60 protein-coding genes (2 of these 60 running past the window's edge) are annotated in these 56,022 nt (G+C 52.1%); 17 read left to right on the top strand and 43 right to left on the bottom strand.

Features of this window, described 5'->3' with window-relative positions:
• Positions 1–543, bottom strand: partial view of a respiratory nitrate reductase subunit gamma gene (locus ACZ5ZS_RS02545; RefSeq protein ID WP_188596318.1) — the 5' portion only. The gene continues 237 nt to the left of window position 1, outside the view; 543 of the gene's 780 nt are visible here — the first part of the coding sequence; it begins with the start codon at positions 541–543; the stop codon falls past the left edge of the window.
• Positions 544–1,821, bottom strand: a complete 1,278-nt coding sequence (locus ACZ5ZS_RS02540) for a sulfite reductase, dissimilatory-type subunit alpha (RefSeq protein ID WP_188596317.1) — start codon at positions 1,819–1,821, stop codon at positions 544–546. It lies immediately after the preceding gene.
• Positions 1,822–1,907: 86 nt separating this feature from the next.
• Here ACZ5ZS_RS02540 and dsrB point away from each other — a divergent pair, with 86 nt between their 5' ends.
• On the top strand, positions 1,908–3,101 hold the full coding sequence (gene dsrB / locus ACZ5ZS_RS02535; protein WP_188596316.1) for a dissimilatory-type sulfite reductase subunit beta: 1,194 nt from the start codon (positions 1,908–1,910) through the stop codon (positions 3,099–3,101).
• 322 nt (positions 3,102–3,423) lie between these two features.
• Here dsrB and ACZ5ZS_RS02530 read toward each other — a convergent pair whose 3' ends face one another.
• The gene (locus ACZ5ZS_RS02530; protein WP_188596315.1) at positions 3,424–4,584 is read right to left on the bottom strand and encodes a radical SAM/SPASM domain-containing protein; all 1,161 of its coding nucleotides are present in this window, start codon (positions 4,582–4,584) and stop codon (positions 3,424–3,426) included.
• 207 nt (positions 4,585–4,791) lie between these two features.
• Between ACZ5ZS_RS02530 and ACZ5ZS_RS02525 the strand changes: the two genes are divergently transcribed.
• Complete coding sequence (locus tag ACZ5ZS_RS02525) at positions 4,792–5,100, top strand: NifB/NifX family molybdenum-iron cluster-binding protein (protein WP_188596314.1); 309 nt, start codon at positions 4,792–4,794, stop codon at positions 5,098–5,100.
• On the opposite strand, the gene ACZ5ZS_RS02520 is transcribed toward ACZ5ZS_RS02525, so the two are convergent.
• The 8 genes from ACZ5ZS_RS02520 to ACZ5ZS_RS02485 form a co-directional block, all read right to left on the bottom strand.
• On the bottom strand, positions 5,094–5,507 hold the full coding sequence (locus tag ACZ5ZS_RS02520) for a hypothetical protein (protein WP_188596313.1): 414 nt from the start codon (positions 5,505–5,507) through the stop codon (positions 5,094–5,096). The two genes, ACZ5ZS_RS02525 and ACZ5ZS_RS02520, sit on opposite strands and share 7 nt — an antisense overlap.
• Positions 5,508–5,586: 79 nt before the next feature.
• Positions 5,587–6,144, bottom strand: a complete 558-nt coding sequence (locus ACZ5ZS_RS02515) for a 2-oxoacid:acceptor oxidoreductase family protein (protein WP_188596312.1) — start codon at positions 6,142–6,144, stop codon at positions 5,587–5,589.
• Positions 6,134–6,997: a thiamine pyrophosphate-dependent enzyme gene (locus tag ACZ5ZS_RS02510; protein WP_188596311.1), complete on the bottom strand. Its 864-nt coding sequence runs from the start codon at positions 6,995–6,997 to the stop codon at positions 6,134–6,136. The genes ACZ5ZS_RS02515 and ACZ5ZS_RS02510 overlap by 11 nt, the downstream gene beginning before the upstream one ends.
• Before the next feature lie 48 nt (positions 6,998–7,045).
• On the bottom strand, positions 7,046–8,167 hold the full coding sequence (locus ACZ5ZS_RS02505) for a 2-oxoacid:acceptor oxidoreductase subunit alpha (protein WP_188596310.1): 1,122 nt from the start codon (positions 8,165–8,167) through the stop codon (positions 7,046–7,048).
• A 5-nt stretch (positions 8,168–8,172) separates the two neighbouring features.
• Positions 8,173–8,457: a 4Fe-4S binding protein gene (locus tag ACZ5ZS_RS02500; protein WP_188596309.1), complete on the bottom strand. Its 285-nt coding sequence runs from the start codon at positions 8,455–8,457 to the stop codon at positions 8,173–8,175.
• Positions 8,458–8,617: 160 nt separating this feature from the next.
• The gene (locus ACZ5ZS_RS02495) at positions 8,618–8,866 is read right to left on the bottom strand and encodes a DUF504 domain-containing protein (protein WP_229657681.1); all 249 of its coding nucleotides are present in this window, start codon (positions 8,864–8,866) and stop codon (positions 8,618–8,620) included.
• 64 nt (positions 8,867–8,930) lie between these two features.
• Positions 8,931–9,377, bottom strand: coding sequence for a hypothetical protein (locus ACZ5ZS_RS02490; RefSeq protein WP_188596308.1), 447 nt, complete (start codon positions 9,375–9,377; stop codon positions 8,931–8,933).
• A gap of 503 nt (positions 9,378–9,880) precedes the next feature.
• Positions 9,881–10,597: a tetratricopeptide repeat protein gene (locus ACZ5ZS_RS02485; RefSeq protein ID WP_188596307.1), complete on the bottom strand. Its 717-nt coding sequence runs from the start codon at positions 10,595–10,597 to the stop codon at positions 9,881–9,883.
• Between the two features lie 161 nt (positions 10,598–10,758).
• Between ACZ5ZS_RS02485 and ACZ5ZS_RS02480 the strand changes: the two genes are divergently transcribed.
• Complete coding sequence (locus tag ACZ5ZS_RS02480) at positions 10,759–12,585, top strand: APC family permease (protein ID WP_188596306.1); 1,827 nt, start codon at positions 10,759–10,761, stop codon at positions 12,583–12,585.
• Here ACZ5ZS_RS02480 and ACZ5ZS_RS02475 read toward each other — a convergent pair.
• From ACZ5ZS_RS02475 to ACZ5ZS_RS02460, 4 genes are all read right to left on the bottom strand, one after another.
• The gene (locus ACZ5ZS_RS02475) at positions 12,571–12,723 is read right to left on the bottom strand and encodes a hypothetical protein (RefSeq protein WP_188596305.1); all 153 of its coding nucleotides are present in this window, start codon (positions 12,721–12,723) and stop codon (positions 12,571–12,573) included. The genes ACZ5ZS_RS02480 and ACZ5ZS_RS02475 overlap by 15 nt on opposite strands.
• A 5-nt stretch (positions 12,724–12,728) precedes the next feature.
• Complete coding sequence (locus tag ACZ5ZS_RS02470; RefSeq protein WP_188596304.1) at positions 12,729–13,502, bottom strand: dienelactone hydrolase family protein; 774 nt, start codon at positions 13,500–13,502, stop codon at positions 12,729–12,731.
• A 346-nt stretch (positions 13,503–13,848) separates the two neighbouring features.
• Positions 13,849–14,781 (bottom strand): ornithine carbamoyltransferase, encoded by a 933-nt coding sequence (argF, locus tag ACZ5ZS_RS02465; RefSeq protein ID WP_188596303.1) that lies wholly within the window; start codon positions 14,779–14,781, stop codon positions 13,849–13,851.
• Complete coding sequence (locus ACZ5ZS_RS02460; RefSeq protein ID WP_188596302.1) at positions 14,778–15,497, bottom strand: hypothetical protein; 720 nt, start codon at positions 15,495–15,497, stop codon at positions 14,778–14,780. The genes argF and ACZ5ZS_RS02460 overlap by 4 nt, the downstream gene beginning before the upstream one ends.
• Before the next feature lie 162 nt (positions 15,498–15,659).
• Between ACZ5ZS_RS02460 and ACZ5ZS_RS02455 the strand changes: the two genes are divergently transcribed.
• Together ACZ5ZS_RS02455 and ACZ5ZS_RS02450 are read left to right on the top strand one after the other, a co-directional pair.
• Positions 15,660–16,295, top strand: a complete 636-nt coding sequence (locus ACZ5ZS_RS02455; RefSeq protein ID WP_188596301.1) for a uracil-DNA glycosylase — start codon at positions 15,660–15,662, stop codon at positions 16,293–16,295.
• Positions 16,296–16,319: 24 nt separating this feature from the next.
• Positions 16,320–17,354: a THUMP domain-containing protein gene (locus tag ACZ5ZS_RS02450; protein ID WP_188596300.1), complete on the top strand. Its 1,035-nt coding sequence runs from the start codon at positions 16,320–16,322 to the stop codon at positions 17,352–17,354.
• A 4-nt stretch (positions 17,355–17,358) separates the two neighbouring features.
• Here ACZ5ZS_RS02450 and ACZ5ZS_RS02445 read toward each other — a convergent pair whose 3' ends face one another.
• Complete coding sequence (locus tag ACZ5ZS_RS02445) at positions 17,359–18,123, bottom strand: DUF2192 domain-containing protein (protein WP_188596299.1); 765 nt, start codon at positions 18,121–18,123, stop codon at positions 17,359–17,361.
• Positions 18,124–18,189: 66 nt separating this feature from the next.
• Positions 18,190–18,423, bottom strand: coding sequence for an Lrp/AsnC ligand binding domain-containing protein (locus ACZ5ZS_RS02440; protein ID WP_075059714.1), 234 nt, complete (start codon positions 18,421–18,423; stop codon positions 18,190–18,192).
• Between the two features lie 127 nt (positions 18,424–18,550).
• Here ACZ5ZS_RS02440 and ACZ5ZS_RS02435 point away from each other — a divergent pair, with 127 nt between their 5' ends.
• Positions 18,551–18,970: an SRPBCC family protein gene (locus ACZ5ZS_RS02435; protein ID WP_188596298.1), complete on the top strand. Its 420-nt coding sequence runs from the start codon at positions 18,551–18,553 to the stop codon at positions 18,968–18,970.
• 12 nt (positions 18,971–18,982) lie between these two features.
• On the opposite strand, the gene ACZ5ZS_RS02430 is transcribed toward ACZ5ZS_RS02435, so the two are convergent.
• The 3 genes from ACZ5ZS_RS02430 to ACZ5ZS_RS02420 form a co-directional block, all read right to left on the bottom strand.
• On the bottom strand, positions 18,983–20,290 hold the full coding sequence (locus ACZ5ZS_RS02430; protein ID WP_188596297.1) for a heat-shock protein Hsp70: 1,308 nt from the start codon (positions 20,288–20,290) through the stop codon (positions 18,983–18,985).
• A gap of 90 nt (positions 20,291–20,380) precedes the next feature.
• Positions 20,381–20,704: a hypothetical protein gene (locus ACZ5ZS_RS02425; RefSeq protein ID WP_188596296.1), complete on the bottom strand. Its 324-nt coding sequence runs from the start codon at positions 20,702–20,704 to the stop codon at positions 20,381–20,383.
• 55 nt (positions 20,705–20,759) lie between these two features.
• On the bottom strand, positions 20,760–21,119 hold the full coding sequence (locus ACZ5ZS_RS02420; RefSeq protein ID WP_188596295.1) for a roadblock/LC7 domain-containing protein: 360 nt from the start codon (positions 21,117–21,119) through the stop codon (positions 20,760–20,762).
• 95 nt (positions 21,120–21,214) lie between these two features.
• Here ACZ5ZS_RS02420 and ACZ5ZS_RS02415 point away from each other — a divergent pair, with 95 nt between their 5' ends.
• On the top strand, positions 21,215–21,643 hold the full coding sequence (locus ACZ5ZS_RS02415) for an archease (RefSeq protein WP_188596294.1): 429 nt from the start codon (positions 21,215–21,217) through the stop codon (positions 21,641–21,643).
• Between the two features lie 8 nt (positions 21,644–21,651).
• Here ACZ5ZS_RS02415 and ACZ5ZS_RS02410 read toward each other — a convergent pair whose 3' ends face one another.
• The 6 genes from ACZ5ZS_RS02410 to ACZ5ZS_RS02385 form a co-directional block, all read right to left on the bottom strand.
• Complete coding sequence (locus tag ACZ5ZS_RS02410) at positions 21,652–22,071, bottom strand: universal stress protein (protein WP_188596293.1); 420 nt, start codon at positions 22,069–22,071, stop codon at positions 21,652–21,654.
• A gap of 82 nt (positions 22,072–22,153) precedes the next feature.
• Complete coding sequence (locus ACZ5ZS_RS02405; protein ID WP_188596292.1) at positions 22,154–23,110, bottom strand: class I SAM-dependent methyltransferase; 957 nt, start codon at positions 23,108–23,110, stop codon at positions 22,154–22,156.
• A 6-nt stretch (positions 23,111–23,116) separates the two neighbouring features.
• The gene (locus tag ACZ5ZS_RS02400) at positions 23,117–23,524 is read right to left on the bottom strand and encodes a hypothetical protein (protein WP_188596291.1); all 408 of its coding nucleotides are present in this window, start codon (positions 23,522–23,524) and stop codon (positions 23,117–23,119) included.
• A 24-nt stretch (positions 23,525–23,548) separates the two neighbouring features.
• A complete protein-coding gene (locus tag ACZ5ZS_RS02395) occupies positions 23,549–24,052 on the bottom strand; it encodes a Rab family GTPase (protein WP_188596290.1) in 504 nt (167 codons plus the stop codon).
• Positions 24,053–24,386: 334 nt separating this feature from the next.
• A complete protein-coding gene (locus ACZ5ZS_RS02390; RefSeq protein WP_229657680.1) occupies positions 24,387–24,692 on the bottom strand; it encodes a histone family protein in 306 nt (101 codons plus the stop codon).
• A gap of 118 nt (positions 24,693–24,810) precedes the next feature.
• The gene (locus tag ACZ5ZS_RS02385) at positions 24,811–25,062 is read right to left on the bottom strand and encodes a hypothetical protein (RefSeq protein ID WP_188596289.1); all 252 of its coding nucleotides are present in this window, start codon (positions 25,060–25,062) and stop codon (positions 24,811–24,813) included.
• A 206-nt stretch (positions 25,063–25,268) separates the two neighbouring features.
• On the opposite strand from ACZ5ZS_RS02385, the gene rtcA reads away from it, so the two are divergent.
• Positions 25,269–26,291 carry an RNA 3'-terminal phosphate cyclase gene (gene rtcA, locus ACZ5ZS_RS02380; protein WP_188596288.1) on the top strand — a complete coding sequence of 341 codons (1,023 nt, stop codon included), beginning with the start codon at positions 25,269–25,271 and terminating at the stop codon, positions 26,289–26,291.
• On the opposite strand, the gene ACZ5ZS_RS02375 is transcribed toward rtcA, so the two are convergent.
• Complete coding sequence (locus ACZ5ZS_RS02375) at positions 26,272–26,979, bottom strand: ERCC4 domain-containing protein (protein WP_188596287.1); 708 nt, start codon at positions 26,977–26,979, stop codon at positions 26,272–26,274. The genes rtcA and ACZ5ZS_RS02375 overlap by 20 nt on opposite strands.
• 148 nt (positions 26,980–27,127) lie before the next feature.
• Between ACZ5ZS_RS02375 and twy1 the strand changes: the two genes are divergently transcribed.
• The gene (gene twy1 / locus ACZ5ZS_RS02370; RefSeq protein WP_188596286.1) at positions 27,128–28,192 is read left to right on the top strand and encodes a 4-demethylwyosine synthase TYW1; all 1,065 of its coding nucleotides are present in this window, start codon (positions 27,128–27,130) and stop codon (positions 28,190–28,192) included.
• A gap of 2 nt (positions 28,193–28,194) precedes the next feature.
• On the opposite strand, the gene ACZ5ZS_RS02365 is transcribed toward twy1, so the two are convergent.
• Positions 28,195–28,812 carry an Ntn hydrolase family protein gene (locus ACZ5ZS_RS02365; protein ID WP_188596285.1) on the bottom strand — a complete coding sequence of 206 codons (618 nt, stop codon included), beginning with the start codon at positions 28,810–28,812 and terminating at the stop codon, positions 28,195–28,197.
• Positions 28,813–28,865: 53 nt separating this feature from the next.
• Between ACZ5ZS_RS02365 and ACZ5ZS_RS02360 the strand changes: the two genes are divergently transcribed.
• Positions 28,866–29,870: an NOG1 family protein gene (locus ACZ5ZS_RS02360; protein ID WP_188596284.1), complete on the top strand. Its 1,005-nt coding sequence runs from the start codon at positions 28,866–28,868 to the stop codon at positions 29,868–29,870.
• Here ACZ5ZS_RS02360 and ACZ5ZS_RS02355 read toward each other — a convergent pair.
• The 3 genes from ACZ5ZS_RS02355 to ACZ5ZS_RS02345 form a co-directional block, all read right to left on the bottom strand.
• Complete coding sequence (locus tag ACZ5ZS_RS02355) at positions 29,852–30,568, bottom strand: alanyl-tRNA editing protein (RefSeq protein WP_188596283.1); 717 nt, start codon at positions 30,566–30,568, stop codon at positions 29,852–29,854. The two genes, ACZ5ZS_RS02360 and ACZ5ZS_RS02355, sit on opposite strands and share 19 nt — an antisense overlap.
• An 81-nt stretch (positions 30,569–30,649) precedes the next feature.
• Entirely contained in the window at positions 30,650–31,354 is a 705-nt protein-coding gene (locus tag ACZ5ZS_RS02350) for a DUF357 domain-containing protein (RefSeq protein WP_188596282.1), read from the bottom strand.
• A 38-nt stretch (positions 31,355–31,392) separates the two neighbouring features.
• Positions 31,393–31,896 carry an Lrp/AsnC family transcriptional regulator gene (locus tag ACZ5ZS_RS02345; RefSeq protein ID WP_188596483.1) on the bottom strand — a complete coding sequence of 168 codons (504 nt, stop codon included), beginning with the start codon at positions 31,894–31,896 and terminating at the stop codon, positions 31,393–31,395.
• Between the two features lie 409 nt (positions 31,897–32,305).
• Here ACZ5ZS_RS02345 and ACZ5ZS_RS02340 point away from each other — a divergent pair, with 409 nt between their 5' ends.
• Positions 32,306–34,183 (top strand): AMP-binding protein, encoded by a 1,878-nt coding sequence (locus ACZ5ZS_RS02340; RefSeq protein WP_188596281.1) that lies wholly within the window; start codon positions 32,306–32,308, stop codon positions 34,181–34,183.
• Between the two features lie 64 nt (positions 34,184–34,247).
• Here the strand turns inward: ACZ5ZS_RS02340 and ACZ5ZS_RS02335 are convergent, their stop codons facing one another.
• A complete protein-coding gene (locus tag ACZ5ZS_RS02335; protein WP_188596280.1) occupies positions 34,248–35,225 on the bottom strand; it encodes a thermopsin in 978 nt (325 codons plus the stop codon).
• 392 nt (positions 35,226–35,617) lie between these two features.
• Here ACZ5ZS_RS02335 and carA point away from each other — a divergent pair, with 392 nt between their 5' ends.
• Positions 35,618–36,715, top strand: coding sequence for a glutamine-hydrolyzing carbamoyl-phosphate synthase small subunit (gene carA, locus ACZ5ZS_RS02330; RefSeq protein WP_188596482.1), 1,098 nt, complete (start codon positions 35,618–35,620; stop codon positions 36,713–36,715).
• Positions 36,708–39,830: a carbamoyl-phosphate synthase (glutamine-hydrolyzing) large subunit gene (carB, locus tag ACZ5ZS_RS02325; protein WP_229657678.1), complete on the top strand. Its 3,123-nt coding sequence runs from the start codon at positions 36,708–36,710 to the stop codon at positions 39,828–39,830. Before carA ends, carB begins: the two co-directional genes overlap by 8 nt.
• Positions 39,831–39,896: 66 nt before the next feature.
• On the opposite strand, the gene ACZ5ZS_RS02320 is transcribed toward carB, so the two are convergent.
• The 11 genes from ACZ5ZS_RS02320 to ACZ5ZS_RS02270 form a co-directional block, all read right to left on the bottom strand.
• A complete protein-coding gene (locus tag ACZ5ZS_RS02320; protein ID WP_075059700.1) occupies positions 39,897–40,262 on the bottom strand; it encodes a hypothetical protein in 366 nt (121 codons plus the stop codon).
• Positions 40,263–40,395: 133 nt separating this feature from the next.
• Entirely contained in the window at positions 40,396–42,456 is a 2,061-nt protein-coding gene (locus ACZ5ZS_RS02315; protein WP_188596278.1) for a GH116 family glycosyl hydrolase, read from the bottom strand.
• Positions 42,457–42,532: 76 nt separating this feature from the next.
• Positions 42,533–42,937, bottom strand: a complete 405-nt coding sequence (locus ACZ5ZS_RS02310; protein ID WP_188596277.1) for an acyl-CoA thioesterase — start codon at positions 42,935–42,937, stop codon at positions 42,533–42,535.
• A 100-nt stretch (positions 42,938–43,037) separates the two neighbouring features.
• Complete coding sequence (locus ACZ5ZS_RS02305) at positions 43,038–44,441, bottom strand: glycosyltransferase family 2 protein (protein ID WP_188596276.1); 1,404 nt, start codon at positions 44,439–44,441, stop codon at positions 43,038–43,040.
• Positions 44,442–44,466: 25 nt separating this feature from the next.
• Positions 44,467–45,069, bottom strand: coding sequence for an METTL5 family protein (locus ACZ5ZS_RS02300; protein WP_188596275.1), 603 nt, complete (start codon positions 45,067–45,069; stop codon positions 44,467–44,469).
• Positions 45,070–45,220: 151 nt separating this feature from the next.
• Complete coding sequence (locus tag ACZ5ZS_RS02295; RefSeq protein ID WP_188596274.1) at positions 45,221–46,486, bottom strand: NADH-quinone oxidoreductase subunit D; 1,266 nt, start codon at positions 46,484–46,486, stop codon at positions 45,221–45,223.
• A 5-nt stretch (positions 46,487–46,491) separates the two neighbouring features.
• Positions 46,492–47,589, bottom strand: coding sequence for an NADH-quinone oxidoreductase subunit NuoB (nuoB, locus tag ACZ5ZS_RS02290; RefSeq protein WP_188596273.1), 1,098 nt, complete (start codon positions 47,587–47,589; stop codon positions 46,492–46,494).
• 6 nt (positions 47,590–47,595) lie between these two features.
• Positions 47,596–47,979, bottom strand: a complete 384-nt coding sequence (gene ndhC, locus ACZ5ZS_RS02285) for an NADH-quinone oxidoreductase subunit A (protein ID WP_188596272.1) — start codon at positions 47,977–47,979, stop codon at positions 47,596–47,598.
• A gap of 365 nt (positions 47,980–48,344) precedes the next feature.
• Entirely contained in the window at positions 48,345–49,394 is a 1,050-nt protein-coding gene (locus tag ACZ5ZS_RS02280; protein WP_188596271.1) for a hypothetical protein, read from the bottom strand.
• Positions 49,395–49,398: 4 nt separating this feature from the next.
• Entirely contained in the window at positions 49,399–50,118 is a 720-nt protein-coding gene (locus tag ACZ5ZS_RS02275; RefSeq protein ID WP_188596270.1) for a sulfocyanin-like copper-binding protein, read from the bottom strand.
• A gap of 198 nt (positions 50,119–50,316) precedes the next feature.
• The gene (locus tag ACZ5ZS_RS02270; RefSeq protein ID WP_188596269.1) at positions 50,317–51,033 is read right to left on the bottom strand and encodes a cupredoxin domain-containing protein; all 717 of its coding nucleotides are present in this window, start codon (positions 51,031–51,033) and stop codon (positions 50,317–50,319) included.
• A gap of 157 nt (positions 51,034–51,190) precedes the next feature.
• Here ACZ5ZS_RS02270 and ACZ5ZS_RS02265 point away from each other — a divergent pair, with 157 nt between their 5' ends.
• The 4 genes in view from ACZ5ZS_RS02265 to ACZ5ZS_RS02250 are tightly spaced (at most 6 nt apart) and all read left to right on the top strand, a layout consistent with a single transcriptional unit that may run on beyond the window.
• On the top strand, positions 51,191–52,735 hold the full coding sequence (locus tag ACZ5ZS_RS02265; protein ID WP_188596268.1) for a cbb3-type cytochrome c oxidase subunit I: 1,545 nt from the start codon (positions 51,191–51,193) through the stop codon (positions 52,733–52,735).
• A complete protein-coding gene (locus ACZ5ZS_RS02260) occupies positions 52,728–53,519 on the top strand; it encodes a Rieske 2Fe-2S domain-containing protein (RefSeq protein WP_188596267.1) in 792 nt (263 codons plus the stop codon). Before ACZ5ZS_RS02265 ends, ACZ5ZS_RS02260 begins: the two co-directional genes overlap by 8 nt.
• Before the next feature lie 6 nt (positions 53,520–53,525).
• Positions 53,526–55,025 carry a cytochrome b gene (locus ACZ5ZS_RS02255; protein ID WP_188596266.1) on the top strand — a complete coding sequence of 500 codons (1,500 nt, stop codon included), beginning with the start codon at positions 53,526–53,528 and terminating at the stop codon, positions 55,023–55,025.
• Positions 55,022–56,022, top strand: the 5' portion of a protein-coding gene (locus tag ACZ5ZS_RS02250) for a 4Fe-4S binding protein (protein WP_188596265.1). The gene runs 913 nt beyond the window's last position; 1,001 of the gene's 1,914 nt are visible here — the first part of the coding sequence; it begins with the start codon at positions 55,022–55,024; the stop codon falls past the right edge of the window. Before ACZ5ZS_RS02255 ends, ACZ5ZS_RS02250 begins: the two co-directional genes overlap by 4 nt.

Here is a 56,022-nt window from a genome sequence, read left to right as displayed (position 1 = left end):
CAAGCTGGGGGGAGCCAGGGCCCTCATGGCGAGGCCCAGCCCTATTATGATGACCACCCACGTTATCGCCACGTAGTCGTCCAAGGCATTGAGCGCCAGCCCATAGATCCGCTCCAACCCCACTCGCCTGGCCAAGAGGAACAAACCCGCGCCCAGGGCCACGGCCCCAGTCGCCATGCCCGTCACGTACATGGTCTCCTCGCCCACCCTCAGCCACGGCATCCAGAGGTGGAGGTGGAACGCTATGAGGAGGAAGACGCCCCAGTGGAAGAGGAAGACGCCGAGCCAGGTCCCGTAGTCCCTCCCGTAGCTGTTCTTGGGTATCGTGTAGAACGTCAGCATCCTGGCCAGTATGTGGCCGGCCGCCGACAAGTAGCCGCGCTGCCCGGCCCTATTCACGAGCCTGTAAAGTCCCAAGTAGAGACCGCCGCTCCCCTTCGGCGTCGCGGCCCACCGCAGCACCCTGTACGTGGACCCCCCGATCAGGACGGCCAGGGAGACGTAGGGCAGCACTACGAATAGGGCGTATATGACGGCATTCATCTAGCCCCACTCCTTCATGGAGCCCCTCAGCTCCTCCAGGTAGGCCTTCTTCTCGTCCTCCCCCATTATGAAGAACGGGATGCCGTTCATGTAGTACGGCTCCCCCGGCTTCTCCCTAACCACCTCGCGCGGATCCAAGCCGGCGACCTCAGTCACGAACCTCCTCCACCCCAGCCTTATGGCCACGTCCCCTATGCGCTCCCTGCGCCACCCCACCTCGTCCCACTTGGGCACCACCCTGTCCTTCAACAACTCGAACACCTTCATTATCTCGTCGTCCGGGTGCATCGGGTCCTTGATGGGGATGAAGGGGATGAGGACCTTCGCCAGCTTCGGCCCGTTCCTGCTCTTTATGGTGCCGCCCACCAACACCCTTATCCCGCGCTCCCTGCCCGGGGATATGGCTGGGTACGCCCTCTTCACGCACTCCATGCATTGAACGCACTTATCGCCGTCTATCCTCAACTCCCCGCCTCTCCACTCAATGGCGCCCGTGGGGCACGCCCTCACCAGTCCCTCCACGTCGCCCCCCTCCTCCACCCACTTCCCGAACCTCTCCTCGTCAATGCTTGGAGCACCCCTCCACGTCCCCACGAAGACGTAATCCGCCCTCGCCTGCGCCTTGAGGCAGTCCAGGGGGCAGCCGGAGAACTTGAACTTTATCTTGTAGGGGAACTGCGGGTACGAGGCCCAATCCACGAAGCACTCATACGTCATGTCGCGGCCCCTCAACGTGTCGTAGATCGCGTACTCGCACAGGAGGGGGCCTGGGCACGCCACGGAGTTCCTCATTACGTCCCCCGACCCGCCCACCTCCAGCCCAACCCTCCTCACCTCCTTCGCGGCCTCCACTATCCTGTCCCTGTCCACGTTCATCACTATATCCCCCGTCCCCCCTATGAACTGGAAGAGGCCCCAACCGTGCTGCCGGGATACCCGTATCAGCTCCCGCAGGATCAGCGTGCTGATGACTTGGGCGGACGGTATTATTATCCTCTCATGGTCCTCAAACACGGGGGGATTCACCCTGGTCCAGGGGTGGGACACCCGGGATAGGACGCCGGCGAATATGCCGGGGGCGTTGGCCACGCTGGAGGCCCAGGGAGTGGCCCTGGCGGCCAGCCCCATTCCGTAGAGGCGGATTGGGTACTTGGTGCGCCGCAGCTCCGATACGTGGCTAGGCCACGGCCCCTCCTCTAACGCCTTCAACGCCGCCTCAGCCTCCTCGTCGCTGGGCGGGGATGGCCATAGCGATTCATCTATGGGCAATTCGGTCATGGGCGTGGGGCGGCGGCATGATATAAAAGCCGTATTCCACATTCATGTGAAATACTGCGTAAAAACCAAGCCAGAGCTGGGATCACATGAGCAGCGAGCCGCACGTCAGGGATAGGCAGTACTCGGTGGTGGTGAGGACGGGCGACGTCACCCCCATTAATCACCCGGAGAAGCTGCCGCCGATACCGTACTCCAATTACCTACCCTCCATTCTCAAGTCAAACATGGGGAAGTGGGTGGATCACCGCATGATAACCCCAGCCATAATGGAGCACGTGGCGGAGTCCGGGGATAGGGTATTCACGATCAAGGTGATTGGTCCCCCCAATGCCAGGTACAGCGCGGACACGCTGGAGAAGCTGTGCGACTTGGCGGACACGTACGGCATAGGGCTGGTCAGGCCCACGCCCCAGGGGAACCTCGAGATAATAACTGACAGGGAGGAGAACGCTCACAAGTTGGAGGAGGAGCTGAGGAGGGCGGGGTTCCTGGTGGGCGGGTGGGGCAATCACTTGTGGAACATCCAGCCCTGCACCGCGTACCTGACCTGCACCACGGCCGTGGTGGATGCGCCAAGCATGGCGAAGGCCATAGGGGACGCGCTGTACGAGTACGTGTACGAGAAGGAGACCCCGGCCCACCTATCCATAAAGGTGTCCGGGTGCCCCAACGCTTGCGGCGGGGCGATAAATGCATCCGACGTGGCGGTGGTGGGCTACCCGGCCCAAGCGCCGGTGGCCGACGACAAGTGGTTCTCGCAGGTCTCATCGCCCAGCGACGTGATAGCGGCGTGCCCCGTGGGCGCCATAGTGGCCAAGAAGGACGCGTCCGGCAAGGCGTACAGCGTGTCGGTGAGGCAGGAACTGTGCGTGGCGTGCGGGAGGTGCAGAGACACGACGGATGCCATGGCGTACGACCCCGGGAGGGCGGGGGTCATGGTGCTGGTGGGGGGCAAGGCATCCAACTCGGGCAGGGCGGGGCAGTTGATGAGCAAGATAGTGGTTCCCTACCTCCCCAACGAGCCGCCCCGCTGGCCGACCCTCGTGAAGGTGGTGAAGAGGATAGTGGACACGTGGGTGGGAAACGCGGAGAGGGGGGAGAGGATGGGGGACTGGGTGGCCAGGATTGGGTGGGACAGGTTCTACGAGTTGACGGGGCTGCCCGACGCTAGGCGGTTCCTCAAGTTCACCGACAAGCCGGGGCCGCTGTACCAGCCTCTCTACAAGCGCAGGGCAACCGAGGCCACGGCCTACCTGTTCAGGGAGAAGCCGACGCGCTGACGGCTCCCCGCCATGAATGGCTGGGGTCCTGACCCCACTGGGGCATTCCCTCACGCCTCGAGCGCCCCTCGCGGGGACTGCATCACGGTTAAAGCTACTAAACGCGTGAGAATAATGAAATGGAGCGCCCCAACGGGTTTACTGAGGAAAGAGACTGCACGCCACTACGTCGGGCCATAATTCTCACCCCGTCCCTAGAAGGGGCGAGACCTCCACGATCCATGATGATGGGTAACCGATTATGTCGTTACCAACCACGTTTAAGCAGGCCTTACTGGTCAAGTTAAGGCGCCTCCATTCAACTTCATAAATACATCAATGATCATTGCTTGGATTTACCGATCGATCCCTCAACAACTGGACAATAGGGATCGGGCGAATCCACGGAGCCAAACGTTGAAAATGACCTGGCAGCGCAACCAGCGTTACATAGGTCAGCCATTGGGCAGGAATTGCATGGCTTTATCTCAGCATAATTCCTTTCCCTAAAAGATCCAAAACCATCCCTCCAAATTATCTTCAAGTCATCCTTAAGCGCATTGCCCTCATGGAACTCACTGCTCATCAATAACTCGCACCCGTAAATACCGCCGTCCGAATCTATCGCGAATCTGCTCCCGCCTGCTGGGCATGTTGAGTAATTAATTATCCTAAGGGCATTAAGCCCCTCCCTGGACTTCCTGTATGCCTCATATAAGTCGCCTAGACTAAACCTAAAGCCGTTCAGGACAAGCTTAACGCCGGTCTTAACGCGCAGTAAGTCATTAATTGCAGCCCTCGCCAACCCACCGTCGAGCGTTAAGCCATTTTCACGGGCCCTGCCAAACTCTTGAACGCGTATGAAGCTGAGCACTGAGACTCCCAACCTTTCCGTCAACCTAACCATGTCGACCACGTAATAGGCATTATCTGATATCACTGTGTACGACAGGGACACGGCGACACCAACCTCCCTAAACACATTGACGGCCCTAACAGCCTTATCAAAACTACCAAAACCCCTAATCACATCATTAACCGCGGGATTCGGGCCATCAAGGCTCACCTGGACCTGGTCAAGCCCGGCACTCTTAAGTAGAAGCGCATTCTCTCTATCAATCAACATGCCATTGGTACTCATTGATACGTAAAGGCCAAGGTCCTTTGCATGACTTATGATCTCCAACAACCCCCTCCTAATCAAAAGCATCGGCTCGCCGCCCAATAGGTAAACGTAATTAACACCAAGATCCCTTAACTTATCAAGTATGAGCAACCAGTCATCGGCGTTCAATTCATTACTTAATGGCCTACCCGCCGATAAGTAACAGTGCCTGCACTCTAGGTTGCATGCATGGGTTAGGTAGATGGTTACGTCATTGATGGAGTCCATGCTCAAGCATGGAAGCTCGTTACCGCTCTCGACGCTGCTCCGTAGGGCCAGTATGTGGCCTAGCGGCGATGCTGGGCATTCGTCCAGGTACACTTCGGTTTCATCAACCACTTAATCGCCTAATCCCGCAACAGATTACCAGCTTAAAACGGATATCTAAGGGAGAAACAGTAGAGCTGAGGTCGGGGATCCCATGGGCGGGCCCGCCCTGTCCAGGTTGAGCATCTCCTTGCATGCTTAATAATGCCCATCACGTGGCGGCCGCTTTTCCCAGGCACGTGGATCAAAGTTAAAGGATGGGCAGCCGCTTGGGAACCCATGAGGGTGGCCGTATTTCAATCAGCCATATACGTGGCCAGCCTGGAGAGCGCCAGGCAAATAGCGGTCTTCGAGGTAGGGGGAGAGGCCAGGCAAGTCCAGGTATTGCCGAACCCCGCCCTGTCCGCCATATCCACATCCATGAAGGGGGTCATCGCAATGCAGAAGGCCATCGAGCTCGGCGTGGATGCAGTGATCGTAACCAGGATGGGCAGCGAGTGCGAGAAGGTGGCTCGGGGGAGGGGGGTGAAGGTGGTGACCGTCAAGGAGGGAACCAGGGTGAGCGACGCGCTCCGCGGCATTCATTGACCGCGCCTCCCGCCCTTGACCAGGGTGTACTCTATCACTAAGTGCTCCTCCTCGTTCCTGCGCACCGCCTCAAGCATCTCGGTGACCAACTCGCTCAGCTTAGCATCAATCAACTTGGAGTAAAGCTCGATGGACCGCAACTCAGCCGAGTTATGGGCCTCTATCACCTTCGCCGCGCTGCCGGGCCGGGGGTTTCCGGGCCTTGCCTTGACCAGCCTATCATACTCGGACAATGCGTTCCTAATCCCCCTAATCAACTCCCTGTGCACCAATGCGTCGAACGCCACGCCCAGCATCACCTCCCTCTCCTTGCCCGACAGCATGGATAATGCCTTGACCAGCTTCTCCAATCCATCGCTCTCCACCTCCTCCAGCTCCTGGAGGTACTTTAATACCTCGGGATCCACCGAGCAAGCGAGGGACGCGGCCTAATAAGCATTAAGGCCCCCACCCCCGGTTGAGAGCGAGCGGGGAGGCAGGGGAACATTAACCAATTAATGGATTGATTACCTTCTTCCTGGCCTCCTCCACCCCGAGGCGGAGGGCCTTTAGGTTGAGGTCCACCCACCTGGGGCTGACTACCTCCCTCACCGCGCTCTCCAGCGCGTCGAGGGGGACGAGGCCGAGGGTAGTGAATGCTCCCAGCATCACCATGTTGGCCACCCTGGGGGTGCCCAAGCTCTTCTCGGCCAGCTCCGTGAACGGCAGTCCCATTATCTTCCAGGACGCGGGGAGGGAGGATGCATCGACGAGCGTGGAGTCTATCATGACGGTGGCGCCGTCCCTGACGTACCTGGAGTACTTAGCCGCTTGGTCCTTGAACATGAAGATAGCCACGTCGGCCCTCTCCGCCCCTATGAAGTCTATCTCCTCGTCCGATATGACTATGTCCATCTTGCTGTCAGTCCCCCTCGTCTCAGCGCCGTACTCCTCCGTGGACGAGACTTGGTAGTTCGTGAACTTAGCCACTGAGTAGCCTATCAGGTACCCGGCCAGCAGTATTCCCTGCCCGCCCTTGCCTGCCAGTATTATCTCAGTTCTCACCGGCCATCACCTTCCTCACCTGCTCATGCAGTAGCCTGGAGAACCCCGGCTCGTTCCTGTCCACGAACTCTCCGATAGTTATCTCGCTGTTCCAGTCGTACTTCACGTCCCACGGCTTTACGCCGCTCCGCATCTTCACGATGCCCTTTATCTTGAGGTAGAAGTCGGAGGGGGACCTGTACCCCAAGTGCCTCCCGTAGTTCTCCGGGCAGGTGGAGACCACCTCTATCAACCTGAACCCCTCCTTTAGAAGGGCTTTCTTGAAGTAGGACTTCATTACCTCGGGCTGGGTTATGGATGCCCTAGCCACGTAGTTGCCGCCCGCCGCGGCCACGAGGGGTATCAGGTTGAAGGGTCTCTCCGGGTTCCCGTATGGAGTGGTGGTGGTGTAGTGGCCCGTGGGGGTTGTGGGGGATAACTGGCCCCCCGTCAAGCCGTACGTCATGTTATTTATCACGACCACCAGGAGATCCATGTTTCGCCTCGCCGCGTGGATCAAGTGGTTCCCGCCTATGCCCGCCAAGTCCCCATCCCCGCTGAACACAACGGGTATTATGTTGGGGTTAGCCAGCTTGGCCCCCGTGGCGAACGGTATGGCGCGGCCGTGGGTCACGTGGGCGCTGTCAAACATCGTGTACATGCTGGTCCTGGCGGTGCACCCAATGCCGCCCACGAATAACACGTTCTTCCTGTCCAGCTTGCCCTCCCCCACCAACTCGCTCACCGCCCTCAGGAATGCGTTCAACGCAATGCCTATGCCGCAGCCGGGGCAGAGCGTGTGGGGGAGCCTGTCGGTCCTCAAGTAATCATCCAATGGATGAAGCCGGGGAACGTTGACTTGTATGGCCTCCATAACCTAATATTTGACTTTTATCTATTTAAGTTTTACCCATACAAAGCATCAAGCCCTAACCATTCCCCGCAGCGACCGCAGGGCCTCCGTGGGGGTGGGGAGCTCCACCTTGAGGAGCGGGAGGAAGCCCACGTCCCTATCCCTAACGATGCGCTGCACCTCCCTGTACAGCTGGCCCAAGTTGTTCTCCATTACCACGACGCTCCCCGCCCTGGACGCCTCCCTCCGCAGCCCCTCCTCGTCCAACGGCCATATGGAGATCGGCACGAACACCCTCACCCTGAGCCCCTCCTCCCTGGCCCTCCTCGCCGCTCCCCTCGCCACCCTGGCGTAGGAGCCGAACGCAACCAGCAGGACGTCCGCGTTCTCCTCCCCATAAACCCTGGACTCCACTATCATCTTCCTATTATCATCCACCTTCCTGTTCAGCCTAGTCACCAACTTCTCGAACACCTTGCTCGTGGGCACGTAGTACCCCCTCTCGTCGTGCTGAAGGGACTCCACCAACACGTTGAACCCCTCGCCGAATGCCGCCATGGGAGGCACAAGATCATCCCCCGCCTCATACGGCAAGTACTTGGAGCCGGGGGTCGGCTTCTTCCTGCTCACCACGGGCACGTCAGACCTCATCACCACCTTCTCCCTCCCATGGGCTATCGCGGCATCGCTCAGTATTATGGCTGGGATCCTCAAGGCCTCAGCCACATTGAATGCCTTTATGGTCAAGTCGAAGCTGTCCTGCACCCCCGTGGGCGCGTAGACCACGACGGGGTAATGCCCGTGGCTCAACCACCTGGACTGCATCACGTCGCCCTGGCCCGGCGTCGTGGCTATGCCCGTGGACGGGCCTGTCCTCATGTTGACGGCCACCACCACCGGCGTCTCCGTCATGGCCGCCAGCCCTATTGATTCCGCCATTAAGCTGAAGCCGGGGCCCGAGGTGGCCGTCATGGCCTTCGCCCCACTCCATGAGGCGCCTATGGCTGCAACTATGCTCGCTATCTCATCCTCGCCCTGATAAACTACTCCCCCCCTCTTGGGGAGCTTCTCGGATAGGTACTCGAATAAGTCTGATGCAGGCGTTATTGGGTAGCCGGCGTAGAACTTGAGGCCGGCCGCCATGGCTCCCTCGGCCACGGCTTGATTGCCCGTCAAGTAGCCTATGCTCATCTCCCTCACCTTGCCACCGCCTTCTCGGGGCTGCTCCAAACTATGAGGCCCCGCGACTTGCCCTCGCCTTGCTTTACGAATATGGCGAAGTCGGGGCACGACCACTCGCACAGCCTGCACCCAATGCACTTATCCGGGTTGGCGGCGAACGATACCTTATAGCCATTCCTATTCATTACATCGCTTATCACAAGCACCTTAGTGGGGCAAACGGTAACGCATATCTCGCACTCCTTGCATCTATCCCCAATAGTCACTATGTCGAAGGCCTTTGGACTTGGCTTTGACATATATATTTTTCACTGCATTTTCTGCATTTTAAGTTTTTCCACTGGAAAAGGAAAGGATATCCAAATCCCACTCGCGAGCCACCCATGCAGTACAAATGAAGCATCCACCCTCCCCAAACCTGGTTCCACATTTCCTGAAACGACCCCCCAGCTTCCTGCATTACCTCCTGCGCCTATCCAGCAACACCTCTCCTGACTTTGACCTTATCAGCACCACCCTGTGGTAGGGTATGTAGGTCCTGCTTCCCTCCATCTCCACCACGAAACCATCATGCAATAGCTCCAGTATCGACGACGCCTGTATGGTCACCTCATCGTTGGGGGCGCCCCTGGACACGTAGGTCACCTCGAAATCCCCAGCGGCGCCCGTCCACTTCAACTTGTTCAGCACCTCCCTTATCGTAACCACGCCCTTATAGGCGGGCCGGGTTATAAAAGGTATTCAAAAGCACCGCCATTTAGGGCATTGCTGCTCACAGGGCTAGCCGCTTGAAGACGCACTTCTCCCGCGTGCACTCTCCGTCGTACGTGCCGCCAATCACGCCCTCCAGGAACCCGGCGAGGAATAGCGCGATGGGCCTGGGATCCCCACCGGCGGGGATGGGCGGGCTGATTATGGTTACCTCATTGATGTTACCCATGACTCTCCCGAAGCCGTGCGCCACAAAGTGAAGGTCGATGTACTCCACGGATTGGCCGCCCCCGTGCATCTCGCCGAACGTCCTCCCCATGCTCTTGATCAAGACATCGGCAGCTCCCTCCACGTACCTCATCAAGTCTCTCCACACCACCTCTATTAGCTTTGTCGGCATGGTCATCATCGGATTGCCATCGCCAAACGTCAGGGAACCCCTCCTCACGTCCGCGACCACCTTGCCATGCGCCTTCTCGTATATGGATAACCATTCCTGTAATGACATAGCTATTCAACTTCAATCTAGGTATTTCAAGTTTTTTGCTAAAACCAAATAACGGCGGAAATTGGGGAGGGACACGGCCCCGAGATTATCGATGATGTTTTCCCGAAGGCCTCGTCCTGCCGGCATTAATGGAGGGTGTGGCCCCTCTCGGAGGAAACCCGGTCACGGGAAGGAGTCACCTCTCTCGCGGGTTCCACGCCTGGGGGCTCAGGTGGAGGAGCTTTGGCGCGTATAAAAATGCGACTGACATGATTCACTGCCTGACCTCCCCGCCTAGGGGCGAGGGCTCCACTTGGGGTCTAGGGCGTCACACCCCCTTAACGGGTGCTACTCCGTTATGTAACCAGAAATGACAGGCTTCCTCACTTCAGTTATTATTTTGCCAGTTTTCCACAAGATGTTTAATGATCCCTTCCCCTGTAGGCTTCATCCGTGGGAAGCGAGCTAGCTCCCCGGTAAAGGGGGATCAATAATTCAGACCCGGCAAACCACAAAGAGTGCGGTTAGCTGCAGAAGCTCTCCTCTAGTTCCTTGATGGCTGATTCCTCATCCATTGAGAGCTGGGCCGACTCGGCGGATCGAGCGGCGGCGCAGAGGGCCTCCCTCTTCACTGAACCATCATCCACGGCCTGCCTCACCCTCCGCATGGCCTCGTCCCTTCTCCACAGCACCGACATGGCCTCCACGTAGTTCACCCACACCACGGGATCCCTCCGTCCCTGCTTCACGGCCTTCTCCAGCTCGTCCACGGCCTCGCTTGACCTGCCCAGCTTGGCTAAGGCAAATGCCTTGTTTATCCTATAATACGGATTCGACCCCAGCTTGATGGCCTCATCGTACTCCTTAATGGCCTCATCATACCTACCCAGGGCATACAGGGCATTGGCCCTTCCATACCTGTAATCCGGGTCCCTGGGATCCAACTTTATTGCAGCATCGTACTTCTCCAATGCATCCTCGGGCCTCCCCAAGTCGAGGAGGGCATTGGCCTCGTTGAAAAGGTAGGCCGGGTTGTTGGGGTTTATCGACGCGGCCTCCTCGAACTCGGCCAACGCCTCGCCCGGCCTCCCCATCCTCCTCAATATGGCCCCCTTCAAGTTATGGTACGCGGCGTTCCTAGGTTGCCTCTCAATCGCCTTATCCACCTCCCTCAACGCGTCCTCCAACCTCCCCTCCCTATACATTACTATCAATTCCTTCAGCTCAGCTCCCTCTCCCACTCGCCGCTCACTGCGCTGGCTTTAAAATAATAAGTGGGCAAGTCTTGGATACATTAATTGCTTGGATTATATGTTGAAATCCGCCCCCGCTCTCCTCATCTGAGGTGGATTATTTGTTATGATAATTGTTAAAAATCGCTGCCTGAGCGGCAGCGCGAACTATGAGCAGTGGTCAAAACCCGGATGGTTCAAATCAATCAAATCAACCCAGGTTGAGGAGATCCCTCACCGCGGCGGATTACTTCATGCTCTCCATAACCGGAATGATAGGATCGGCGTGGCTCTTCACTCCGCTGGGGGCGGCAGGCATGATGGGGCCCGCGGCCATCCTATCCTGGGTGATAGCGGGTCTATTCTTCATATTCATGGTGTTCCCCTTCGCGGAGCTGGGCGGCCTCTTTCCCTTCAGCGGCTCCCTGGCCAGGTATAACCACTACAGCCACGGCACTCTCAGCAATTACCTGCTAGCCTGGACCTACACCCTGGGCGCGATAACCACGCTGTCCTCCGAGGCAATAGCCATAGTGGAGTATGCCAGCGACTACGTGCCGCAGTTCTGGAACTCATCGCTGGGAGTCCTGACCCCGCTGGGCATTCTCGTCGCGGCGGGACTCATAGTTCTATTCTTCTTCGTGCAAGTGATTGGGGTGAACGTGTACGGCTGGTTCAACAGAGTGATAACTGCGTGGAAGTTCATAATGCCCATCCTAACCATAATGCTGCTAATGGCCCTATACATGCACTGGAGCTACGTGGCCGGCAAGCTGCCCGGGGGCTTCGCGCCGTACGGCTACGCCGCCATATTCACCGGCATGATAACGACCGGCGTGGTGTATGCCTACGAGGGTTTCAGGCAGGGACTGGAGTACGCGGGGGAGGGAAGGAACCCGCAGAGGGATGTTCCGATGGGCACCATATTGGCCGTCGTGGTAACAATAGCAATATACGTGTTGCTCCAAGTTACCTTCCTCGGCGCGGTGAATTGGAGCAAGGCCGGCGTCTCCCCCGGCGATTGGCAAGCGCTGGCCAGCGGGGATTGGCAGGCACACCCATTCGTCAGCGAGGCCATGGCGGTGGGAGTGCCCGTGTTGATGGGGCTGGCCATCCTCCTCCTCGTCGACGCGGCCGTATCCCCCGCGGGCACCTTGGCGGTCTACGTGGGAACCAGCGGGAGGAACCTATACGGCATGGCCAGAGTGGGGTACATACCTAAGTTCTTCGCTCAGATACACCAAAAGTTCCAGACGCCCTGGATAGCGCTCCTCACCACGGCAGTGCTCGCCCTCGCATTCCTAGCACCCTTCCCCACTTGGTACGCCATAATGTCCTACTCGGCCGTGGTCACGGTTTACGGCTACTTGGAGGTGGGCATCACAAACCACGCGCTGAGGCGCTTGGCCCCGGAGCTGAGGAGGGCGTACAAGCCCTGGGCGTGGCAAGTAGTGTACCCCTTGAGCTTCATAGTGGCGTCGCTGCTCATATACTGGTCATCATGGTCATACGTGAACCCCATAATAATAAGCGCCGCCGTCGGACTGCCCCTCCTAATGCTTGGCCCCTACAGGAGGGAGCTCGGCATACCGGTTCCAGAATCAATTGCCTTCTCCGCGGCGTACTGGGCAGCGATTGGCTTGATAGCGGCGTCTTGGTACCTGGGGTGGCTGGGCGGCCTTGGCCCCATGGTCTCCTTCGCCGTGTATTGGACCATGATGAGCGCGGCCCAGGCCGCAGCGTTCGCCTATCTCTGGCTGAGGACGGGGCATCCAGACATCAAGGGGGCTTCTTGGATAGTCGTCTATAATGTGCTGCTGGGCATAGTATCGTACGTGGGCTCGCTCGGCCCGCTCTCGACGCCCTTGGTGAGCTACCCGTGGGATTACCTCCTCTGGGCAGTCCTCAGCTTGGCGGTGTACTTCGTAGCCGTGCGCGTCGCCTATCTGACAAAGGACTTGAAGCAAATCAAGGAGTCCGGCCTACCCATGGAGTGAAGCACCCCCATCGCCGGCGTCCTTACTCTCCTCAACCGCGTTCCGCTCCTTCTTCCGCTCCTTCTTTTCCTCCGCCATCTTCAATATGTCCACCCACGTGAAGAAGCATTCCCTCACCACGTCGCCCTCCTTTCCCATGGCGATCACCCCAAGTTCTTGGAGAAGAACCTAACCGTCCTCTCCCAAGCATCCTTGGCCGCCGCCTCGTCGTACGTCTGACCGCCCTCCGTGGCGAAGGCGTGGTACGTGCCCGGGTACAGCTTCATCTCGAAGTCCTTTTTATGCACGATCATGGCCCTCACCAAGTCCGGCAGCCCTTGATTTATGGCGGAGTCCTCACCAGCGTAAATGCCTAGGACAGGCCCCCTGAGCCGCGCCACATCATCCAAGTTCCTGGGGTTCCTGCCGTAATAGACCGCCGTTGCATCGAGGGGGAGCTGCGTGGATAATTGGAAAACCAAGCCGCCGCCCATGCAGAACCCTATCGCTCCAAACCTATGCAGTCCTTGATTGCCCAGGTATTTATACGCGGCCGCCAGGTCCCCAAGCATTCTATCCTCAGTGACCGCTCTATTAACCATTAATTCATCATATATAGCCCTCTCGCCGGGCGACAGAGCCGCGGCGATTTGCGCCACGTAGCCGGGATCGCCCCTCTTCTCGGGGGGCAGCGAAAAGAACCTACGCATTACCCCCATTATGTTCTCAACCGTGAAGTTGGGATTCCTTGAGTATAGGTTGGGGGCCATGACAGTGTATCCAAGCCCCGCCAAGCGTCGGTCCACGTTTCGTATGAAGTCCGTCAATCCCCATATCTCCGACGCAACCACAATGCCCGCCTTGACTCCCCCAGACGCCACGAAGGCATTCACGGCCGCCCCATCCGGGCCCTTGAAGATTACCTCCCGTTCCTCCATGGCGTTGAGGGCGATCCATCGATTAAAGCGTTCCCCAGCTGTTCGATTTGCCTGATCAACCCATCCAAAGCCATTCAGCGAGCCCCCAGCCTCTACTCTGCACTCTATAATGAAGGAGAGCAAACCCGATTTGAAAATGTGGATAGCTACCTATCTGGCCTCCCCGCCCTGAGGGGCGGGGGTTCCCGGGGTCTGGATTGCCCCCTTGGGGCTACTCCGCCTCCTCCCTTGGAATTGTGGGGAAGATCAGCCCCACCCTTCAAGAGCTGACCAGGGGAGGAGCGAAGGAGAAGCGGGGCAAGCCCCTAAAAACCCACCCCACCCCAAAAGACGAGACCTACCTTTCCTATATCAATGCAGCAAGTATCGCCTTTATCGTGTGCATCCTGTTCTCGGCCTCGTCCCACACCACGCTGCGCGGCGAGTCGATCACGTCGTCGGTGACCTCATAGCCCCTGTGGGCGGGCAGGCAGTGCATGAATATGGCGTTCTTCCCCGCCAGATCCATTAGTCGAGAGTTCACTTGGTATGGCTTGAATATCTTCATCCTCTCCTCCGCCTCCTTCTCGAACCCCATGCTGACCCACACGTCGGTGTAGACCACGTCGACGCCCTTCACGCCCTCCTCCACATTGTCCGTCACCATTATGGAGCCGCCGCTCCTCCTAGCATCGTCCTCCGAAGGCTCTAGGTACTTCTTGCCGGGCCAGTAACCCTTGGGGGACACTATCCGCACCTCCATGCCTAGCTTCGCGCCCATCTGCATCAAGCTGTGGGACATGTTATTGTCCCCGTCGCCCACGAATGCAAGCTTCACTCCCTCCAGCCTACCCAGCTTCTCCCAGATGGTGAGTGCGTCCGCCAACACTTGGGTTGGGTGGCACTCATCGCTCAACGCGTTTATGACGGGCACGTCGGAGTTCTCCGCCAGCTTGACGAGGGATGAGTGGCTGTAGACCCTTGCCATTATTCCATCCACTATCCTGGAGACCACCCTGGCCGTGTCCTCCACTGTTTCCCCTCTCCCCAACTGCAGCTCCTGGGGATTGGTGTATATCACCTTCATCCCCAACTGATTCGCGGCCACCTCAAGGCTTATCCTTGTCCTGGTGCTCGGCTTCTCGAATATGCCCAGCACCGTCTTGCCCAGATGGGTTGGGGCGTACTTCTCCCCAGCGTATAGCCTCTCCTTCATGTTTTTGGAGAGGTTCAGAAGGAAGAGGAATTCATCCCTTGAGTAATCCGTCCACGTCAACAAGTCCCTACCCTTCAACTTCACTTGACATCCCCGAAAACCTCGCCCAACGCGGAGCTTAAGAGCTTTACCAGCCTCTTGTCAGCCAATGCCCCGCCGAGCGAGTCCCTGTACGTCTGCAACGCGTTCAAGTCGCTCCAATACCTGCCCCTGTGGGGCTTGTCGTATAGAAGCACCATGTAGCCCTCGTACCCAATCATGGAGAGGAGCTTGATTATGGATAGGTAATCCATGGATCCACCGCCAAGCAGCGGCAGGCCGCCGCGGTCTCCATCCACGTTATAGGCCAGCATGTACTTTATGGATGATTGATTCAACAACGTGAATTTGGCGAGGGCCTTCATTGAGCCCAAGGATGGAATGCTAAATGCCACGCTCATTGGGTGAGGAAACACGTCGGGAGGCGAGTATCGCAGCGGGTCCTTTAAGTACCAGGTTATCGACACGCCGTGCTGGGCCGCCTCGTCCATCGCCCTCACCATTAGATCGTGGTCCCTGGGCATGGTTAGAATCACGGAGGAGACGCCCAAGTAATCGATCAAGTCAAGGAGGCGAGAGACGCCGGGCACGCTTCCCGGCATGGGGAGCCGTATCGCCACGGCCTGCTCAACGTCGTCCGGGTACACGAGGGGGAGCATGTAGTCCCACCTATCCCGCACCACTCGCCTCAAGTCCAGCACCAAGTCGAAGCCGGGCCCCGGCAACTCCTCGCCGGGCTCCAGGTAAGCCGCGAACAACACGCTGGATAGAGCCGGCGCCCGTTAATAAGCCTATGGCAATGGGGAGTCCGGCGGGCAGCCGCCTAATGTGTCCCGCCATCACTCGCCCCATCCATCATCGCTGGATTCACTTAAAATTCTTTTCCCCGTAAGGCAATTAAGGAAACGGGGCGCCGGGCCCCAATGCTGCCCGGCTTGTTTGATTGCCGCGACTGCCCCAGGCTGGTTCAGTACAGGGAGTCAGTGAAGCCGTTGCCCAGATTCGCTGGAGAGACATACTGGCGCCGCCCAGTTCCGCCCTGGGGAGAGCCTGGAGGCGTAATGATAGTGGGGCTGGCCCCAGCGGCTCACGGCGGTAATAGGACGGGGCGGATGTTCACCGGGGACAGGAGCGCGGAGTTCCTCTTCAAGGCGCTGCACGCCGCGGGCCTCTCCAACAATCCCTTCAGCGTGTCTAGGAATGACGGCACTAGGCTTAGGTGCGCCTACTTGACGTCCGCCGTCAAGTGCGCTCCCCCCAATAATAGGCCCTTGCCATCGGAGGTGAGGAACTGCCTCCGCTGGTTGAGGATTGAGGTGGATGAGGTGAGGCCTAAGTCTATTGTGGTCCTAGGCAGGTTGGCGGCCCAAGCCATCTCATCCGTGATGGGAATCAGGATTGAGTTTAAACACGGTAGTTACGTAGATGCCGGCAATGTGAGGGTATTCATTAGCTACCACCCAAGCCCCCGCAACACCAATACGGGGAGGCTCAGCATGGAGGAGTTGATCGATATATTAAGGAAGGCGGGGAGGTGGGCTGGATGCGACTCGATTTAAAAGGGGGTTAGACCGACCAAAGCAGTGAGCGTGCTGGTCACCACGGTGCCGGGCCTGGAGGACTACGTAGTAATGGAGGTAGAGGAGAGGATGGGGACCAAGGTGGGGCACGTCTATGATAGGATGAGTGGGCGAGTGCTTCTGGAGGCGGGGTTCCCCTCAATGATGACTGCCAGGTCCTTCCTGGCAAGCATGAGGACAATAGAGAATGCCTACTACCTGCTGGACAGGGGGGAGGTGGGGCCCTTAATGGAGGATCTGGAGGGCAGGGCCAAGTCTTTAAGACTGGAGGGGCTGCTGGGGATCGCCACCTCGGAGACCAGCGTAGCGGTTGAGGCGGTGAGGGCTGGGAATCACGAGTACGCCAGCACTGACGTGGCCAGAGTTGTGGGGGATGCCGTAATCTCCTTCCTGGAGAGTAGGGGAATCAATGCATTGGTGAATTTATCGGACCCCGACGTGGTTATAGGCGCGCACGTACTGGGAAGGGACTTCATGGTTGGGGTGAAGATCACTAGGTCCACGGCTAGGGATAGGGAGTACAGGGTGAGGGGGCACCCGGCCTCCCTTAACCCGGTAATAGCGTTTTCCATGATAATGATGGCATCGCCGGACGAGGGCGACACCATATGCGACTTGACTTGCGGAGGAGGCACCATACCGGCCGAGGCGGCTCATTTCTGGAGGAGGGTTAGGTCGGTGTGCATAGACGTTAACCCGGATTACTGCGACGCGGCTGGGAGCAATCTATTGGCTGCCGGCGGCGATTTCGATCTGGCGGTGGGGGACTCCACCACGCCGATGCTCAGGCCGCTCTCGTGCGATCACGTCATATTTAACCCACCATATGGAATCCGCATGAAGACCGAGAAGCCCATACGGGTCTTCTATAAGGAGTTAATTGAAAATGCATTGAGGGCGGCCAGGAAGACCGTGGTAGTGATAACGGGGAGGAGGAGGTTGGTGGTGGGCGCGCTGGGCAGGGAGGCATCGATTAGTGAGCGGCGCATAGAGCAGGGGGGCATGTACTCCAGTATTTTCACTATAAGGAAAAAATGAGTTTTTAAGTGGCCCTGGGCACGAAGGATTTGGCATCCACGTTGGGGAACAGCTTCCCCACGACGCTGCGCGGCACCTTATATACCTTGGCCGCTATCTCCCGTATCAGCTTATCCGAGGGGGCGCACTTAGTGAGACCTAGCCTGACGCAGTATGCGTACTTCTCTATCTTCTTGTCGTTTAAGTTGGTTATTTGGCCCAGCGCTATCTTCTCCGCTATCTTGGTTGCCACGTAGAATCTAACGTAGTTTATCAGCCTCTCCGATAGTTGGGGAAAAACATCCAGCAGCGCGGAGTACATTTTGACAAAATCCGTTTCCGGCATGAAGCCCATTATGCTCCCGGTGTAGACCAGCCTGTACGCCCTGAACACCCTCTCCTCCAGCGTCTCCCCCATCACGTCGACGTCCACCCTATCCCTCACGTAATTCCTCAAGTCATCGCTTAGGGAGAAATCGACTGACTTCAACTTGCCGTAAACCTCATCCCCTATCGCCTCCACTTGGAACAAGTGAATGTATTGAGAAATGGATGAGTCGTCCACCACGGCCAAGCCGTATTTTCCAACGACGTACACCGTGGCTATCTCCTTGTCGTAGATCCGTATCTTGGAGAGGCCCCTGAACGGCTCCACCCCCCGTTGTTTATATAAGGTGACCAGGAGATTCTCCAACTCGGGCCTGGTAGAGACGTCGCCCCTCAGAATCCTGTCCCAAGCGTCAAGCGACGCCTCTATTCTATCCTTATATAGCTGCCTTGGTTCACTCATCAACGGCGCCTCTTCATCTTTCGGCGCCTCAACTTTTAAACTTTATGAAGGGGCGCGGGAACTCTGTTAGTACTTCTTTATCACCATGGCGGTCAATGTCCGCTCCACCCCATCTATCGCATGTATCCTCTTTATTATATCCTCAAGGGACTCTATGCTCTCTATCTCCATAGATGCAATTATATCGTAGGGGCCGGTTACGGTGTAGGTGGACTTAATGCCGGGTATAGACCTTATCTGCTCGGTCACCTGAAATGCCTTGCCCACCTTGGTCTGTACCAACACGAATATCTCGAACATGTATATAGCGGGGCGCCTGCATTATTAAATTTAACGATTCAATTAACTAGATGCCCAGCCCACTGTAATCATAACGGAGCCGAACAAAGCGATAAGGTATTTAGGCTGGACGCCCACGCTTAGGGTGATGAAGTTCCAAGTATCCAAGAAAATAGACGCCCCGGACGAGGATATATGGAGGATTGTGAGGGATGTGAACGGCATCCCCAAGTATTGGCACGGCACCAGGAACTTAACCATAATAGGCAAGGAGGGGGACGGAATAAGGGCTAGAGTTCAATTTGCGTTTCCAGGGCCCTTCAATAAGGGAGAGGTCATAATAAACATGAATGAGCAGGAAAGGGAGGTGTTAATGAATTACGTGAAGGGGCCATTCACGGGAGTACATAAGATAAGCGTCCGCGGTGGGGAGGTGATCAGTTATTGGGACGTTAAATACAAGTTCCCGTTCAGCTTGATTGAGTCGTGGAACGAGAATCACTTCAAGCAGGGAACGGTTCACGCACTCGAGAGAATAGAGCGGGAATTAATGGAGGGGCGGAAATAGTGGAAGCAATGGCTACCGCGGGAATATCCAACCCTCCTTCGTCTTATCGTTCCATTCAACGCTGAGGGGGAGGGCGTACCCATAAACTATTGCTCCCTTCCACACGCTGTACTGAGGATCCTTAACCATCCTTATGTTCAACCTATTAAGCAGGTCGGGGACCTTGTTTCCTATCATTAACTTCACCTTATCCACGCTGCCCACCGCAACGTCACTCAAGGAGGGCGGGGCCCTCCAATTGAACGCGCCGCCGCTCAATATTATGTTGCTGACTATCTTATCCTGTATCTCCACGGGGGTCTTCCTAACGCTGCTTATCACAGCGTCGGCCAGATTCATCTCGCCGTAGAACACCATGTCGCCCATGGTTACGTCCTCTATCGAGAACCGGCCCTGCTGTACGTAGCTTTTGAACTCATCATGGGTCGGGTCGAAGAGAACCTCGCCGATTAGGAACCTAGTCCAGGAGAGCTCGTTTAGCTCCACAGTCACCAATGGATTCACCTTTATCTTGATCGAGAACCTGGCCGGGTCCTCCCTGGCTGCCTTCACCGCGGCGCCCAAGTCCCTCGGCACCAGCCCGGCCTCCCGCTTAACCGCCTCCACGACGTACTCATCCTTGGCCAAATCGCTGTAGCCAGCATCCTTCAGTATCTCCCTGGTTATCGCATTGGTCTCGGACCCGCCTCTGTTTAGGGCAACTATGCCGTCCCTTATGGGGCCATAACTTATGGGGACTATCTGTATATTGCCGTGCCCCGCCTCCACCACCATGCAAGTGACGGCCTTCTCGGATATGGCAACCGCGAATGGTTGATCTATCGCCGTCACCGCCCGAATCATGTTTCCCTGGAATTCCTGGTTTATCTCCATGTGCATGTCTATGAACCGCTCCCTCATGTAGTCCGGGGAAAGCGCCGAGAGCGACATGACTACCAGGAACCCCTTGAAATCGCCGCTGCCCGCGGCCTGCTCGTAGAAGCTGGATAGGCCGAACCTGGCCAACTCCTTAGCCACGCGCCAGGAATCGTCATCATCCTTTCTAATTATGCCGTCATGAAGCGGGTATTTGAGGTTCCTTACCATGTCCCTGGTGGAGCTGAGGTACTTGGACACCTCGTCCCCCACCACTATCCCCCTCCTAGCCACGTCGGGCGGTATAAGCATCTTAACGCTCTCAGGAAGATCCCTCAATATCAATCCCCTGCTCTGCGTTATGCGCGGCGACTCCCCCAAGCTTATGGGGCCGTACTTGAAGTAACCGGTGCCGAAGTCCTCCCCATACGTGTATTTCAATTTATACCTCAACTCCTCCTCCATGGAATCACGGATCCAGCCCTCAATCCACGCTTATAAAGGTACCCCGCCCCCAATCCCATCTAGCCGCGGCTATCGAAATAAGGGATGACATCAACAATAGCTGGGGGTAGCTTGATAGGTAACGTATGCGAATACCACGTATATTATTAGCATGACTATGAATGCTATCAACACATAATCACCAACGAATCCCCGCCTCCTGTAATCCATAATGGCATATGCGCCGACCCCCATCATAGCCATGGTCACCAAGACCAAGCCAACATACGACGACGTGCACTGACCCTGGACGAGGGACACTGGATAGCCTGTCGGCGACACTAATTGCCAGAAACCGTATATGAATATGGCCACGGCTATTATTAATATAAATGCAAGCACAAGCCCGCCGCGGGATATATCCAAGCTACTCATCGAAACACGCGAGGGGCATCCGCTTTAAAGTTATTCTTCCCCGCAGTACGACGGCTCAACGACTCGACAGCAACTCCCTGAGCTTCTTAATCATGCTATCCAATAAGGTGAGTATAAAGCCTACCTGTTGTTCCTTGGACACTATGGTAAGTATGTTATTTTCATCTACCTTGGCAACAACTATCAAGCCGGGGGAACTATATACTATCGAGTAGTCGAAGTTGCCCTTGAAGAAGAGCTTCGACGCGTTCTCCGACACTATTGCGAGAGGAGCCGAGACCGCCGACACCTTATCTGGATCCACTTGTTCCATGCTTACATAATCCTTTATCAAGCCATCCACCGTGGACAGGTAAATCCCCAAAATTCCAGGCGACTCTATCGCTCCCTGCTGCAGTACCTCCCTTATGGTCACGGAGAAGAATGAGAGGAATGAGTTATAAATATTTCCTTGAAAATGAGGCAACTTGCGACGGAATTTTTATAGCATTTCAGAATAAATGTAAACGCATGAATGAACCACCGTTCGAGTACGCCGACCACACGGCCGACATCATGATAATAGCCCGAGGAAGGAGCTTGGGCGAGGCCTTCAAGAACGCCGCCCTGGGCGTGCTCAACTTAATGTATGACCCGACCAAGGCAATGCCAATTCTATCAATTCCAGTCCAATTAAGCGGCGCCGACCTGGAGCAACTGCTCTTTAATTGGATAGATGAGGTGATTTACAGGTTCGACGGGGAGAAGGTGGCGATAGGCAATGATTTGGAGGTCCATGTTGATGAGGGGGAGATAAAATTGACGGCAGAGATGAGGGGGGAACCATATCGCCCAGAAAAGCATGGATTTAGGGGAACCATAGTGAAAGCCATTACGTATCACCTAATGAGGATAGATAGGAATGGGCTATATAAAATTCAATTCGTTGTGGATATATGACGGAGACCTCACTTAACCACTAGGACGGGCACCTTCGACTCGCTGACCAACCTGGACGACACGCTGCCAAGGAATATGCGCTTCAAGGTGGATAAGCCCCTGCTCCCGGACACCAAGAGATCCGCCTTCACCTTATCCACGAACTCCAGTATGCTCGTGGCGGGATCGCCCTCCAATACCTGCCCCTCCGAGCTCACGCCCTCCGCCCTTCTTCGGGCCTCCTCCACGTCGCTCTTCGCCTTTTGATAGAGCTGGTCCAAAACGGTCTGGGGCACGGGGCTTATGCCCAGCCCTATCAACGCTGCCGGGTCCACCACCTCCACCACGTATAGGCGTGAGTTGTACTTCCTTGCCAAATCTATGGCCACGTCCAAGGCCCTCCTGGAGTGAGGCGAGCCATCATACGCCACCACTATTTTCTCGAACATGGATTGATAATATCGACCAGATATTTAAGGATTAACCACGTCAAACCCTTCATGAGTTAATGGACATCTTGATTCGGGGCAATCATGCTATCCACTCCCCCACGTAGCCTACCCCCCTCTCCAGCCTGTGCCCCCTCTTCTTGAACCCAGCATAGCTCACCATGCTCTCCAGCTCATCAAGGGTGGGGTACTTATTGGCGCCCAGCAGCATCTGGACCAACATGTATAGGTAGCCGAAGCCGTTCTCCTCCAGCGGCTGTACAATTATCAAGGATCCCCCAGGCTTTATTAACTCATGAAGCTGACCGAACTCAAAGAGGTTTGTCGACAGCCAGTTGAACGACATGAAGAGAACGCCCGCGTCGAATTTCCCCCTGAAGTCATTTACGTAATCATCGAGGGGGCCCTCCGTGAACTTAACCCTATCAGCCATTGTAGATGCCAGCCTAGACACTAAAATGCGGCTCGACTCAAGCGATGAGGGCCTGTCGAAAACCAATGCCTCCTCCAGAAGCGGGGCGTTCATTAAGGTGGCCACAGCGCCGAAACCGTCATCGAACGATGCCACCAAGATGCGGCGGAACCTCTTCAAGTCAAGCGATTTCGCGAGTTCGTTCTTCAACGCAGTCACTGCCTTGATCCTATTGAAGCCGGAGTGAATCAATTCAAGCACGGTTTGATTTATCTTGTTCTCCACGAAGTCAGGGCCCTGCTTGACTATGAGGGCGTTGTACAGCCGGCCAGCCTCCTTGGCGGCATCCCCGCTTACCTGGGGGTAATCGTAATCCCGTATTGTGTATAGTTTATCTAGTATATTCATTCTCTGGGATACCCCTATTAATGATCTAATATAGAGGGATGTCTTGTTCTCCTCCGCCAACCTTATGGCCCCAGCTATTGTGTATCTGCTTTCCATCACGCGCAGGAGAATGGTTATATAATATCTATCCATTAGGCCGAGCTCGTTCAGTGCATTTATCAATCCTGGATCCCTTATGGAGGATTGGGCCCCGCCCGAGAGGAATTTGAAGAACGACATGAAGAATCACCCTATCTTATCCACCAATAATCCCAGAGCCGATAACTTTGCCATAAGCGACTCCAGCTCCGGCGTTGGAATGGACTTACCGCTCAATGCGTCCTTTATGGCGTTTAAATATTCATCCCCTAAAACATCCGATATAATGGATTCATCCACGAGCTTCTTGCTGCTCCAATTAATGCTAATGGTACCCGTCTTGAACGAGGGGCCCGCCCCAGTCACTAACAGCGTGGTGGATGTGCGCCTCACCATGCCATACCTATCCACGTATGCCAGCAGCACGTGGTCGCCACACGGAATCGCTATTTGGGCCAGCCCACCCTTGGCTGCCTCCTCCAGCAGGGATGGATTGACCATTATGGAGTGCTCCCTGCCGCATTTGGGGCATTTGACCCTGGTCTCGGACTGCATTGCTCCAGTAATATAAAATCAATATTAATAAGGTTTTGCAGTCAAATTGCTATATCTATTGACCATCCTAACTATTTCGCCCAATATTCCCGCCACCTCCCTCTGATCCATGTTTATCAAAGACGTCTTGAACACCGCTATTGGATCCATAATGGAGGGCAGCGTCGATATTATTATGTCCGGATCAACCAGTTCTATATCCATCTTGTTAACCACCAGGAACTTGGGTTTGCTCGATATCCCCATGTCTATCATCTTGGAGTACCAATATGTTAAGTTGGAGAACGTCGCCATGTCGGAGGCATCGGCGAACATTATTATGACGTCCACATCGAAATTCAGCTTGCTTATGCTCTCGAACAATTCCCGCTGACCAGGGAAGTCATACACCACCACGTCGGTTCCATCCACGTTCAACCTATAGACCTCCAGTTTAGTAGTGGCTCCCTCGGATTCCCCGAGACCCATTATTCTCCGTATGAACGTAGTTTTTCCAACGCCCCCATCCCCTAATAACGCCACCCTCACGGATGCAAATCATAGAATGCAAATATAAAAATTTTATGATGGTCAACCGATTAAATAATTTATAATATATAATATTATATGGATCTATAGCCCGTTGACAAGCACATGAAGGACCCAACCTATCCCTTCCTCTTCTCAGAGGCCGTAAAATCGGGACGAACGCCAAACCGATTCACGCCAACACTTATCAGCCCTAAAAGATGGAACTTATCCTCATCTACTCAAGCCGAAAATCGAGGCGTGGCGAAGCAATCCCAGCAAAACCGCGTCGCCTCAATTGAATGAACTACTCAACCCAAGTACTACTCACCCTCAACTGCTATACCTGCAACGATCACACGGAGAGGGGCACGCACCTTATTATCCTCACCACTGCCCGCACGTCCTCAGCCGTTATTGTTTTCCTATTAGCGTGCTTCGACATCTCTATGCTTCTATTGGCCAGATCATAGGCTATGGATTCCAATATATCGCGCAGGGCTTGCACGGCATCCTCCCCAACGCGCTCGGCACCGGCCTTCTTGAATATCCTGTCCACGGGCGCAAGCGGTATTTCCGGCATGACCAGACTCGACCAACTCAACGCTTTAAACCTATTCTTTAGCTCCACGAAGTAATTCCTGCCCAAATCCAAAAACATCTATCGCGTAATAAACAACGACGAATGGCCAATAGCGGCTCCATTATTTAACGCCATGGTAAACGAAGAACGACTCCAAGGCGCTGAAGGCCAACGCCCCTTGCTTTCACGGTTCACGCTAACCTTCCGGTGAATTAACGCCGCCCTGGGCACTGGATGAGACGCGGGCCAGATCCACGTCCTCCAGCCTATAGGTTATCGATCTTAGCCTGGTCTTTGCAAGGTAAAACATCTTGCCGCAATTATCACACCTACACAGAATTATATGGGTAGTGAAGAATCTGGGGTTATTCATGAATCTATCACTGACGAACTCAACCATGCTCCAAGTGGGCAACCCGCAATATGGACACGCTACCGCGGTAGTCATTTCAGAGAAAGCGGAGGCACCGATTTATAAAACTTAGCAAACCCCAACCAGGGCACCCGGGTTTTAGAATTAATTAAGCCCATAATTGCTTGCGATTAGGGAGCTGTCGGGGCTAATCGCGACTAGGGTTTACGAGACGATCACAATTTATTTTCGAGGGCTCCTTAATCTCAAAAAATTAAATCAAGGCAAGATGGGGGACATGCATGTTGGAGATAGATGGATCCATGGGAGAGGGAGGGGGTCAAGTGCTGAGAACCGCCGTGGCACTATCAGCAGCGATGGGGGTTCCAGTGAGAATACGAAACATACGGGCTAAGCGCGGTAATCCAGGGCTTGGAATGCAGCACTTTACTGCAGTGACTGCCGCGGCAGAGATAAGCAATGCAGAGGTAAGTGGGCTTCGTGTTGGATCAACCGAGCTAACGTTCAAGCCAGGCAGCATATCGTGCAGGAATCGATCGTTCGACGTGGGAACGGCTGGAAGCGTTTCCCTGGTAATACAGACGGTTTTGCCCATACTGGCCGCCGCCGGATGTGAATCCACAATCGAGATAAAGGGGGGAACCGACGTCCCCATGGCTCCTCCCATAGATTATATGGCGAACATAGTCATCCCCAACCTTCGGTTGATGGGCATAGAGACCTCAATAAGAGTGAGGCAAAGAGGCCATTACCCCAGGGGTGGGGGGTTAGTAGAGCTATCAATACATTCATCCAAGCCACGCGGTTTATCCCTTGGGGACTCCCAACTGGAGCGGATAGGGGGGATCTCGCATGCAACGGAGTTGCCTAGACATGTAGCGATCAGGCAGGCAAACGCCGCCTCCCGTGCATTGACGGAGTTGGGCACGCGGGTAGATATAGGCGTGGAGGTAAGCAGAGGACTTGGGGCGGGCAGTGGAGTCGTGGTGTGGGCATTATTCAGCGATGGCCACAGAATGGGGGGAGACTCCCTGGGAGAGCGGGGAAAGCCAGCCGAGCAAGTGGGGATGGAGGCTGCGAGGAGGCTGATCGAGGCCGTGAGAAGCGGCGCTCATTTTGATCCAAACATGGGAGATATGCTGCCCACCTACGCTGCATTGAGCGGCGAGAAGAGCAGATACACGGTGTCCCAAGTGACTGCTCACTTGGTCACCAACGTAGAGGTGGTGAAGCTAATGGGAGTGGATGCACGGCTTGATCTAGGACGTGGAATGGCCGAAGTCATCATTTGGCCTCATCTATGAAGCCCATTATCCCATCGCCGTTGCCCCCAAGTCTCTCCTCACTGGACTTGTCGCTATACTTCGTTGTCAACACCTTCCTGACGGAGGATACGGTCTTCTCGCTTACGCCATTTATTCGACTCCAAGCCTCAAAGTTATTTAATGCCTCAAGCGGGGAGCCGAACTCCATTAATATCTTCTCGGCCCTCTTCCCACCTATCCCGGGCAGTGATCCCAGCAATTGAGTTTGAAGTTCGCGGATTGTCTCCCCCTTTCGTATTGTCACTGTCTTTATGGACTTATTCTCATCTACCTTGGCCAGCGAGAATATCATATAGGCGCTCAATGAGGCGTTTGCCGAGTAAAGTATCCTAATTCCCATTTTGTTCAGCGCCACCATGGCGCCAGCAACGGAGTGGGAATGAATGCTTCTCTTGGAGGTGGCACGCCATGGATCGCCCTCTATTAATATTATGGGGTTCTGGTAGTGCTCCGCTAACCTCCTTGCTTGATCGAATAACCGCCCGTCTATTATGGAGTTGATGAAGTCCATGGCCTTCTTCCGCTCTATCACGGTTGTGCTGGAGACCACGTAGTCCCCCACCTCTATGGTTTTCTCGATCACAGTGCAGCCGAGCCGCTTCAATTCATCCACGACGTCCACAGCCGTCGCATGCTCCCTCGAATCCACCACGACGCTGCACTGCATGCAAGCTAAAGCGGAGGCAGGGAAATAAATAAATCGCTTAGCTGTTGTTAGGCTTAGGTACTGGAAAGTTTCAAGCAACTTAGGGTAGGTGCACTTCGGACAGCCACAGATATAAAAGTTTTTAACGCTAGACGTGATCGAATAGATAATGGAGGTTCAAGAGGAGCGACTTAGGTATCATGAAGTCATAGATGGCAAGCTAAGGATAAGGATAGACACCAGGGCCGATCTACTTAGGTCAAAATACGGCGTGTATGGCCACGCCACGGTGGAGCTATGCCATTGGAGCAAGTCCGCCCTATCGGGGGGGCCCAGCTGCTATAAGTATAAATTCTATGGAGCGCCTGTGGGCGGCTCGCATAGGTGCGTTGAGTTCGGGCCTGTGGGGATGACTTGCAGCAATAGGTGCGTGTATTGCTGGAGACCTACCGATTCATTTGATACCCTGTCGCCGCGGGAGGAGGAAGTAATGGATCCCGAGGAGCTCCTGAATGGAGTGATGGCTGAGAGAAGAAGGCTGTTGTCCGGCTACTTCGGTCACCCGGAGGGGCGGAAGAGAATCAAGGAGGCACTGGAACCCACGCACTTCGCCATCTCCCTCTCAGGCGAACCCACCTTGTACCCCAAGTTAGCCGGCTTGATAAGGCTGATCAAATCCATGCCCAACACGCGATCCATATTCGTGGTTACCAATGGAGAACACCCGGAAGCAGTGGAGAAGCTGGCCGAGGAGAACGCGTTGCCCACCCAGCTATACCTTTCCTGCAACGCGCCAAACAAGCAATTATTCAATAAAATAAACGTGCCCGTAATGAAGGGCGAAGGCGCTTGGGAGGCTTGGCTCAAGACCTTGGACATGCTGCCGAAGCTGAACACGAGGACCGTGGTCAGGATAACATTGATAAAGGGATGGAACACAGAGCCAGAGCACATACCTGAATTCGCCGAGTTAATGAGGAGGGGGAGCCCGCACTTCATAGAGGTGAAGTCATACATGCACCTGGGCCACTCCATATATAGATTGAGCAGGGATAATATGCTGAGCCACGATGAGGTCAAGGAGTGGGCCATGAAGCTACTGAAGGAGGTGGGAGATATGTATGAATACATGGATGAAGACGCGAACTCCAGGATAGTCGTGCTTCAAAATAGGAAGAGGAGAGTAGATAGGTGGATAGAGAAGCCCGCCTCCTCCCCTTCATATTCCCAGTAAAACTATAATCTGGCCGGTTGCGCTATGGGCACAGTTTCCTCGCGTATCCCCTCCTTGGTTATTATCATTAAATCAACGCCATCGCCGGAGACCGCGTCCCTATAGCTTGCCTCCCTTATGGCATTTATCGCTATCATCCTCGCATCATTTACGCTCAATCCCTGCTTATAGCTAGTCTCTATTATTCCTATGGCAGTCCTGGCACCCGTGCCCAGCGACGCGAAGTCGTCCTCAATCAACGCGCCCGCCGCATCCAAGACTATCAAGTGGGGGCCTGATTCATCCACTCCGCCAACCATAGCCTCCACCAAGAACGGCATATATCTATTCTGGAACAAGACTTGACTGAGGAACTTCGCCACCGCTCTAGTGCTGGCAGGCCTCTTCGCCTCCATTTCATGTATGGATATGTTCGCCCTGACCAGCTTCGAAATCACCTGCATGTCTGCCAATACTCCAGAGGACACCAAGCCAACGTTGTCCGTTACCTTGAATAATTTCTTGCCAGACTTACTGAGAAGGTAAAACCCATACGCAACCCTCTTCTCCGACGCCAGCACTACGCCGTCCACGGCCTTTATGCCCACCGACGTTCCCGTTATTATCTCGTACTCACTCATGCTTAAACCGCATAAGTGAATGTATTTAAATTTAGGCTCCTGGTTCACTCTCGATGTCAGTCAACGTACCCTCATCCAAGGAATTAATAAAGGCGTTTATGGATAGATATAAGACGGCGGAGGCCAGGTACAGGCGGCGCGGCGTTGAAGCAATGCGGAACCTGGAGGCGGTTAGAATCAAGAAATCCTCCGATTACGTGGCGAGGAAGCTGAGGGAGGCGGCCACATCAATGCCCTTCTTGAATGATTTACATGCATTCCACAAGGAACTGCTGCTCCTCAATATAAGCGAGGCAGAGTATAGGAGGGCGACATCCAAGGTATTCAATGCATCGAGGGCTGTCAAGTCCATACGAAGGGAGGCTCTAATGATGATAAAGGGAGCCGCCGGCAAGGGCGATATAATAAAGGCGAGGCGGCGATTCATGGCCAGGATGATAGATCTATTGAACGATCTATCCAAGGAGTTGGATGAGCTCAGAATGCTGGGACCCCATATAAGATACATGCCTAGCATAAACGTAGGTCTCCCCACAATAGTGGTAGCCGGCATGCCCAACACGGGGAAGAGCAGCTTCGTGGCGTGCGTATCCACCGCTAAGCCGGAGATCGCCGACTACCCCTTCACCACTAAGAAGATAATAGTGGGCCACGTAAAACTGTTCGGCGACTTCTCAGTGCAAGTGCTGGACACGCCCGGCCTGCTAGACAGGCCGCTGAGCGAGAGAAACAAGATAGAGCTGCAAACAATATTGGCGCTGAGACACTTGGCCCACGTAATAATCATGATAATCGACCCAACCCCCCACAGTGGAAACTCCCTGGAGGAGCAGTTGAGGTTACTGGAGGAGATACGCGGGGCGTTTAAGTCGCCCATAATGGTTGTGCTAAACAAGGTAGATATAGCCGCTGATGAAGAGGTTAGGAGAGCGGAGGCAGCATTGGGGGGAGCCCCATATAAGGTAGCCGCGGCTAAGTGCTTGGGAACCAACGACGTTATTCAAGATGCGATCGATAAGTACGTGATGCCCAAGCTGAGTCAGGGCACCACAGTGTAATACATCCTCTTCCTACCCCTTCCCCTGTTCTCCACCTTAATTAATTCTATCCTGCCTATTTCCCCGGTGTTCTTCACGTGAGGACCACCATCTGCCTGTATATCTATTCCAGGTATCTCTACTATTCTCAACTTATCCTCCCTCCCCGGCGGTAACCTATTGGCCAGCTTCACTATTCCCGGTATTCTGCTGGCCTCCTCCCTGGATAGCCAGTAAACCTTGACCTCCAGTCCCCGGGACGCGATCATATTGGCGGCCCTGATCACCTCCTCCGCCTCCTCCTTGTCTAACTTATCCACGCCGAAATCATCCTTAGCATAATCAGGCTGTATATCGCCCCCGGTGATCAAGGCATTGTGTTTGCTATACATTATAGAAGCTATTATATGGGATGCCGTGTGCAATCTCATCAATCTATGCCTCCGCTCCCAATCCAGCCTCACCACCACCTTATCCAGGCGCGATAGGTTGGGCTCCCTATCCAGGACGTGTATCACGTCGCCGCTCTCCTTATCTTGAATCGCATCTATTATCGAGTACTCCTCCCTTCCTATTATCTTGCCTGTATCATGAACGACGCCGCCGCCCGTTGGGTGTATTACCGTGGAGTCCAGCACCACGTTCTTCCCCTCAACTTTAACCACCCTAGCCTCGGCCTCCCGCAAATAACTATCCCTTTGATATAAGTGGACGGTCATGGTATTTACTTATGCCGAAGCATATATATACTTAGCGCGATGAATGTATAATATTAATGCCATTATCAAAATTGACCATTCTTAATCCTTATTATTCAAGGAAAGTATCTTCTGAACTATTCTGGTGGTGCTGCATAAATCGCATTTTGCCTCCTCCTTGGCTCTAAGCACCCTTGCGTTAATTCCCCTTCTCTCCAGCTCGCGCGCTATCTGCGACTCATCGAAGGGCTGATTAGGGCCCAGCAGTATTATGTCCGGTTTTTCCTCCTCAACTACCTTAAACATATCGCCCTCATAACCCACCCTAGCCCTCTCCACATATTCGATGGAGCCAACCATGAAGGCCCTCTGATCCTCCGGTATTATCGGTCTCCTCCTCTTTATCCTCTCCACAGTTGAATCCCTCGACACCACGGCAATAACCCTACCCAACTCCCAAGCCTGCTTCAAATAAAGGACGTGCCCTGGATGAAGAAGATCAAACGTGCCCGCGACGAATACCTTAGATCTAGCTGGCGCAGTCAATTGACTTGGGGTCAACCACCTAATATCCATGATGCCCATCATACGCAATGCATCCAATAGCCCCTCGGCGTAGGAGGCCGTGGAGATGGCCGTGGCATAATCGCCCTCCTTAAAATAATGCTTGCTATCTTTCAGGTATGCCTTAGCTGCCTCCACTACCTCCGCTACTCTCCCATCAATCGGCCTTCCTATTTGATCCAATGCCTGCTCAACATTTCTTATATATATTGATGCCCTTGATGCAAGATCGTTTACATTCATTTAAGCTGGCTTCAATGCTATGTGTTTTAAACTTGACCCTACTCCTTTATTACTTCCAGCGATATGAATGTCTTCGTGTCCTCCACTCCCTCCATAGTGCTGAGCACTCGCAGTAAATCATTCACATGCGCCTCCCGGGTTATCAGTATTAAGTCGTACTCCCCTGAAACCCTGTAGGCCTTTTCAACTGGCAATTCCTTTACTTTCTCATAGACTTGAGGTCTATACTTCGGGGTCGCCTTTATCATGACGACGGCCTCGGCCGTGCTCAGCTTCAAAACCTTGAGTGTCTTTTCAGTTATATCGACGAATTCCCTTCCCGTCCTTATCAAGCCCAAATCCTTCAATTTCTTTAAGTGAACGCTCAACGCTTGCCTGGTCATGCCCAAATCCCTCGCTATCTCGTCTTGATCGGCATACACCGTGTACACCTTTAGCGGCTGAGCCCTCTTTAACAGATACTGAAGTATTTGTATCTGCCTTTCCGTGAGTTCCCTCTCTATTTCGGCCGGAGTTAATTCATACGTTCTCTGCACTGCCATACTTACCTTGAAAAATAACATAATTGACCAGTATAAATACTTATTGTTTCTAGTGATCCATAAGACCGGCCAATTGCAATACCTTTTATAAGACGACTATATTATTTTTCCTTGAATATAATTTACTCCTACGCCCGATCAAATTAAAATTCTCGAAATGAACCCCTTAAAAACGTTGCGTAAAAACAGAGATAATTCAATCGATGCATGCAAGGAATTGCGTCCAATGCCATATATTAGATCAAGGCGAGCCTGGATGAGTTAATGTCCTCCACGTCACTGATCCAAACATTATTTATGGCATTGCTCTATCCTATGACTATTGATTGGTAAAGTCTACGTGAGGTTTCTATTATAGAACTGGAAATAATGGATAAATTTTAATAATTATTATTTACTATGTTATACAATGAAAATATGGAAACCCAGCAAGGATAACTTATCCGAGAGCAATGTGGCCAGATTCATGGTTGAAGAAAAACAGAAAGATCTTGATGAATTCATAGAATCGACCTACTCCAGACCGGAATGGTTCTGGGATAAATTCGTCAATATCATTGGAATAAAATGGAACAGGAAATATAGCAAGGTGCTTGACCTCTCCAAAGGCAAGCCATGGGCTCGTTGGTTCATTGATGGAAAGCTCAACATAGCGGATCAATTGATGGATGGATCGGATATTTTGATTAAGTGGGAAAACGAGCTCGGCGATTCAATCCAATGGTCATATTCGTATGTTCTCTATAGAGCCAGGGCAGTTAGCAGTTGGCTTCATAGAAATGGCCTTAGAAGGGGAGACAGGGTCGCCATATATATGCCCATGATCCCCGAGATAGTGCCCATATTCCTAGGAATCATAAGGGCTGGAGGGGTGGTGGTACCGCTATTCAGTGGCTTTGGCCACGGCGCAATAAGGACCAGGCTGGAGGACTCCGAGACCAAATTCGTCTTCGCCTCGGACTCATCGATTAGGAAGGGAAAGCAAGTCGATATGTTAGGCGAATTGAAGAACGGCCTCACATCCACCGTTAAAAACGTCATCCTCCTCAACAGGTCGGGCAAGCGACTGGATGATTATGTCGATGCTGGGGACATGATGAGGACGGGGGGCGATCATGTGGAGGACACGGATTCCGAGGATCCATTGATGATACTCTATACCTCAGGCACAACTGGGAAACCCAAGGGGACGGTTCACACGCATGATGGGTTCCCCATAAAGGCAGCCGCTGATATATACTTCCATTTTGATATGAAGAGGGGAGATACATTGATGTGGGTAACGGATTTGGGCTGGATGATGGGGCCATGGATGATCTTCGGCGGCTACCTACTGAGAGGATCCATCGCGTTGTTCGAGGGCGTGCCCGATTATCCCGGCCCTGATAGGCTATGGGAATTCGTGAATAATAATGAAGTGAATATATTGGGTCTATCCGCCACGTTAATACGGCTGCTGAGATCCGAAGGATCCAAGCCAGCGGTTGACCCCGTCAAGGCTTTTGGAAACACTGGAGAAGCGATAGATCTGGAGAGCTGGGAGTGGCTTTATGATGCTGGGAACGGCAGCGTACCGATAATAAATTACAGCGGCGGCACTGAGGTATCGGGCGGCTTGGTTGGGTGCTACGTGGTGAAACCAATAAAGCCATCATCCTTCAACGGGGCTAGCCCAGGCATAAAGGTAGCTATACTGGATGTGAACGGCAAGCCGGTGCCTCCCAACACGGAGGGGGAGCTCTCCGTGCTCTCCGTATGGCCTGGAATGACGAGGGGATTCTGGAGAGATACCAATAGGTACTTGGAGACATATTGGAGCAAGATTGAGGGGGTGTGGAGCCATGGAGATGGAGCAATGTATGACGAAGATGGATACATCTATATAGTGGGCAGGATTGATGATACCATAAAGGTCGCAGGCAAGAGACTTGGGCCGGCCGAAATAGAGACTATCATAAATTCGAATCCAAACGTGATTGAATCCGCCTGCATAGGTATCCCGGATGAGCTCAAGGGAGAGACCGTCATGTGCTTCGTCGTTCCTCGTCAATGGAGCGGGCTAGAGGAGCTCAAGATAAGGCTGATAGAGGAGGTGGCCAACTCTATGGGGAAGGCATTCGCTCCCCGCGGAGTAGTGTTCGTGAAGGCCTTGCCCAAGACCCGAAATGCTAAGATAATGAGAAGGGTGATTAGGTCTATATATCTAGGCAAGGATCCGGGTGACCTATCGTCTCTGGATAACCCTGACGCCGTGGAGGAGATAAGGAAAGCATTAAAATCTACCTAACCTATCCTGCAATAATTGAAAAATATTATTTGTACTTTTCTGAAAGACTATTTATATAAATCGCTCACCAGAGTTCATGGAAGTACTCCTGCCCAACTCCCAACGTCGCGGCGTAATTACTTCCTGAATCGCTGGTTCCATAGACGTTCTCCGCCGTGTTTGCTCCATAATCGAATGCATGGGGCACTGAGACCAATTTTCCGCCGCTAACGTATTGAAGCGTGTACGTGGCATTATATGACACCGGCATTGCACTGCTGCCTCCTCCAGGTCCTCCAGTGACGAGCTCCGCATCAGCATAGAGCCCACTCGGGAGGAGACTGTATCCTTCAACAGTGTATGTTGCCGACGTGGATGGTACCTTAACGGTAACTGAGTCGTACTTAATCACGCTTCCGCCATAGACGAAATAGAAATTGATGACGGGGTATCCCCTCGATGAGGTGCCCACCGTAACGAAGAGGGATACCGAAAGCGGATAACTGTATGTTATGGTTGATGGATATTCATATGCATAATATGTATATCCCTGGTACGTATACACCTTACCATTACCGCTCACCAACCTTCTATTCAGGTTTGCACTACTAGTGGTTAAGTTCCATATGTTGTCCACTATATTCAATTGATCCGTCGCAGTGTTTATAACGGCAACATCTTGAACCCATAGGTATCTGCTCGAGCCTCCCGATGTGTAGTTCAGCACAACATTAAGTTGAATTGAGTAACTATGCGGATCAGTGGAACTATTTGAATTGAAGTTGGCATTATAAATGGTGAAGTTTCCCATAAATTCATCACTTGAATAGGAATAAGCCACTACTGTGGAACCGCTTTGGTAAGCCCCGTAATCCGTGACTCCCACAGGTGCATGGTCACCACTATACCAGCTGGGGGGCAGAGTGACTTGATAAACAACGTGGTGAGGCCTTACAGGCGGAAACGCAGCAGGGGCTTGGCCAGCCCCGCCTATTTGCATTATTGCTACCAGCGCCGCCACCATGGCGATCGCTGATAGTATATAGATATGCTTTACCGACATACAAGCAGCCCCTCCTTTAAAACTTTTTAAGCATTATCTTAAAAATATAAAGATAAACTATATAGCTCCATTCACATCGCTAAGCCCAAAATTATCTGCGCAGAAAAAGGCAATCACTCAAGCGATGCAGTGCATTTCTAACTGACCTCCCTCCCAGCCATAACGTTCCCTTTATCAACTAGGATATCGTACTGAGCGATCTCGATCAATATATAGATTTGCATTGCGTCATCAATAACCTGCTCCATAGGACGCATACTTTATATAGGCCGACCCACTGGGGTTGCTGGTGGGGATCCGTTGAATCCCTTAATTGAACTAAAAAGCCGCTTAGAAATATCGAAATCAACGGGCAAGAGCGATCCTAGACGCCTGCCCAACCAAGCACGATGATGGGGAAGTGCCGCCGGGGCCGCACCGGCTACCTTCGCTTGGAGGATGGTACCGTATTGATGGGATGCGGCTTCGGCGCTGAGGGGACCAGGATCGGCGAGGTGGTGTTCACCACAGCAATGAGTGGTTACGTGGAGACCCTCACTGATCCATCATATAAGGGGCAGATATTGGTCTTCTCACATCCATTGATCGGGAATTACGGAGTGCCCGAACCGCTTCGGGAGGATGGCGTGTTGCTCAACATGGAATCCGATCACGTGCAGGTAGAGGGGGTTGTCGTGGCTGAGGAGACCATTCCCAGCAAATGGAACTCCAAGGAATCGCTTCATGAATGGCTATCGGATGAGGGGGTGCCCGCCATATCCGGGATAGACACCAGGATGTTAATTAAGAAATTGAGAGAGAATGGAAGCATGATGGGTATCATATCGTCGAACGGAGACGACAAGCCATCCCTTGATTGGAGGTATGATGAAGTGGATTTCACCGACGCCGTCTCTCCCCACAGCATCATAGTGCACGGAAGAGGCGAGAACCGCTTGGCGGTGGTCGACTGCGGAGTCAAGCATGGCATACTCCGCGAGCTGGTGGGCCGGGGCTTCACCGTGGTTAGGGTGCCTTGCAAATCCCCCGTGGATGAAATACTTGCCCTTGAGCCCCAGGGAGTGATCTTCAGCAACGGGCCCGGCAATCCCAATTTACTTCCCGGCTTGGCTAAGACTTTTAGATACATTGCCGAAGAGAAGCTGCCCATCCTTGGAATATGCTTGGGCCACCAAGTGGCGGCCCTAGCTATGGGAGGTAGGGTGAGGAAGATGAAGTTCGGCCATAGAGCAGTGAATAAGCCTGTAGTTGAGGCGAGGACTGGCTCGTGCTTCGTGACAACTCATAATCACGGCTATGGAATGTATGATGATGATGTGCCGCCCAACATGAAGGTGTGGTTCCGCAATCCCGATGATGGGGTAGTTGAGGGGTTAATCCACGAGGAGTTGCCCATATTCACGACGCAATTCCACCCCGAGGCCAGGGCTGGGCCACGCGATGCTTCCTGGATTTTCGATAAATTCGCAAAGGTGGTGCGGAGTGGATGACGTAAGGAAGGTATTGGTGATAGGATCCGGCCCCATTAAGATAGCTGAGGCCGCCGAGTTCGATTACAGCGGTTCCCAAGCGTTGAAGGCATTCAAGGAGGAGGGAATAGAGACCGTGTTGTTGAATCCAAATGTGGCTACCGTGCAGACCAGCAAGAAATTCGCTGATAAGCTATACATGGTTCCAATAACATTGGAGTACGCGGCGAAGGTGATAGAGCGCGAAAGGCCGGATGCGATAGCGATAGGATTCGGCGGGCAAACTGCATTGACCGTGGGAGTGGAGTTAAGCAAGGCCGGCGTGCTCCGCAAGTATGGGATAACCGTTCTAGGCACGCCGATAGATGGAATAGAGAGGGCATTGAGCCGCGAGAAATTCAAGGAAACCATGATTCGCGTGGGCATTCCCGTGCCTCCCAGCGCGGCCGCTAGGACGGAGGATGAGGCGTTGGCTGTGGCACGCCGCATAGGTTTTCCAGTCATGATGCGCGTTAGCTTCAATTTGGGTGGGCGTGGTTCCACCGTTGCGTGGAGCGAGGAGGATCTCCGCCGTAGCTTGGGGAGGGCATTCTCGCAGAGCCACATACATGAGGTTTTAATAGAGAGGTACCTATATCATTGGAGGGAGTTGGAGTATGAGGTGGTCAGGGACTCCCGCGGCAATTCCGTGGTAGTGGCTTGCTTGGAGAACTTGGATCCAATGGGCGTTCACACGGGGGAGTCGGTGGTGATAGCTCCATGCCAGACGCTGGACGATTATGAATATCAAGAGATGAGGAGCAGCGCAATTAGGGTGGCCGAGTCAATAAACTTGATCGGCGAATGTAATGTTCAATTCGCCCTTGATCCAGCGAGCTACTCGCACTACGCCATAGAGACCAATCCCAGGATGTCCAGGTCAAGCGCGTTGGCCAGCAAAGCAACGGGATACCCACTGGCATACATAGCAGCCAAGCTATCGCTCGGCTATTCCCTAGATGAGGTGATAAATAAGGTCACTGGCACCACTTGCTCCTGCTTTGAACCCAGCCTGGATTACGTGGCGATAAAGATACCTCGCTGGGACTTGGGGAAATTCGATCACGTCAATGAATCGCTGGGCAGCGAGATGAAGAGCATCGGGGAGGTGATGAGTCTTGGTCGGTCCTTCGAGGAAGCCATGCAAAAAGCGATCAGGATGCTCAACATAGGAGAGCCCGGCATAGTTGGTGGTTCCATCTATGAATCCAATATGTCGATGGAAGACGCCTTGAATTCATTGAGAGCTAGAAAACCATACTGGCTCCTCTACGCTGCCAAGGCATTCAGGGAGGGAGCCTCCGTAAGGGATGTGGCAAACGCATGCGGCGTCAGCGAGTTCTTCCTCTTTAAGATAAAGGAACTCGTGGATTTTTACGAGGATTTGAAGAAGAGGGGAGTGGATGAGAAGAAATTGATAGAGGCCAAGCGGCTCGGATTCAGCGATGCCCAAATAGCCAAGGCAACGGGCATTGAGGAAGACGACGTGAGGCGGATTAGGAGGAAACTAGGCATAATGCCCAGCATAAAGCAAATAGATACTATGGCGGGGGAGCAACCGGCCTCGACCAACTATCTTTACTTGACATATAATGGAGATGAAGACGACGTAAAACCAAGGGGTGGCCTCCTCATATTGGGGGCCGGCGTCTTCAGAATAGGGGTCTCCGTGGAGTTCGATTGGGGAGTCGTATCGCTGCTGGAGGCCGCGCGCGAATTTCTGGGCGAGGCAGCCATACTCAATAATAACCCAGAGACGGTCTCAACTGATTGGGATGTATCAAGGCTTCTCTTCTTCGACGAGGTGACCGTAGAGAGAATAATAGATATAGTTGAAAAGGGTGGATTCAGTGAGGTGGCGACGCTGGTCGGGGGACAGCTGGGAAACGACGTGGCAAAGCCATTAGAGGATAGGGGAGTCAAGCTGCTGGGCACAGCCGGCCACAGCGTCGACGTCGCGGAGGATAGGGAGAAGTTCTCTAACCTGCTCGACTCGCTGGGTCTCAAGCAGCCGGAGTGGGTGTCAGCGTCCTCCGAAGCCGCCGTGCGCAAATTCGTGGACTCGGTGGGATTCCCAGTATTGGTGAGGCCCAGTTACGTAATCAGCGGGTCCTGGATGAAGGTTATCCATAATGAAGAGGACTTAATGGGCCTGATCAAAAAGATCAGGTTATCCACTGCCAGGCCCATAATTATCTCCAAGTTCATGGAGGACGCCGATGAAGCTGAGATAGATGGAGCCAGCGACGGGAGGGGAGTAATAGGGGTGGTATTGGAGCACGTGGATGAGGCTGGAATCCACAGCGGGGATGCAACCATTACTATTCCCAACAGATCCTTGGGGATGACCACCATTAGTGAAATGAAGCGGGCAGCCTTAATGCTGGCCAGGGAGGTTGACATCCATGGCCCCTTCAATCTACAATTCATTGTGAAAAATAATGAACCCTATATAATAGAACTCAATCTAAGGGCCAGCAGGTCAATGCCGTTCTCAAGCAAGGCCGTCGGCGTCAATCTTATACGCAAATCCATGGAGGCAATAGCGAGGGGGTTATCCACTGATGAATTCGTCGAGCTACGGCCAAAGGCATGGGCGGTGAAGTCGCCGCAATTCTCCTGGTCCCAACTACGCGGCGCATATCCGACATTGGGTCCCGAAATGAGGAGCACGGGAGAAGCCGCTGCCCTGGGCCTTAGCTTCCCCGATGCGCTATTGAAGAGCTGGCTATCCACCCCGCCCAATAGGATGCCTCACAAGAATGGGCGAGTATTAATTTATGGAAAGGGAATGGAGGAGGCGGCCCGGTCTATGGCTAGGACTGGCTACGAGGTGACCACACTGCGGGGAGCCAATGCTTCCGACTGGGCGGAGGAGCTGGGAATCGATGAGGCGGTCAACATGATTAAGGAAGGCAGAGCGGAGCTCATCATGACAAGCGGCGATATGCGCGGACTGGATTATTGGATTAGACGCACGGCCGCTGATCTCAATGTACCCCTGGTGCTAAGCAGTAGGCTTAGCCGCGAGCTGGCCAAGGCGATTGAGCTCGGTGGGCACACCAGCGTCAAGGAGATCGATGAATACTCGCTTTGAATACATTCAGCGTCATGGGTATCCATACCATTATATTCTGGACGAGCGTCTTCCCCGTGTTGGGGACTATACATTGGTAACTATTATTGCTGCGGTTATGAATAATATTGCATCGGTGGTTATGCAATACATGCAGTAAGCGCCGTGCTTTACTTGGAGGGCCAAGCCATATAAGCCTATGGCTATTCCTACTATCGACAGCGCCAATGCGGGTTCCGCATAATTCATGGCTATTAACAAAGCCATTATTGCCAACGCGGTTGCCGCGCCTATTGCAACTGCTAATCGGGTGCGCCGTGGCACAATGAAATTGAATATTTCGCAGTGAAATATGCCTGGCAAACAAGCGTTCACACGTTTCATATTTTGATATGTATAATATATCATCAATGCGGAGCCGAAGGCAGGCACCAGGGCCAGTAACTGCTGCATGGATTCGCTTCAGGGAAGAGCGAATTTAATATTGAGATGAGAAGCGCATTTTTTGCATAATGATACGAAGATGGGGCCTTGCTAATTTAAGGCGGGAAAGCCAGATCGCAATCCAACATGCAGCCCCGGCTATTTATCTGTTTATTTGATGCAGGGCAGTTCTCGCCCTTAGAGATCTATGCAATGCCACAGACCAGATGGATGGGCTTCCAATATAATGATCCAAGTATATATCAGGTACTCCGGTTGCTGCGCTTATCCTAGATGGGTGGTTCCACGCCATCCCTTTACTCACCAAAGTATCCCATTCCCTTTTAACCAGGTCTAAAATGCAAGGCACATCGAACTCCACTCCGAGAACGGCGAGCGACATTACCAACCTAGGCCATGAACTCCCCATCTGGGGAGAAATACTCACCACCTCGCCGCTTGGTCTAGCCAGGTTAGGGGTGCATATGGTAGATGCTCTTCCATTAATGTCGCAAATATATCTTAGAATGCTGGCCGCAGATTCCCGATCAGGGTAGTAGGGGAGCCCAGTTATGGCCGCCCACCACATGCCAGCCACTTGACCCAGATATAGGGAATCACCGGCATCCGGCGATCCCCTCCACGCATCGAAATACTTTCCATTAAATAATTTATGGATGGACCTCTCGGCCTTCTCCACCATGACCGATATATACTTTACCATCTCATCCTTGCCGAGGATCCTCGCGATCTCCCTAGCCGCATAGAGGGACTCCAAATACAACGTGGAGGTATAACTATCGATCCCCTCTATCGAAGTCACATCAAACGAGGTATCCGCAGATCCCTCCAGCTCCGGCAATCCATCACCATCCTTATCGCGAGATGCCTCCCAATTCAACGCCTTCACTATTACAGGAAATAATTTCGCAATTAAATCCGCGTCGCCGGTCACTATATAATACCTATAGGCTAATAATATGAAGGTTGGATTCAAATCCTTCCATCGGGGTGGGGAGGTAGTTCCATCTATTGGATTGTCAAGGGACCAAAAACCAAGATCGTGAGGAACATATCCCTCATCATCTATATGCGATGCCAGTAACTCCAAGAAGGAACGCTCCAACATAGGCAGATTCAGCAATATAGGAATGGAGCCAGCCTCATAAGTCCAACCCCCTATAGTGCCCAATACAGGAAAGTTCTCGGGGGACTCAAACATAGAGAATCTACCACGCTCATCCAACCATGTATTAGTTGAAAGGATATAGGCCGAGTTGCAAATCGCATCACCTAACCACCCAGGAAGGGAGGCATCATTTGGGCAAAATGATGCTGACTTAGAATATAGCTCGTCGAACATGTCCATGAAGTGCCTCGCCACTTCATATGAATCCTTAAAGAAATTTCCATAATAATGCCTATAGGGGTAATATATCCATGGATTATTGAAGTACCACGAAATGACGAATCTAGCCTCATCCTCTAACTCCCTCACAATCAATCCAGCATAATCATCCCACATTCCCCTCGCTGGACCCGTTGGGGGCGAAAATCGGAGACCTTTCTCCACATATACCCATGGCCTTTCATCCTCCAAGGAATCCTTTACCTTGCCACTGCTTATCACGGCCTTTGGATCCACATTTATGGAATATTGTGGAACCACCATCAGCGGATCGTCTGATATGAGGGACATGTTTCCATACGCTGGATCCAATTCCGAGCGAGACTCCGTGGAAAAAATTATTCCTTTCCTGGCCTCTACGTTTATCCTACCCTTCATAGACGTGCCAACCAGGTTAGGCAGCGATACTGCCACTCTAATCCTACGTCCACTCTTGTTCCTAACGAGCATGCCGAACGCTGGAAGGGAGGAATTCATCAAATCGCCCGGAATCAATGCTGAAAACATGATTAGTTCCACTTTATAATCATCCACTCTACGCAATCTCAGGAAGGGATATGTGGCATCATATAAAAGCCTTGAGCCTTTATTTTCCATTCCATTAACGGTAACATCGGTTTCCATGAATGAACCTAACCCCCCTTCCTCCAATACAAATACATGAAAGCCCCTGGCCGCTCTAAGCGGCTTGTTCCAATTATTGAAAATAGTTAAATTGATCAGCTTCCCCCTATTGCTGAGCTCGACCTTACCGGCCCCAATCCCACCAAGCGGGAGCCCAGCCCTTAACTCCCAAGAAGAATCATATACAACCATCAGCTCCCCGCGCCCTTCAAGCCTGGCTTGAATTTAAATCATTTCTAAATATTTATTGATGCCATGTTTAAGTATCTCAAGTAGGACCTCCAACTTTGGTCCACGCCTCAATGACCTCTCGGGGGCATTTTATGGCCCTCATCGTTCCCTCGCTCATCTCAACGCATGCAGCCGCCACATGGCCATACGCAGCCCTAATCCCCGTGCTATCGTTAAATATATTGAACCCATACCTAACGGCCCTAGTCCTGGCCTCCTCGAGCGAGAGCTCCACGCTGATCGAATCTCCTCTCCTTATGGGCGATTCATACCTAATAAATGCCTCTATTCTAGGCATGAATTCATATATTTTTGGAAGCCCCATCGATCTATAGAAGTCCTCCTCGGCTCTCTCTACGAACCTCAAGTAATTTGCGAAGTGAACTATGCCCGCGGCATCGGTATCCGATAGATAGACCATGTACTTAGCTATGAATGGCATTTATTTGAATGAAGTTAACACTTAATAAGCATAACCCATGCAATTACTGGGACTCCTCATCCACGATAATCTCAACTCATCCCTGAAATGGCAAGGCCCATCATCTATTTCTTGCTAATATATCATGAGCGAAACGAGCCATCACATACGCATATGGCAGATCCATTATTAATAGGAATAGGGAGGTCAACCAATTTCCAAGAGCTAAGTTCACTAATAGAATTGCAGTGAAGATGGATAACGCAAATACCTCCAGGGGGGCCCCTTTCATGGTGACGGCCCTTCCCTTAGGCGTTACCCTCCAATGCATGGGAAGACGAAGAAGGCCCTTAAAGCTGGCCACAAGCAAGTGAGGCGCTAGTGCTCCCATTATGGCGGAGCTGCGGCCGGCGTATATCATCGCAGTGATCCCATCAAAACCACGCCTCTTTAGGGAATCCCCATAGAAGGCCGACGAGACGACCAACAAGCTCATATGTATGGCAGCCAAGGGCCATAGGAGAACCATCACGTCAATCCTCAACAAAGCACTTCCCAGACCGGCCACTAGTATAGCTAAGAACAGCGTGGGTATGGCCATGTACTGCATCAGGAACGCGGCGGAATCCAACCTAGCCCAGAGACCCACGGGCGAACGCAACACATCCCATAACCTCCTCCTCAACACGTCGGCTGTGCCGTAAGCCCACTTCGACTGCTGATACCTGAACACGCTATACGTGCTTGGATTTTCCACCAATGTGGTCAATTCCAGGAACTTAACCTTAAGGCCAGCCCTCAATATCTTGGTCCCCATGTCCATATCATCCTGAGGCGCAAGCGGGCACCACCCCCCTAGCTTCCTCAGTACATCTGCCCGAAATAACGTTCCAGACCCTATTACATAAAGGGGGAGACCCAAGGCTTGTCTGCCGCCCCATAAGCAATCCACGGTGAAATCCATGGACGCGGAGACTGCCTGTGACACAAGCGTGTCAAAATTGCGGCCCCTCCACCTGCTGACCACCGCCGCCACGTCCCCCTTAGCCAATGTCGCTGCCCGTCTTGGAAATAGGGGATCAACTTCGCTGTCCACATCGATGACCAACACGTAATCCCCGGAGGCGTGCTTGAGACCCTCATTTAAGGCACCTGTTCTCCCCCCGCTCGGCTTTTCCCTTCTGATGATTTTCACTTTGAACGTGGGTTTCATGGAGGCGACGTGCCTTTCCAGCTCGGCGAATTCATCTTCCTCATCATCGCTAACCATGAGTAACTCCATATCATCCTTGTCCCATTCCACCTTCTCCAACGACGCAATCAATCTAGACACCAAGCTAAGCGGCTCCCCCTTCACGGGAACTATCACCGATAATCTACCGAGTGGGTTTTCATTAACGTGCTCCCCTTCTCGTCTCCGGTGTAAGTAAGCCGAATAATAGATCATTTCATTAATGGTCAACAGGAGAGTTGGCAGCCAAAGGATCACCGTTATAGCCATCACGGCCGCCAATGCGACTATCATTGCAGAAATCCATAATGATCAGTTTTTAAGCATCTTGGTCTTTGGGCTTAGTCGACCTTATGACGACGACCTCGACTGAATACTTAATTCGGCGGTGATGTGAATATACGTGGGGAATGAGCAGCGTGGAGGTGTCCACTATAGTACCTCCAGTCTTCTTGATTACCGCGGCCGCCGCGCTTGACTTATGAATGGAATATATTATGCCGCAAAATGACATTGATGACTTGACCATCTCCACATCGATTCCCCGCCTGCTCCAAATGCCGAATGGGGGATTAGTGAAGCAAGTAGCGTTAAACCCATCCCTGATCGCCGGCAATAATGCATCCATGACTGCCGCATCCACATCAAGCCCCATGGAATTATCCACGCAGTCCCCAACTGCATCTAGATCCACGTCTATGCAAATCGAGCGAGATCCCAGCAATGATGAGGCTATGGCAAAACCACCCGGACCGCATCCTATATCGACCACCCTGCCCAACTCCCCCCTTATGAACGATAGCCATACTATCGATGCAATCAGCTTGGCCGGAGTGACGTATTGCTCCAATCTCAGTTTTGGCCTGCTGAAGCCGTGAATCGATTGAACCCTCATCTCCAACTCCTTCAATGAATTAATCACTAGGAATCCACCTCTCGATTATACACGTACATGCAATGATTTAACGCATGAATCGAAGAAAATGAAAAATAGCCGGTACGATTTAACGCATTAATAGGTGAGTGGGTGAAATCCAAGATGGCGGCCATTGACTTAATGCCGGCCAAGCCCCTCATCTATCGGCCTCTGGCGGGAAGTAGCCGAAGCTGCCGTATATTGCTGGCAAGTCCATCAACCTGTGCCCCTTCAACGCTTCCATGAATGGCCTTAAGTTGTACCATGATGGAGTCACCATCCTTAACCTATAGGGCATGTTAGACTTACCATCGCTTACCAATGTGTATAGCAGGGTACCCCTGGCAGCCTCGGTGAGCGTAGTGTACTCGCCCTCCGGCACCACCAACCCCACCAATGTCCTGAAGAAGTAATTCCTTATATCCTTGCCGACCTTCTCTCGCTCCTTAGGAGGAACCCTGGCCAGCAACTTACTTCCTATAACGGGGCCCTCCGGTATGTCCTTTACGGCTTGCCTTATCATCTTCAGGCTTTGCCTTATCTCTTCCACCCTCACCAAGAACCTCGCATACGAGTCGCCCTCATCCGATACCGGTATATCGAAGTCCAGTTTCTCGTATATCTCATATGGCTCTGCCTTCCTAATATCATATTCGACCCCGCTGGCCCTCAAGAATGGCCCAACTGCCCCGAACTTTATTGCCTCATCCCTGCTCAATATCCCAACATCCTTCATCCTAGCTATGGTGGCTGGATTCTTCACAAATATCCTGCCGAACTCATCCATTTTCTTCTCTATGTAGAACGTGGAATCATATATGTACTTCAACATGTCCTGATCCACGTCCCGCCTCACGCCGCCCGGTATTATCCATGAAAGCGTGGTCCTGGCCCCAGTTATCCTGGCGAACGCCTCTATTATGAGCTCCCTTAAACCAAAGGCCCACATGTAGCCGGTAGATTGACCAAGGAACACCGCTAATATTCCCGCATCATAGAAGTGATCCGCTATCCTGCTGAGCTCGGCCAATATGGTTCTTATGTACAAAGCGCGTGGAGGCACGTCTAGGTCCATCATCTTCTCTATCAATCTCACATATCCTATGTCCATTATGGCGGACTCCGCTATTGTTGGTCTCTCTATTAGCGGTATGGCGTGTATGTAGAGTCTAGTCTCGGCTAGTTTCTCGACCGCCCTATGCACGAAACCTGGATCCGGAATGGCATCCACTATGTAGTCTCCCTTCAACCTTAATATTATCCTCATGTGGCCGGAGCCGGGATGAGCCGGCCCTATTAACACCAAGTATTCGTCATTCCTATAGGCCTCCTCCACGGCCTCCTTGGGCACAGGCAGGAAAAGGGATGAGACCTCTTGAGGAACCTGTGCATTCACATCTATCGCCACTTCCTTCTCCTCCATCCTTATCACCTCTCCACTATGACTCTCCCAAGGGAGGGTATTTCATGTTCCTTCCTGAGCGGGTACTTTATCGGCGTGTCGGGGCTCAGCATGAAGTTGCGGCCCATCCAGGGATTCCCCTCAAACCACACCCCAAACAATTCATGCATTTCCCGTTCCTGGTAATCCGCGCCTGGATAGATGGATATTATGCTAGGCACCTTGGGATTATCCCGCGGGACCTCCGCGTTTATAGTTAGAAGGACCGCCTCCATTCCTTTCTCATAGGAGCCCAAGACATACTCCACCCTAAAAACTCCCTTAAGAGGTAAGTCGATGATATTGATCGACTTAACGTGATCGAATCCCAATTTAAATGCGGACTCCACAGCATTCGCTATATTATTGGCATCGGTGGTGGCACATAACCTATTCATTCCCTGCAGTACCGCGTTAATGCCAGCATCCTTTAGCTTGGAGGATAACTCGTTTCCCTGAGGCCATTGCAGATTAGCTGCTGGCTTGCACGTATTTATGTCCTTAACCTCCTCCCTTCTATGAGGCGGTGAGGGCGGGTTTTGGGGCTTTGGTGATTTGGGCAGCGTCGTGGAATCGTATTTATTGGGAGCTATGGATGGAGTCATCTTTCCCTTCTCTATCTTGTCCTGCACCATCCTTATCGCCCTTATAACTGCCTCAGGGGTTGGTGGACAACCCATGACATATGCATCTATGGGCAATACATCCTCCGCCTTTGCCACGTGATAGGAGTTCCAGAACACGCCGCCCTCCATTGCGCATGCACCCATTGCTATCACGAACTTGGGGCTGGGCATTTGATCATAAACCACCCTTGCTATCTTGGCCATTTTCAAGGATAACGTGCCCTCTATTACTATAGCATTGGTCTGCCGTGGCCCTAGAAATGGAAGGAATCCCCACCTCTCTGCATCATAGCCCGGAGCAGATGTCTGGGCGAACTCGACCCCGCAGCAAGCGGTGACCAAGTGGGTGGGCCATATGGAATACTTTATGCCCCACCTGCTTATCTTCTCCGGAAGCAGAGGAATCTCTTGGCCGGTCAGCGATATCTTTATCTTTGGTACTAATTCGCTACTAGTCATAGTTAATCACTTCCTCGCCGCTTTTTTAATCTGTGGGGAATAAGCTAGCTCGGTGGCATCCCGGTAAGCAACGTATATGGCGGGCAACATCGTTATCAACGACACGGCTAGGAAATACATTAATGGTAGAGCGGGGTAAAATGATAACGTCAACAACAATCCTATTACTGGCTCCACCGATAGAAACATTATCAAAAATCCAATGTATTGCATCGGCAACATGCTCTTGGCTTCGCCCACAGGTATGTTACCCGCCTCGAATCTCATGGTCTTAACCGGACTTTCCTTCCTTTTCCCGAAGATCCTCCTTAAAAGGAGTACCACGCCATCAGTTAACAATCCTATGGCCAAGAGAAACACCACCGCCACAATGGAACCCACAGCTGACATAACTGGGTTGTAGAAACTATATTTATAAGCATAACTAGACCTCCTATCCATAGTGGAAATAACAATTGAAAAATAAAGGCAGAAGTAAAAACCGGCAGACAAGCCGACTGGTCTCCTCCCCGCCTTGAGGGGCGGGGGTTCCCGGGGTCTGGATTGCCCCCTTGGGGCTACTCCGCCTCCTCCCTTGGAATTGTGGGGAAGATCAGCCCCACCCTTCAAGAGCTGACCAGGGGAGGAGCGAAGGAGAAGCGGGGCAAGCCCCTAAAAACCCACCCCACCCCAAAAGACGAGACCTACCTTTCCTATATCACTCCTATCATTGCCACTAATGGCTCACGACCATAAAGCCGCTTAAACATCTCGGCTTATCTATTTTTGCTCGCTAAAAACGGCAACATCGAGATTATGACCGGTATACTAAATATAGGGGACGCCAATGCATGAGCGAAGACAACTATTAAGGACCAGGCAGGATTGCTGGCCTCCATAAAACTCATGGTGAATGCCAGGAAGGACATCACATAAACCGCCGGAAGCAACCAAGCACTCACCTTTATGGAGCCGTCAAGGAAATCGCGGATCGCCCCGCTTAATAGAAGTGCGGACATACAGGCACTGAACAAAAAGAAGAATAACATGGATAAATAAATGGAATACAATAAATTAGCCGTCGCACTTAGAATAATCATTGCCAATAAAAGCAAGTCCCTCTTTAGCATCTCTCTCTTCGCGATTTTCCAGGAAATGAAGATAGCCAATGCCGTTGATGCTAGATAGTTTATCATAACTGACGCCTCCCTCATATAGGTTATTAGATATCCTATGGTTACTCCCGCATTGCTGCCGCTAATGGCTGCCACAAGCGGAAGCGTAGGAGCTATGAGTGGAAGCGTGGGTAGGTCCACCCACGTTCCTGCATTCAACAACAATGTGAGGAAGATGCCCGTGAATTGAACTCTCCATTTCTTATTTCCCACGAGAGGCACCAAGGATATCAAGTACATCAATGGAAATAATAGAGAATTAACGGATTCGCTGGCCACCCCGATTGCATTCGCAATTGCATTATTAGAATAGAAGAATCCCAGCTGTATCTGTGGAACTATTATGAGGAGGTTGGGAAGGTTGCCAAATATAGTCTCCAAGTATATTATTCCCATTACTATTTCACCCGCTATTATGCCTATGGCCTTCAACCACTCCCCGCACCTACCTGCATACAATGCAATTAGAATTACAGGGGAAGACGCTATGGCAATTAATGGATTGACTGGGATAAGTGTGACTGGAAGCATTGAGGCAAGGGATGCCAATATGAACCTACAATCCTTTCTATCCAATACCTTGCCATACATATACGATATTATGGGCATAATGATTATAATGGCTATTGCTGCATATTCCTCGGAATTCATTGGATCAGCCATATACTACGAACTTTCCATACATGCCCGATGATGCATGCCCTGGAACAAAGCACAGATACCAATAGGTACCTGGTTTAGTTGCGTTGAATTTCAGCAAATAGCCGCTGTAGGTATTGGACGATGCAGGGGATAGGCCGTTTATAAGTAGGGTGGGCGGCATTTCGGAGCCTGGAAAGGCTGGTTGATCCTGGTTGGGCGACACGGAGGCTGGGTACGGTGGTGGAGTGGATGTGATGCCGAAACTATGGTTGAGATAACCGTCATCTATCACAGCTATTATCACTGTGGAGTCCAACGGCACCTCTATTGTGGGATTGGTTAAATTAAATAATTGAAATGTTAATATATTATTTGGAGGACCGGCCAAAATAATTAAGTAGACGGTCTTGTTTGTGAAAGTAATAATATCAGCCGATTTATTTATGGAGATCCCTGACGGTCTATAGGACACCAATGACTCTAATTCCGCCGAGTTCACCGTGAATGCACCGCTAAGCGAGCTGAGCAACTCAATGGGGGACTGCGTTGAAGTGGATGCGCTTGATGTAGAATTGACTGCTTGAGTAGATGTGGAGTTAACGACTTGGGTGGAATTAGAGGAGGTAGATGGTGTTACTTGACTGCGGGGAGGATATAGGTATATCAATGTGCCGATCCCGGCTATTAGAGCTACAATCACAACCATAGTTACGTAGACGAGGTGCCTATCCATCATGGCAAACGATGCGGATGCTTTATAAACTATCCATCGCTAGTCAAACAATATGAATAAGCGATATTAACTTCGATCCCCTCAAAGCATCATTAACATTGTTAGCTATCAACGAAACAAATGTAAAGCCAAATTGATGCCCCGCCTTAATTGGCGAGGCTTGTCTTCCTTTTATAATTCTACTCATTCAATAATTGTTCATTCTATATATATTTCTGCCATCATGGTCCAATGACCAGGGCCGCAGTACTCTAGGCACCTAACCAAGCGAGGACCTACGTGAGAGAATTGATAAACGAAGACAGAGACGTAATCTGGACTAACTTGTGTCTGAAATTCAAGCGTTCCATCAGGGCTATATAGACCGAAGTCATGATTTACGTCAACTGACGTTAACAAGAAAACTATAGGAACATTCGGAGACACGGTTAGATTCTTGGCAGCCATTAATGTTCCGTTAGATGCCACGGTATAGAAATCCCAATACCATTGACCAGCATATACCACCACTATTTTTATCTTGCCTTGATTCTGGAGAGGCAATAACTCGTTAACATCTTGCTGTATTACGTTGTTACAAGCCGCGGCATAATGGCCCGGGGCTGCATATGGACATTGAGTCTGTAGATTGGATACTCCGAGCGAGTTAAGCGTATTGGCGGTCACGGTCTGCGGCGTCGTGCCCACCAATGCAATATTTAATATTATTATTGATACTATCGCAACTAATATCCAATATTTTTCAAATCGTTCCATTTTATGCCTATAGCGATCTTGAGATGAATCGTCCATATTATGCTTGGCCCTCGTGGCCACCCATATCAATATACCCGCACTTATTATCAATAAAATTGTGAATATGTCAGCCAAAGTAAGAGGGCCCAACCCTATATTTGCTGCATATGGTATGGCCATAACCATCATTGTTATTACCGATCTTTATAAATGGAGGGTATATGTTCATAGATAATTAACTCAAACAAATTATTTTTAAAAATGATATAAAAAATATTCGTTTAAAATTACAAATAAATAACAACCGGTTATAGCTTATTTAAACCATATTAAAAGCATGGATATGGCCCTGAGAAGCGAGTCCTACGATTCCTTGGAGAAAAAGGCTGGCCGTATTGCTCTCAAGTATCTTTTTACTTGGTTTGGCATATTCCTTGCAGGGGGATTGATGGGGTTAACCATGAGATCCCAGCAAGCCGATTTGATTAGCATAGGTACATCTCCCTTCTATATATTGATGACAATGCATGGTCAATTCATGTTCATAGGACTGGGGACCTTCGGCATGATGGGCGTTACTTGGTATGTCTTGGTGAAGGTTCTTCACGTGGACCTGGATTACAAGCTAGTCGACGCAATTTTCTGGGTGCTTGTGATGGGATTTGCGCTGGTTGGCATAAGCGGTTTATATGGGGAATTTGCCGCTGGTTGGTACTTCCTTTATCCCCTCCCCTTATATGCTGCGCAAGATCAATGGACTCTATGGGGAGTTGCCACGTTTTCGCTCGGAGAATTATTAATTGGACTGGGAATAATACTATATACAATTGAGGTATTAATTGTGGTGGCCCGGCGAGGCGGCAGAGGCATAAAGAATTCATTAAGCGCTATAGTCAGGGGGCTTGGCTTTGATGGTGTGATGAAGAGCACAGATAAGTTCGATGTATCGATCTTCCCATTAGTAGCGGACGCATTGGATATGTTGATAGCCACTATTCCGTTGGCAGCGCTGTTGGTAGTGATGTTCATAGGATCCACTATCGATCAAAACTTTGGATTAAACGTTGGCCTTGCAGACAATATGTTCTGGTACTTCGGCCATCCAATAGTGTATCAATTGCTATTCCCGGCAGTGGCAGGCATGTATCTCGTTTTCCAATCATACTCTAATAGAAAGTGGGTGGGCTATGCAACGACGGGGGGCATATGGGTCCTAGCTGCACTAACCAATCTACTGGTATGGGGTCATCACTTATACCTATACCCGTTTCAGCCGCTGCCGGTGAACTTCCTTGCCCAACTCTCCACAATGGGCATCTCAATAGTATCCGCGGTATCCATCTATTCCCTGCTATCAATGACTTGGAAGGGCGGGATAAAATGGGATCCCCCAATGCTTTTCACCTATATGGGGATATTTGCATGGCTAGAGGGGGGATTCAGCGGAATAGCTCAAGCCATGATAGGATGGAACCTATACCTACATAATACCCTCTGGATAGTCGGCCACTTCCACCTGTTTGCCTTAATGGTGGTCGCAATGACTGCAATAGCAATGATCTATTATATAGTGCCCCGAATATATCAAGGAGTTAACCTATACGATAAATGGAGCAAGGTGCATTTCTGGATGAGCTTAATAGGAGGTTACGGCTTCGTCAATGTATGGATGGCAGAAGGATTGCTGGGCGTCCCGAGGAGGTACGCATATCATTATTTGTTAAGCGTATACAACATACCTGTCCCTAACCTAGACTTGCTGGGCGTAATATTCGCCACCATATTGGGAATAGGCCAAGGCATATTCGCATTAAAACTATTCAATGAATTGGTAATCAAGAGAATAAAGAAGATCGGAGTAGAGGTGGAACAATATGCCTGAGAAAGAAGGAGAGAAGAAGGAGGAGGTAGACTTGGTGAGGAGGCGCACGCTAAAGGCGCTGGTAACGCTGGCCGGCGCCGCCATGATAATTAGCGCGGTGCCGCCCATAATAGAGGAGATAATACCGCCGGTGAGCGGCTTGACAAGCTTTCCCACGTTGAAGTTGTTGGATCCCAGCGGCAACCCAATAAAGGCAAGCAGCATACCTCCAAATACGTCTTACCTATATGTGTTCAACTATCCATTATCCAATGAACCCAACATGTTGATAAACATAGGCGATCAACAGGGAAATCCAGTGAACGTGCCGCCCACTACAGTAACGGTGCCTCAAACCGGAGCTACATACGACTTTCCCGGCGGCGTGGGGCCGAATAATTCAATAGTGGCATATAGCGGTATATGCCAGCATCTAGGTTGTCAAACTCCCTTGATATCCTTCTACCCCAATATACCCTCATGCCAACCAGCCCAGACCAGCGCTGGATCCCTTAAGGGAGTAATCCATTGCTTATGCCATGGAAGCACATATGACCCGGCCAAGGGCGGTGCGGTGGTGACGGGCCCAACCGTTAGACCATTGCCCTACGTATCGCTCAAATACGATCCAAGCACTGATGAATTATATGCGGAGAAGATGGTTGGTCCAGTGATATATGGACACCCTGGCTTCGGGAATCCGACCGATTCCGTAGTAAACAACCCGATGGGTGACTTACAAGGAGGCTCCCCAGTAACCCAAGCAGTTGTAAATAACCTAGGAAAGCTGTCTCAATGCGGGTGATGAGGAATGGAGGTCAACATAAGAAAGAAAGTTGGCCAGGCAATTGATAAGGCCAAGAGCTTCGATTTCTGGGCATGGCTGGATGAGCGGGCTAAATTAAGCGAGCTACCGCTGGTGGGAACGCCGGATTACATGTTCAAGCTTGGCTACTGGACGGGGGGAATGACTGCTGCCGCATTTTTCTGGCAAGTGATAAGCGGATTGTTATTATTGATGTATTATGAGCCCGGCAATGCATATTCATCAACAGAATACATAGTTAATAATGTGGCCTTCGGCAAGATATTGCTGGCATCACACTTATATGGGGCTTATGCCATGATATTCTTGGCATTCGTCCATCTATTCAGGAATTACTTCGTGGGCGCCTATAAGAAGCCCAGGGAGCTCCAATGGGTGCTCGGGGTTATCATGGGCGCTGCCGTTCTCGGCACAGCATTCTTCGGGTACTCCTTGGTAGGAGATACCTTGTCAGTGGATGGCGCTGACGTAGCGAAGGGCCTCCTTCAAGGCGCGCCGCTGGGAAGCTTGCTGCTCAATATATTCTTCGGGCCCGGAGGAGAGACCGCTCAATTCACCAGGGTATTGGCATGGCACATAACGCTTGCCGCATTGGTGGCGTTATTATTTGCACTGCACTTGGGATTGGCTGAGCAGAATGGAGTCATGCCTAGTCCCAAGCTATTTAATTATAAATCGCCGGCCGAATTGGATAGAAAGGAAGCGCCAAAGTGGTGGCCCAACAACTTCCTTTACACTGCTGCAATACTCTTCTGGGTCTGGGGGTTCATATTGATAATACCGTCCATACTCTTGATGCTCCCGCAAGGCTCCATACCCATTTTGCTATCTCCATTACCAGGACCATCTCCTACCAGTGCAGCCGCGGCCAGCATACCGCCTTACCCATTGTGGTTCTTCTTGAATGTTTATAAAATAGTTGATTTTCAATTACCACTATTCCAAGGCGGCTCCGGACCATTCATAGCAGTAACGGTGGGAGGAATAATACCGCTGCTATACCTATTGTTATTGCCCTTCTTGGACCGCAGCGATAAATTGCACCCGTTGGATAGGATGGTTCACACGGTTATAATAATATGGCTGATAACGGTATGGTTGATAATATATGCTATTTGGGGAGCCTTGACGCCTGGACTTCCCATACCGCCCATCAGGGTGGCCGAGGTGACGCTAATTCCCACAGCAATAATATTGGCAGGAATGGCGTTCGTATATGCAACGTGGAAAGGACCTAAGCCCGGCAACATGAAGCAACCTACGCTGAGGGAAATCGCTGTGAAGCGGGCATACGCTACCCTGGTTCTAGCTTTCTTAGTGGCAGTGGAGGTCATAATAACCGCCGCACTGTGGAAAGTATTGCCTGATGGTTCGTTCGAGCCCATGATAGGAGTATTGGTTGGAGCCGGTTTGGTTGTATTCGGCGAAATAATAGCACTATATAGGTATATAGCATACCCGCCCAAGCCTGGGCGAAGTAAATGAATCCATGGTCGATATACTTCGTTTATGGCGGCGCCGCCGGAATGGTGGCGGCCGTGGTTCTCGTAATATGGCGCTACAAGGCAACTAAGGAATTATCAATAAAATCATTGTTATGGTTGCTCTACATCCTGGCGGCAATGTCTATAATGTTCGGGGCAGCTGCCTACTACTTAGCTAGTCCCAATACCGATAATCTATTCACCGCCATACTTATAGCTAATGTATCCATGATCGCTTGGCTTGTATTCCTGAGCGGCAATACTGGCAGCGACCGCGTAATTGATCGTAAGCTTTCCACTGTTGCCGTGGCGGTTGGGGCATTAATAGGCGAGATCTTGATGGGGATAACCTACACATTATACTTCAACGGCGCAAGTAACGATCTATTGCTCAGGTCCCTCAATAGTCCTTGGTTCATAGTGCCCATGACCGTGGAGGCGGGCATAAGCTATGCATTAAATAAGAGAAATGGAGGATTATTGAGCAAAATAGCTCCTCTATGGATAATCAATATGTTGTTTAACCCCATAATGATGGGGAGCTATTGGTTCGAGCTCTCGCTCTCTGCTTCCGCCATCATAATGACCATTACAATAATTATCATGCTGGATTATCTTCATAGGCACAAGGTCATCCATGATCATGACATACATGTATTCGTAGGCGCAAGCATAGTTATGGCAATTATGATGCTGGTTCAATTACTTGCATATATTGGATTCATTCCATGGATCTCCTACGGAGCAGCCGTGCTTGTGGACATGGCTTGGTACTTCGTGGTGTACCTCAACGATGATTTAATGGGTGGGCGAACTTCATGGCTGACAAAGCCCGTTATCTTGGCATTATCCCTTTCAGCTATATTTGTAGCTGAGGCGGCCATGGGTGGAGTGATTTCAATGGAAGCAGGATGGCTTGACGTAATCCAGCTCAAGTCATTGCTTAACCCCATTAGCGTGATCGGTTCAATAGAGTTCATTTCGTCATTATCCTTGAG

Source organism: Thermocladium modestius (genome assembly GCF_055398215.1).
Note: the sequence above shows the minus strand (reverse complement) of the source record. Positions and strands in the feature narration are given on the sequence as shown.

Excerpts from the sequence above, each read along its gene's own strand:
- ACZ5ZS_RS02540 (WP_188596317.1), bottom strand. The coding sequence starts at position 1,821 with ATGACCGAATTGCCCATAGATGAATCGCTATGGCCATCCCCGCCCAGC.
- dsrB (WP_188596316.1), top strand. The coding sequence starts at position 1,908 with ATGAGCAGCGAGCCGCACGTCAGGGATAGGCAGTACTCGGTGGTGGTG.
- ACZ5ZS_RS02525 (WP_188596314.1), top strand. The coding sequence starts at position 4,792 with ATGAGGGTGGCCGTATTTCAATCAGCCATATACGTGGCCAGCCTGGAG.
- ACZ5ZS_RS02510 (WP_188596311.1), bottom strand. The coding sequence starts at position 6,997 with ATGGAGGCCATACAAGTCAACGTTCCCCGGCTTCATCCATTGGATGAT.
- ACZ5ZS_RS02505 (WP_188596310.1), bottom strand. The coding sequence starts at position 8,167 with ATGAGCATAGGCTACTTGACGGGCAATCAAGCCGTGGCCGAGGGAGCC.
- ACZ5ZS_RS02500 (WP_188596309.1), bottom strand. The coding sequence starts at position 8,457 with ATGTCAAAGCCAAGTCCAAAGGCCTTCGACATAGTGACTATTGGGGAT.
- ACZ5ZS_RS02490 (WP_188596308.1), bottom strand. The coding sequence starts at position 9,377 with ATGTCATTACAGGAATGGTTATCCATATACGAGAAGGCGCATGGCAAG.
- ACZ5ZS_RS02480 (WP_188596306.1), top strand. The coding sequence starts at position 10,759 with ATGAGCAGTGGTCAAAACCCGGATGGTTCAAATCAATCAAATCAACCC.
- ACZ5ZS_RS02475 (WP_188596305.1), bottom strand. The coding sequence starts at position 12,723 with ATGGGAAAGGAGGGCGACGTGGTGAGGGAATGCTTCTTCACGTGGGTG.
- ACZ5ZS_RS02470 (WP_188596304.1), bottom strand. The coding sequence starts at position 13,502 with ATGGAGGAACGGGAGGTAATCTTCAAGGGCCCGGATGGGGCGGCCGTG.
- ACZ5ZS_RS02455 (WP_188596301.1), top strand. The coding sequence starts at position 15,660 with ATGCTGCCCGGCTTGTTTGATTGCCGCGACTGCCCCAGGCTGGTTCAG.
- ACZ5ZS_RS02445 (WP_188596299.1), bottom strand. The coding sequence starts at position 18,123 with ATGAGTGAACCAAGGCAGCTATATAAGGATAGAATAGAGGCGTCGCTT.
- ACZ5ZS_RS02440 (WP_075059714.1), bottom strand. The coding sequence starts at position 18,423 with ATGTTCGAGATATTCGTGTTGGTACAGACCAAGGTGGGCAAGGCATTT.
- ACZ5ZS_RS02435 (WP_188596298.1), top strand. The coding sequence starts at position 18,551 with ATGAAGTTCCAAGTATCCAAGAAAATAGACGCCCCGGACGAGGATATA.
- ACZ5ZS_RS02430 (WP_188596297.1), bottom strand. The coding sequence starts at position 20,290 with ATGGAGGAGGAGTTGAGGTATAAATTGAAATACACGTATGGGGAGGAC.
- ACZ5ZS_RS02425 (WP_188596296.1), bottom strand. The coding sequence starts at position 20,704 with ATGAGTAGCTTGGATATATCCCGCGGCGGGCTTGTGCTTGCATTTATA.
- ACZ5ZS_RS02415 (WP_188596294.1), top strand. The coding sequence starts at position 21,215 with ATGAATGAACCACCGTTCGAGTACGCCGACCACACGGCCGACATCATG.
- ACZ5ZS_RS02410 (WP_188596293.1), bottom strand. The coding sequence starts at position 22,071 with ATGTTCGAGAAAATAGTGGTGGCGTATGATGGCTCGCCTCACTCCAGG.
- ACZ5ZS_RS02405 (WP_188596292.1), bottom strand. The coding sequence starts at position 23,110 with ATGTCGTTCTTCAAATTCCTCTCGGGCGGGGCCCAATCCTCCATAAGG.
- ACZ5ZS_RS02400 (WP_188596291.1), bottom strand. The coding sequence starts at position 23,524 with ATGCAGTCCGAGACCAGGGTCAAATGCCCCAAATGCGGCAGGGAGCAC.
- ACZ5ZS_RS02390 (WP_229657680.1), bottom strand. The coding sequence starts at position 24,692 with ATGTTTTTGGATTTGGGCAGGAATTACTTCGTGGAGCTAAAGAATAGG.
- ACZ5ZS_RS02385 (WP_188596289.1), bottom strand. The coding sequence starts at position 25,062 with ATGACTACCGCGGTAGCGTGTCCATATTGCGGGTTGCCCACTTGGAGC.
- rtcA (WP_188596288.1), top strand. The coding sequence starts at position 25,269 with ATGTTGGAGATAGATGGATCCATGGGAGAGGGAGGGGGTCAAGTGCTG.
- ACZ5ZS_RS02375 (WP_188596287.1), bottom strand. The coding sequence starts at position 26,979 with ATGCAGTGCAGCGTCGTGGTGGATTCGAGGGAGCATGCGACGGCTGTG.
- twy1 (WP_188596286.1), top strand. The coding sequence starts at position 27,128 with ATGGAGGTTCAAGAGGAGCGACTTAGGTATCATGAAGTCATAGATGGC.
- ACZ5ZS_RS02365 (WP_188596285.1), bottom strand. The coding sequence starts at position 28,812 with ATGAGTGAGTACGAGATAATAACGGGAACGTCGGTGGGCATAAAGGCC.
- ACZ5ZS_RS02360 (WP_188596284.1), top strand. The coding sequence starts at position 28,866 with ATGTCAGTCAACGTACCCTCATCCAAGGAATTAATAAAGGCGTTTATG.
- ACZ5ZS_RS02355 (WP_188596283.1), bottom strand. The coding sequence starts at position 30,568 with ATGACCGTCCACTTATATCAAAGGGATAGTTATTTGCGGGAGGCCGAG.
- ACZ5ZS_RS02350 (WP_188596282.1), bottom strand. The coding sequence starts at position 31,354 with ATGAATGTAAACGATCTTGCATCAAGGGCATCAATATATATAAGAAAT.
- ACZ5ZS_RS02345 (WP_188596483.1), bottom strand. The coding sequence starts at position 31,896 with ATGGCAGTGCAGAGAACGTATGAATTAACTCCGGCCGAAATAGAGAGG.
- ACZ5ZS_RS02340 (WP_188596281.1), top strand. The coding sequence starts at position 32,306 with ATGAAAATATGGAAACCCAGCAAGGATAACTTATCCGAGAGCAATGTG.
- ACZ5ZS_RS02335 (WP_188596280.1), bottom strand. The coding sequence starts at position 35,225 with ATGTCGGTAAAGCATATCTATATACTATCAGCGATCGCCATGGTGGCG.
- carA (WP_188596482.1), top strand. The coding sequence starts at position 35,618 with ATGGGGAAGTGCCGCCGGGGCCGCACCGGCTACCTTCGCTTGGAGGAT.
- ACZ5ZS_RS02320 (WP_075059700.1), bottom strand. The coding sequence starts at position 40,262 with ATGCAGCAGTTACTGGCCCTGGTGCCTGCCTTCGGCTCCGCATTGATG.
- ACZ5ZS_RS02315 (WP_188596278.1), bottom strand. The coding sequence starts at position 42,456 with ATGGTTGTATATGATTCTTCTTGGGAGTTAAGGGCTGGGCTCCCGCTT.
- ACZ5ZS_RS02310 (WP_188596277.1), bottom strand. The coding sequence starts at position 42,937 with ATGCCATTCATAGCTAAGTACATGGTCTATCTATCGGATACCGATGCC.
- ACZ5ZS_RS02305 (WP_188596276.1), bottom strand. The coding sequence starts at position 44,441 with ATGATAGTCGCATTGGCGGCCGTGATGGCTATAACGGTGATCCTTTGG.
- ACZ5ZS_RS02295 (WP_188596274.1), bottom strand. The coding sequence starts at position 46,486 with ATGGAGGAGAAGGAAGTGGCGATAGATGTGAATGCACAGGTTCCTCAA.
- nuoB (WP_188596273.1), bottom strand. The coding sequence starts at position 47,589 with ATGACTAGTAGCGAATTAGTACCAAAGATAAAGATATCGCTGACCGGC.
- ndhC (WP_188596272.1), bottom strand. The coding sequence starts at position 47,979 with ATGTCAGCTGTGGGTTCCATTGTGGCGGTGGTGTTTCTCTTGGCCATA.
- ACZ5ZS_RS02280 (WP_188596271.1), bottom strand. The coding sequence starts at position 49,394 with ATGAATTCCGAGGAATATGCAGCAATAGCCATTATAATCATTATGCCC.
- ACZ5ZS_RS02275 (WP_188596270.1), bottom strand. The coding sequence starts at position 50,118 with ATGGATAGGCACCTCGTCTACGTAACTATGGTTGTGATTGTAGCTCTA.
- ACZ5ZS_RS02270 (WP_188596269.1), bottom strand. The coding sequence starts at position 51,033 with ATGGCCATACCATATGCAGCAAATATAGGGTTGGGCCCTCTTACTTTG.
- ACZ5ZS_RS02265 (WP_188596268.1), top strand. The coding sequence starts at position 51,191 with ATGGATATGGCCCTGAGAAGCGAGTCCTACGATTCCTTGGAGAAAAAG.
- ACZ5ZS_RS02260 (WP_188596267.1), top strand. The coding sequence starts at position 52,728 with ATGCCTGAGAAAGAAGGAGAGAAGAAGGAGGAGGTAGACTTGGTGAGG.
- ACZ5ZS_RS02255 (WP_188596266.1), top strand. The coding sequence starts at position 53,526 with ATGGAGGTCAACATAAGAAAGAAAGTTGGCCAGGCAATTGATAAGGCC.